48 protein-coding genes (2 of these 48 cut by a window edge) are annotated in these 57671 nt (G+C 46.1%); 17 read left to right on the forward strand and 31 right to left on the reverse strand.

Going from position 1 to position 57671, the window contains the following annotated elements:
- The 7 genes in view from NA59_RS00505 to NA59_RS00535 are tightly spaced (at most 53 nt apart) and all read right to left on the reverse strand, a layout consistent with a single transcriptional unit that may run on beyond the window.
- Positions 1-2799: the 5' portion of an ATP-binding protein gene (locus tag NA59_RS00505; RefSeq protein ID WP_044406277.1), read on the reverse strand. Its footprint begins 570 nt before the window's first position; 2799 of the gene's 3369 nt are visible here — the first part of the coding sequence; it begins with the start codon at positions 2797-2799; the stop codon falls past the left edge of the window.
- Positions 2800-2847: 48 nt separating this feature from the next.
- Positions 2848-5925: a restriction endonuclease gene (locus NA59_RS00510; RefSeq protein WP_044406280.1), complete on the reverse strand. Its 3078-nt coding sequence runs from the start codon at positions 5923-5925 to the stop codon at positions 2848-2850.
- Between the two features lie 10 nt (positions 5926-5935).
- The gene (locus tag NA59_RS00515) at positions 5936-8008 is read right to left on the reverse strand and encodes a site-specific DNA-methyltransferase (RefSeq protein ID WP_044406284.1); all 2073 of its coding nucleotides are present in this window, start codon (positions 8006-8008) and stop codon (positions 5936-5938) included.
- A 1-nt stretch (position 8009) separates the two neighbouring features.
- Entirely contained in the window at positions 8010-8630 is a 621-nt protein-coding gene (locus NA59_RS00520; RefSeq protein WP_044406287.1) for a DUF4194 domain-containing protein, read from the reverse strand.
- 53 nt (positions 8631-8683) lie between these two features.
- Entirely contained in the window at positions 8684-10162 is a 1479-nt protein-coding gene (locus tag NA59_RS00525) for a DUF3375 domain-containing protein (protein WP_044406291.1), read from the reverse strand.
- Positions 10163-10199: 37 nt separating this feature from the next.
- On the reverse strand, positions 10200-10637 hold the full coding sequence (locus NA59_RS00530; RefSeq protein ID WP_044406294.1) for a YcgN family cysteine cluster protein: 438 nt from the start codon (positions 10635-10637) through the stop codon (positions 10200-10202).
- Positions 10624-11301, reverse strand: coding sequence for a TIGR01621 family pseudouridine synthase (locus tag NA59_RS00535; RefSeq protein ID WP_232503999.1), 678 nt, complete (start codon positions 11299-11301; stop codon positions 10624-10626). Before NA59_RS00535 ends, NA59_RS00530 begins: the two co-directional genes overlap by 14 nt.
- Before the next feature lie 301 nt (positions 11302-11602).
- Here NA59_RS00535 and NA59_RS00540 point away from each other — a divergent pair, with 301 nt between their 5' ends.
- Positions 11603-12169 carry a hypothetical protein gene (locus tag NA59_RS00540; protein ID WP_198401023.1) on the forward strand — a complete coding sequence of 189 codons (567 nt, stop codon included), beginning with the start codon at positions 11603-11605 and terminating at the stop codon, positions 12167-12169.
- Positions 12170-12529: 360 nt separating this feature from the next.
- Here NA59_RS00540 and NA59_RS00545 read toward each other — a convergent pair whose 3' ends face one another.
- The 4 genes from NA59_RS00545 to dapA form a co-directional block, all read right to left on the reverse strand.
- On the reverse strand, positions 12530-14449 hold the full coding sequence (locus NA59_RS00545) for a 5'-nucleotidase C-terminal domain-containing protein (protein WP_044406300.1): 1920 nt from the start codon (positions 14447-14449) through the stop codon (positions 12530-12532).
- 190 nt (positions 14450-14639) lie between these two features.
- Positions 14640-18509, reverse strand: a complete 3870-nt coding sequence (gene purL / locus NA59_RS00550; protein WP_044406303.1) for a phosphoribosylformylglycinamidine synthase — start codon at positions 18507-18509, stop codon at positions 14640-14642.
- Positions 18510-18566: 57 nt separating this feature from the next.
- Positions 18567-19640 carry an outer membrane protein assembly factor BamC gene (locus tag NA59_RS00555; protein WP_052501356.1) on the reverse strand — a complete coding sequence of 358 codons (1074 nt, stop codon included), beginning with the start codon at positions 19638-19640 and terminating at the stop codon, positions 18567-18569.
- A 1-nt stretch (position 19641) separates the two neighbouring features.
- Positions 19642-20517: a 4-hydroxy-tetrahydrodipicolinate synthase gene (gene dapA, locus NA59_RS00560; RefSeq protein WP_044406306.1), complete on the reverse strand. Its 876-nt coding sequence runs from the start codon at positions 20515-20517 to the stop codon at positions 19642-19644.
- A 213-nt stretch (positions 20518-20730) separates the two neighbouring features.
- On the opposite strand from dapA, the gene NA59_RS00565 reads away from it, so the two are divergent.
- Genes NA59_RS00565 through NA59_RS00580 form a run of 4 tightly spaced genes read left to right on the forward strand, consistent with a single transcriptional unit; the run spans position 20731 to position 24400 of the window.
- Positions 20731-21183 carry a peroxiredoxin gene (locus NA59_RS00565; protein ID WP_232504000.1) on the forward strand — a complete coding sequence of 151 codons (453 nt, stop codon included), beginning with the start codon at positions 20731-20733 and terminating at the stop codon, positions 21181-21183.
- A gap of 31 nt (positions 21184-21214) precedes the next feature.
- Positions 21215-22624 carry a PhoH family protein gene (locus tag NA59_RS00570; RefSeq protein WP_044406312.1) on the forward strand — a complete coding sequence of 470 codons (1410 nt, stop codon included), beginning with the start codon at positions 21215-21217 and terminating at the stop codon, positions 22622-22624.
- A 2-nt stretch (positions 22625-22626) separates the two neighbouring features.
- Positions 22627-23247 (forward strand): response regulator, encoded by a 621-nt coding sequence (locus tag NA59_RS00575; protein WP_044406314.1) that lies wholly within the window; start codon positions 22627-22629, stop codon positions 23245-23247.
- Complete coding sequence (locus tag NA59_RS00580) at positions 23234-24400, forward strand: sensor histidine kinase (RefSeq protein WP_044406317.1); 1167 nt, start codon at positions 23234-23236, stop codon at positions 24398-24400. Before NA59_RS00575 ends, NA59_RS00580 begins: the two co-directional genes overlap by 14 nt.
- On the opposite strand, the gene NA59_RS00585 is transcribed toward NA59_RS00580, so the two are convergent.
- On the reverse strand, positions 24319-24852 hold the full coding sequence (locus tag NA59_RS00585) for an FxsA family protein (protein ID WP_044406320.1): 534 nt from the start codon (positions 24850-24852) through the stop codon (positions 24319-24321). The genes NA59_RS00580 and NA59_RS00585 overlap by 82 nt on opposite strands.
- Positions 24853-25062: 210 nt before the next feature.
- Between NA59_RS00585 and dsbD the strand changes: the two genes are divergently transcribed.
- The 10 genes from dsbD to NA59_RS00635 all read left to right on the forward strand — a co-directional run bounded on the left by dsbD (position 25063) and on the right by NA59_RS00635 (position 35762).
- Positions 25063-27321: a protein-disulfide reductase DsbD gene (gene dsbD, locus NA59_RS00590; RefSeq protein WP_044406322.1), complete on the forward strand. Its 2259-nt coding sequence runs from the start codon at positions 25063-25065 to the stop codon at positions 27319-27321.
- 546 nt (positions 27322-27867) lie between these two features.
- Complete coding sequence (gene aroQ / locus NA59_RS00595) at positions 27868-28305, forward strand: type II 3-dehydroquinate dehydratase (protein ID WP_044406325.1); 438 nt, start codon at positions 27868-27870, stop codon at positions 28303-28305.
- A 62-nt stretch (positions 28306-28367) separates the two neighbouring features.
- A complete protein-coding gene (accB, locus tag NA59_RS00600; RefSeq protein WP_044406327.1) occupies positions 28368-28829 on the forward strand; it encodes an acetyl-CoA carboxylase biotin carboxyl carrier protein in 462 nt (153 codons plus the stop codon).
- 15 nt (positions 28830-28844) lie between these two features.
- Positions 28845-30191, forward strand: a complete 1347-nt coding sequence (gene accC / locus NA59_RS00605) for an acetyl-CoA carboxylase biotin carboxylase subunit (RefSeq protein WP_044406329.1) — start codon at positions 28845-28847, stop codon at positions 30189-30191.
- Positions 30191-31066, forward strand: coding sequence for a 50S ribosomal protein L11 methyltransferase (gene prmA, locus NA59_RS00610; protein WP_044406332.1), 876 nt, complete (start codon positions 30191-30193; stop codon positions 31064-31066). Before accC ends, prmA begins: the two co-directional genes overlap by 1 nt.
- Before the next feature lie 12 nt (positions 31067-31078).
- Positions 31079-32053, forward strand: coding sequence for a tRNA dihydrouridine synthase DusB (gene dusB, locus NA59_RS00615; protein WP_096777563.1), 975 nt, complete (start codon positions 31079-31081; stop codon positions 32051-32053).
- Between the two features lie 6 nt (positions 32054-32059).
- Positions 32060-32317 (forward strand): helix-turn-helix domain-containing protein, encoded by a 258-nt coding sequence (locus NA59_RS00620; protein ID WP_044406335.1) that lies wholly within the window; start codon positions 32060-32062, stop codon positions 32315-32317.
- Between the two features lie 43 nt (positions 32318-32360).
- Positions 32361-33923: a bifunctional phosphoribosylaminoimidazolecarboxamide formyltransferase/IMP cyclohydrolase gene (gene purH / locus NA59_RS00625; RefSeq protein WP_044406338.1), complete on the forward strand. Its 1563-nt coding sequence runs from the start codon at positions 32361-32363 to the stop codon at positions 33921-33923.
- A gap of 191 nt (positions 33924-34114) precedes the next feature.
- On the forward strand, positions 34115-35407 hold the full coding sequence (gene purD, locus NA59_RS00630) for a phosphoribosylamine--glycine ligase (RefSeq protein WP_044406341.1): 1293 nt from the start codon (positions 34115-34117) through the stop codon (positions 35405-35407).
- 79 nt (positions 35408-35486) lie between these two features.
- Positions 35487-35762: a late competence development ComFB family protein gene (locus tag NA59_RS00635; RefSeq protein WP_044406344.1), complete on the forward strand. Its 276-nt coding sequence runs from the start codon at positions 35487-35489 to the stop codon at positions 35760-35762.
- 71 nt (positions 35763-35833) lie between these two features.
- On the opposite strand, the gene pgl is transcribed toward NA59_RS00635, so the two are convergent.
- The 14 genes from pgl to NA59_RS00700 form a co-directional block, all read right to left on the reverse strand.
- Entirely contained in the window at positions 35834-36550 is a 717-nt protein-coding gene (pgl, locus tag NA59_RS00640) for a 6-phosphogluconolactonase (protein WP_232504001.1), read from the reverse strand.
- A complete protein-coding gene (gene zwf / locus NA59_RS00645; RefSeq protein WP_044406347.1) occupies positions 36547-38040 on the reverse strand; it encodes a glucose-6-phosphate dehydrogenase in 1494 nt (497 codons plus the stop codon). The genes pgl and zwf overlap by 4 nt, the downstream gene beginning before the upstream one ends.
- A gap of 2 nt (positions 38041-38042) precedes the next feature.
- Complete coding sequence (gnd, locus tag NA59_RS00650; RefSeq protein ID WP_044406350.1) at positions 38043-39491, reverse strand: decarboxylating NADP(+)-dependent phosphogluconate dehydrogenase; 1449 nt, start codon at positions 39489-39491, stop codon at positions 38043-38045.
- A 472-nt stretch (positions 39492-39963) separates the two neighbouring features.
- A complete protein-coding gene (locus tag NA59_RS00655) occupies positions 39964-40470 on the reverse strand; it encodes a hypothetical protein (protein WP_044406353.1) in 507 nt (168 codons plus the stop codon).
- Positions 40470-40685, reverse strand: a complete 216-nt coding sequence (locus tag NA59_RS00660; RefSeq protein ID WP_044406356.1) for a hypothetical protein — start codon at positions 40683-40685, stop codon at positions 40470-40472. Before NA59_RS00660 ends, NA59_RS00655 begins: the two co-directional genes overlap by 1 nt.
- Entirely contained in the window at positions 40678-41454 is a 777-nt protein-coding gene (gene kdsB, locus NA59_RS00665; RefSeq protein ID WP_044406359.1) for a 3-deoxy-manno-octulosonate cytidylyltransferase, read from the reverse strand. The genes NA59_RS00660 and kdsB overlap by 8 nt, the downstream gene beginning before the upstream one ends.
- Before the next feature lie 5 nt (positions 41455-41459).
- Positions 41460-41666: a Trm112 family protein gene (locus NA59_RS00670; RefSeq protein ID WP_044406360.1), complete on the reverse strand. Its 207-nt coding sequence runs from the start codon at positions 41664-41666 to the stop codon at positions 41460-41462.
- An 11-nt stretch (positions 41667-41677) separates the two neighbouring features.
- Positions 41678-42721 (reverse strand): tetraacyldisaccharide 4'-kinase, encoded by a 1044-nt coding sequence (gene lpxK, locus NA59_RS00675; RefSeq protein ID WP_044406361.1) that lies wholly within the window; start codon positions 42719-42721, stop codon positions 41678-41680.
- Between the two features lie 40 nt (positions 42722-42761).
- Positions 42762-42902, reverse strand: a complete 141-nt coding sequence (locus NA59_RS14985) for a hypothetical protein (protein WP_157792522.1) — start codon at positions 42900-42902, stop codon at positions 42762-42764.
- Between the two features lies 1 nt (position 42903).
- Positions 42904-43449 (reverse strand): ribosome biogenesis factor YjgA, encoded by a 546-nt coding sequence (gene yjgA, locus NA59_RS00680; protein WP_044406362.1) that lies wholly within the window; start codon positions 43447-43449, stop codon positions 42904-42906.
- The gene (ligA, locus tag NA59_RS00685) at positions 43442-45478 is read right to left on the reverse strand and encodes an NAD-dependent DNA ligase LigA (RefSeq protein WP_044406365.1); all 2037 of its coding nucleotides are present in this window, start codon (positions 45476-45478) and stop codon (positions 43442-43444) included. The genes yjgA and ligA overlap by 8 nt, the downstream gene beginning before the upstream one ends.
- A 17-nt stretch (positions 45479-45495) precedes the next feature.
- Positions 45496-46485 (reverse strand): cell division protein ZipA C-terminal FtsZ-binding domain-containing protein, encoded by a 990-nt coding sequence (locus NA59_RS00690; RefSeq protein WP_044406368.1) that lies wholly within the window; start codon positions 46483-46485, stop codon positions 45496-45498.
- A gap of 5 nt (positions 46486-46490) precedes the next feature.
- Entirely contained in the window at positions 46491-49991 is a 3501-nt protein-coding gene (locus tag NA59_RS00695) for a coiled-coil domain-containing protein (RefSeq protein ID WP_044406371.1), read from the reverse strand.
- A 3-nt stretch (positions 49992-49994) separates the two neighbouring features.
- Positions 49995-50885, reverse strand: coding sequence for a nucleotidyl cyclase domain-containing protein (locus NA59_RS00700; protein ID WP_157792523.1), 891 nt, complete (start codon positions 50883-50885; stop codon positions 49995-49997).
- 66 nt (positions 50886-50951) lie between these two features.
- Here NA59_RS00700 and NA59_RS00705 point away from each other — a divergent pair, with 66 nt between their 5' ends.
- Positions 50952-52241 (forward strand): FGGY-family carbohydrate kinase, encoded by a 1290-nt coding sequence (locus NA59_RS00705; RefSeq protein ID WP_044406584.1) that lies wholly within the window; start codon positions 50952-50954, stop codon positions 52239-52241.
- Entirely contained in the window at positions 52238-52606 is a 369-nt protein-coding gene (locus NA59_RS00710) for a HopJ type III effector protein (RefSeq protein WP_044406377.1), read from the forward strand. Before NA59_RS00705 ends, NA59_RS00710 begins: the two co-directional genes overlap by 4 nt.
- Positions 52607-52778: 172 nt before the next feature.
- Here the strand turns inward: NA59_RS00710 and NA59_RS00715 are convergent, their stop codons facing one another.
- The 5 genes from NA59_RS00715 to acs all read right to left on the reverse strand — a co-directional run.
- The gene (locus NA59_RS00715) at positions 52779-53411 is read right to left on the reverse strand and encodes a 3'-5' exonuclease (RefSeq protein ID WP_044406380.1); all 633 of its coding nucleotides are present in this window, start codon (positions 53409-53411) and stop codon (positions 52779-52781) included.
- Entirely contained in the window at positions 53411-55243 is a 1833-nt protein-coding gene (locus tag NA59_RS00720; protein WP_044406383.1) for a putative nucleotidyltransferase substrate binding domain-containing protein, read from the reverse strand. The genes NA59_RS00715 and NA59_RS00720 overlap by 1 nt, the downstream gene beginning before the upstream one ends.
- Positions 55244-55349: 106 nt before the next feature.
- Positions 55350-56966: a sodium/solute symporter gene (locus NA59_RS00725; RefSeq protein ID WP_044406386.1), complete on the reverse strand. Its 1617-nt coding sequence runs from the start codon at positions 56964-56966 to the stop codon at positions 55350-55352.
- On the reverse strand, positions 56967-57197 hold the full coding sequence (locus NA59_RS00730) for a DUF485 domain-containing protein (RefSeq protein ID WP_044406389.1): 231 nt from the start codon (positions 57195-57197) through the stop codon (positions 56967-56969).
- A gap of 230 nt (positions 57198-57427) precedes the next feature.
- Positions 57428-57671: the final stretch of an acetate--CoA ligase gene (acs, locus tag NA59_RS00735; RefSeq protein ID WP_044406391.1), read on the reverse strand. 1712 nt of this gene lie beyond the right edge of the window; 244 of the gene's 1956 nt are visible here — the last part of the coding sequence; the start codon falls outside the window, past its right edge; its stop codon occupies positions 57428-57430.

A 57671-nucleotide genomic window follows, 5' to 3' on the forward strand; every position in this document is an offset into this window, starting at 1 on the left:
TAGTTCTTGATAAAAGGCTTTAATTTCCGCATCGAGATTAGGGGCTACTTCGAGTCGAATAAAACGCCCAGGATTGTAATCAATATCGGCGAGTGACTGGTTGATTTTGTCAATCCGCTCTTTAATTTCCAGCTGCGCCTGTTTAAGCTGCACCTTGAAATGCGAAATTTGGTTAATCGTGTTTTGGTTCAACTGCTCCTTAAATCGCGCCTCAAAACGCGGCAAATCATCCGACATCAGCTGGTTGAGCAAGCTTTCAAATTCACTCAAGCCGGCTATATCGGCTGAAAAATCCTTGGTTTCAGCTGGATAGTCATGGCAGAAATCATTAATGCGTCCAACCAGCTTGGTTTGCAACCGCTCCAGACTCGCGCGCAATTTATTGATTTCGTATTGAATTTTAGCCCGCATATCGCTTTGACGCGGCTCAATACTCTCAACACGCTGCGCGTGCAATTGCCAATCCGTTTGCACTTGGTTTAAGGCATCGCGTAAACCAGCCGCGAACCGCCCTGCTTGTGTTTGCTGTGCCAATAGTGCCTGTGTCTGGCTTAAATCAGCCGCCAGCGCGTCTAGTTTGGATTGAATATCACCCAGCTCACGATGACGCTGGCTCAAACCGTCTTCGGTTTGGTGAATGTCTTTCTCTAAAGCTTCAAGCTGCTGTTGTAACAGCTTAAGCTGGTCATGACTGGCTTCTAACTCGGCTTTTTCAGCGAGCAGTTTATCGAGTAGGCTCACCCATTTTTGCCAATTCAACTCCTCAAAATCTTGATACTGCCCCAGCTTCGTTAAGGCGGTAAACTGCTGCTTTAACGCTTGCGCTTGCTGCTTAAGCTTTTCGAGTTCAGATACCCGTTTGAGCATCGCTTGTTGCAAGCCTTTCGCTTCTTGCTCTAAGGCGGCTATTTTGTCTTGGTTTGACCAGCCCAATACATAAAAACGTCGATCATTCAAAGCACGACGGTCGTCTTTCTCGTGACGTTGATCACCGGATTTAACCTGACCTTGCAAGGTCACCGCTTGCTTTTCACGCCGAAAATCCACTAAGGACTCACAACATGCATAATCAAACCGCTTAGCCAGCTGCAGGGTCAAATAATCATAAAATTCGCTATCCGGCTTAATCGACAGCTTGCGTACTAAGGATTGGGGGTGCAAGCTAACCAGGCCTGGTTGCTGGGCATCGGTTTTCACCCGATAATAAACCAAGCGCCCTTTTAATTGCGTGCGCTCCACCCAATCAGACACAGCGGCATAATGTCGCTCTGGCACCAACAGCGATAGCGCAAAATTATGCAAAATACGCTCAATCGCGCCTTCCCAGGCCTGGTCTTCTTCGCGAACTTGCAATAACTCTCCGACAAACGGCATGTCTGCCTCATCCAAATCCAGCGCCTGACACAAGGCTTGGCGAATGAGAATTTGGCTCTCATCAATATTGTTTTTGCGTTTTTTCAACGATTGGATTTGATTGTCCAACTCGCTGTAGGCTTTACGCTGATGACGAAACTCAAATTCCAACTCTTGCTGTTGATGCTGACATTCGATTTGCTGTTGCTCAACCTGCGTGGCCGCTTGGTTAATCTCAACACGGGTTTGCGCAAATGCCACGCCATCCTGCGGCAACCCCAAGCTCACCTGTTCAATTAAATGCTGATAATCTTTCGACTTACGCTCGCATTTTTGTTTGGTCACCTGGGCTTCAGCAATCGATTTTTGCAATGCTGCTAGACGATCACCGCCCTGATCACTGATAGCTTGTTTTAGCGCATCGCGCTGGGCTTGTTGGTCTTGCTTAGTCTGTTGAAACTGTTCAATTTGGGCTTGAGCGCGGATTAAATCGGTTTGTAGGCTTTGCTCACGCTTTTCTAATAACGCTGATTTTTGTTCAGCAAAAAAGCCTTCAAGCGCCTCACGCATCGCTTCCCAGTGCGCCTGTTCGGTTTGTAATCCAGTATAACGCTGGCCATCTGCCACCATCGGCGCTAACAATTCCACCTGATGCTTGGCCTTCAGCACGAGCTGATGGGCTTGATTCAGATCATCAAAATGACGAATTAATGCCTCCACTTTCTGCGCCGACTGGGTTTGCTCAAGCATATGTTCACGCACAAAGTCAGTCAGATTGCCCACCTGCTTCATCGACACGGTTTGATGAAATAGTTCTAGGGCCTGTTCATTCTTTAAGCCAAAGCGTTTACGAAAACCGCCGGCATAGTCTTTGTAACTGTCAAACAATTCGATTAATTGGCTGTCACGCAAACGCTTGCGCAACGCATTCATGTCTTTGCCGAAATTGGAAAAATCTTCGACTATGCTTAACGCTTTGTCGGCCACCACAAAAAATTTCGCCGGTTGGTTTTGACCTTCTTTCAACCAAAAAACCTGCGCAATCGTTACCCATTGATCATAGCCTTGGTTGTAAAACACCCCCAGAATCACAGAATACTGACTGGCATCACGCAAGGCTTCCTGCTTGGCACCCAATTCACCGCGAGTAGAACGAAAATAACCCATCACATAGGAGCGCAAAGAGCGTTCCTTGGCATCCGCACCTGCCGCTTTGTTATACGAAATTCGATGCGCCGGCACTAACAAGGTGGTCACCGCATCCACCAAGGTAGATTTACCTGACCCTATATCACCGGTCAATAACGAATTGTGACCGTTTAGAGTGAGCGTATAGACCTTGTTATGAAATGTCCCCCAATTAAACACCTCCAATCGGTGCAACCGAAAACCAGCCTGGGTATTATCATCACTAAAATCTAACAGGGTATCTTGCATGGGATTCATTTTGTTTTTCCTTAATGTTACAACCGTCACACAGACAATATTTGGTGACTAGCTAATTGGCTCACTGTGTATTTCGGCCAGTAAACTCGCCAATTCTTGATGATTAATTTTGGACTTATAGTGAATGTCTAATCCGTGTTCCAGCGCCTTCAAATCCCTAAAGAACGCTTTGGCGGCGTTGATTTTTATTTGCTCACTCGGTGGAATCTCACCATGCGTATCGTAACCTTTGGTTTCCACCACTAAGTAGAGCGTTTTTTGACCCTTCTGATTCACAACATAACCAAAATCCGGGTTGTAGGTGCCATTTGGAACAGGAATTTTTATCTTTGGCAGTTTTGCAAATACGGTAATACTGTTATCAATCGACTCTTCAATCGTGTCTTCCTCTATTTCGCTGTCCACCTCAATGAACTCTTCGTCATACAGTGATTTGGCACGCACCGTTGTCAGTTTAGAAATATCAAAATCATCGCGTCCACACGCCCCCTTATTGATAAAGGCTAAAACATGACCGTTTGAACCCGTCAAGCTGGTCGCTTTAGTGCGGATTTCTTTGATGTCATAACTGATTTTATTCACAATCAACGCATATAACTCGCGCAGAATAATCGCCTTTAACTGAACCAATGCCTGATTTTCATTCCGCGCAATCATCGAAAACTGCGCTTGCGGCATATTTTTTAGAAGGGTCGCTACCGATTTAAAACTCAGCTGTGTCGCATTCGCCAAGGCTTTGACAAACTCATATAAATTAAACACAGCCTGATAATCCAAGGCTTTATAGTCAGAGGTCGCCTCAGAAACACCCGTTTCAACCTGTTTATACCGAGTGGTTTGAATCTGAATTTGTTCGACTTTAAACTCGGCAGCAATAGCCTGACCGACTAGCGTAATAAATACTTCCGAATCTATATCAAACTTCAACTCCGCATCACGGTTCAGGTTATCCCAAAGGGTTTTAAAGTGTTGATTGAACTTGTCAGCATGCACTTTAATCTGCTTAGGTTGTTGGCGTGATTTATCTTTTGCCCGCACTTTTGATTCGGTTATAAACACATCGTTAAAGAAACTCGCCAAGGAATTGGCATCAAAGTCGGTTACTTTCTTATGCGCTTCAATCGCCGTTAAAACGTCATTCCAAGCAGCTTTAAATTGAGCTCTAGTAGCGATAATGTGGGCTTTATCTTCATCATCCAATTCCACCAAACTCAATTCTTCCAAAATATCAATCACCACACAAGCTTGTCGAATTGAGGGCACGACTTTTTGTTCAACTAATAAGTTCGCGTCAAACACCCTCTCGCGGATCGCCAAACTTTTCGCCGCGATTTCATCTTGAATCGACTTCACAAAATCGCCTTCGGTTGAAGGCACAATCACATTCAACTCATTCACAAAATCAAAACTATCGTGTGTGCGGGTAATACGTTGACCGGATTGCTCCACCGCTAAACGCAGACCTCGGCCTATTTGTTGCAACTTGGTTATTTTTGAGTTACTGGGCGCGAGTTTACACAGTGTAAAAATATTTGGATTATCCCAGCCTTCTTGTAACGCCCACATCGAGAAAATAAAGCGAAGATCCGAATCGAACGACAGTAATTCTTCCTTACGATTCAAAATAAGATCAATTTCATCCTGTAGATCCTTGTCTTTATTCGACTTAGCAAAATAACCTTGATGCACCTTGCTAATATCATTTTGAGTACGCTCTAAATAGGTGCGATAAGCCGGCGATAAATCCTCTTTTGCTAACACTTCCGCTATTTGCTCGGCATAGAGTTTTTCAAACTTTTTCACCAATACACCAGTCTCACCTGAATCCAATAGATACTTACCGACCGAATCAATAAAAAACAACGTCAGTGCTTTAATACCCATGTCAAACAACCGCCCTTCGCGCTCAAAATGCGCCACAAGGGTTTGGCGGATAATCTCAGTTTGAATCTCGTCCAATAACATACCGTAAGAAGTGGCGTTTTCTTCACCTAAGGGCAAGCTAAAACCGTTGGTAAACAACACTTCCGACTTACTGATGAGCTCCACCACATAGCCGTTAAGATAAGAAATATCGGTTTTTTCGCCAAGATTATCGCCCTTCATTAACCAGGCCTGGTTGTTTTTAGAGGCAATATCTTTAAACAAAATCTGCGCTTGATAATCGGCCTGCTTCGCACCTTTTACTTGTTTTAACACTAAAGAATGGGCATCGACCTGCTCATTGCCAATCGTGTCTACGGTAATGCTTTTCACCAGCCCTTTTTTAAACGCCGTCACGCTATCTAATGTATATATCAGATTTTTATAAGTCTGTTTATTCGCATCTTCTTTAAAGGTCGCGCCAAAGCGCAAGGTAAACAAGGGATTGAACTTTTCAATATTTTTGGCAGTATTTTTGCCTTCAAAACGGTGCGGTTCATCAATAATAATCACCGGACGCAAAGCGGCAATCGCCTCCATATAACTGGTAGCACGACCATTTATACCAGGTAAGCCTTGTTCTACCGCTTTTTTATGAATCACATTGCTGGCTTTATTAAACGCCTGATAGGTCGAAATCATCACCGAGATGTTTTCAGCACTGGCATGTGCAAAACGAAACACATTTTCCGGCGTATATTCAAACACCGAAAGCGGACGATAACCCTCGATTTTGGAAAAGAACTCTTGGGTGATTTTCAGGTTTTTAAGTGTGCCTTGACGAATCGCGGTACTCGGCACCAAAATCAAAAACTTGCTTAAACCATACAGCTGATTCAAACGGTACATGCTTTCAATAAAGGTAAATGTTTTACCCGTGCCGGTCTCCATCAAAACATCCAACGTTAAGCGTGTATTAAGGGTCAACGCCCCCTCATCCACACTATTGGTTTCACGCACCGCATTCAGGTTACGCTCAAGTTGTTTGAACAGCAAACCGTTAAAATAATCGGGGTCACGCGACCGTTTAATCGCCTTACCTTCGTCCGGGTCATCCCAAAACAGCAAAGGATTGGCTTGTTCAAAGCCATTTTGCGGCCTAAAGGTGATATTTTTAAACACATCACACACCGACTGCACGGCCTGTTCTTGATAGTCTAAACGCTCAAACTGTAATTTTAATTTGCTGGTGCTTTTGTTCATATCCAGCCCCTTAACCACGGAATCTTAAACGTGACTCATCCAAGCCCATTTGTAATAACGCAGGCTTGAGTTCTTGGCTGAATTGATCACGCTTGGGGCCGGAAATATTCGGCGAGTAGATGCTCACATACTCCACCCGGTTTTGTGTTTGACTCAACTGGGTCTTGATGTCACTTATCGGCAAATCATTCAAAATCAACAACACATTCGCCGCTTGATAGAGCGCATTTTCAACCAACGGAATAATCGGCGTAGAAAGCGGTAATTTTTCCGCCAATAACAAGTTGATCAAAATAGTGGGGAGCGAAGCTTCTAGTGTTTCAGAGGACAGCGCTATTTCTAACTGGGCTAAATCCTCAGGCGTGACTTGGTGCAAAGGTTTATAAAATTGCTGCATCGGGTCATCGGCAATGGCAAATGCTTTAAAACCTATATCCAATGTTTGAATAGCTTGCTTATCGGCATGGTCTTTTTTGACTTTTTCACCCGCACGGCGCAAACGCTCGGCTGTGATTTCAAAAATCGTTGCTTCCTTTTTGCCTAGCGTTTTCGTGACAAATTCATACGCATCTTTTTGTTTTTTCGGATCAATCGCTTCGGGAAGTTGCACTAGAATAAACTTACGGTTTCCACCATCTTCTGCATTCAACTCCATCACCGCTTGACCCGTAGTGCCGGAACCGGCAAAGAAGTCTAAAATTACTTCCGTTCCACTGCTTTGTAGGCTGCCAAGCAATGCTTTTAATAACGATGATGATTTTGGTCTGGAAAATAGGCTTTTTTGTTCAAACAATTTTTCTAGTTCAACTCCACCATCACTTTTAGTCGATAAGATTGAGCGTAATAACATATCATTTACATCGTCTAAATATTTTATTGAGCTTGGTTGAGTATTTTCATCTTTGGCAAACCAAATATTTCCACATCGAGAAGAGCCATCGTGGAGTGTTTCAATATTTTCATAAACTCCATTTTTTAATCCTGCAGCTTTGTTAAATGTGGTCTCAGTCCACCGCCAACCACGATCAGGAATACTTACAGGTTTTCTGGTAACTGGATGAAGAATTTCATAACGTGGACCAAAAGTATCTTGATTTGGCCAGCTCATGTTAATCTTTCCCCAAATACGGTAGTCTATATCTAAAGAGTTGTATAACGTTATTCCACGGTCATAACCATTCTTCTTATAAAGTTTTTTTAGCTCTTTTTCTGCTTGAGCAATAGGCAGCTCATCTTTTTTAAGCTTTTCAACAAGCTCATAAACATCATCTAAACCTTCTTTACGCATTAAAAATTTATGTTTGAAAGCTGTATCTTTAGCATAAAGAAAAATGTATTCATGAATATTACCAATTCCTTTATCATTTTTAGGCACTCTTTTATTCCAAGTAATACACTCAACAAAATTCTGCTCACCGAACACTTCATCACAGAGCAGTTTTAGATTGGCTTGTTCATTTTCATCAATCGAGATAAAAATCACACCGTCTTCTTTCAATAAATCACGCGCCAATAATAAGCGCGGAAACATAAAACTCAACCAGCCGCTGTGGGTGCGTGCGCCTTGAATATTCTGAATATAGTCTTTGTATTCCGGGCTATAACCGAGCTCGTCCAAAATCGCATCTTCAGTTGCAGTGAAGTTGTCGCGATAGATAAAGTTTTCACTTTTGGTGTTGTAAGGTGGGTCAATGTAGATCATTTTGACCTGTTCAAAATAACTGGCTTTGAGCAGTTTCAGCGCTTCAAGGTTATCGCCTTTAATTAGAATATTGCCTGTGCTGTCGGCCAGAAAATCGCCACGGTCATTCAGCTTACTGTCCTCGGCTAGGGGTTGCAAAATTTTGGCCTGTTTCACATAGGCTTGGTGATAAGCTTCTTTTTTGCCCACCCAATTGAGTTCATAGCCGTTTTCTTCAAACCTCGCCTTTGGGTCTAAAGCCAGTTTAAGTTTATCGGTATTAATAACCAATTCGCCATCTTCGCCGGTAGAGACGATACCTGGGAAATTTTGTAAAAATAGAGCAAGATTACGTTCTTGAATCGATTCTTGCTCAATGACGTTTTTTTCAACTGTGTTCATGTTAATACATCCCTTTTATTTTGTTTCCTTCGGCATAGGCTTGATATTCAGCTAGGCGTTGCTGCAGCTGGTCTAGCCATTGGCTATCTACAAAGCCGGCAAGAATGCGGCGCACTTCATAGGTTTGGGGTGCGCCCTCATAGGCAAGCTTGCGTTTTTTCAGAAAGCCTAACTCCACCACCTTATTGACATGGGTTTGAAGCTGGTCGATTAATTTGGCTTCGTTACTGCCCGCCGGTAAAAACGACAGTAAATCCTGTTGTAAGTCTTCAAACTCTAACACCAACCGCGTATCATTCCCCATCGCATCGAACGCCAACAGGCGTTTACGCAATATCGCCAACAACATACTGACCGCAAACGACAAGGGGCGCCGGGTGACCAGTTTAGGCAAATCCGCTTGATCGTCATCCTGCCCGGCATGCATCAACCAAGCATAGCCCTCTTCCTCAAACAACCTGAGCGCCAAGCCCAGAACGCTCAAATAATCACGCGCAGGGGTTTGCAGCTTGATTAAATCCTGCCAAAGCGTTTCTTGTTCATCACGATAAACCACCCCTTTTAACAGCGCAATCAATACCACCGACAATCGATTATCCTGCTCCGTTTTCGCTAGTTCCATATGGTTTCCTTATCTCAGTTTCTTTATCTCAATCTGTATGTTTTACCCTATCCTCAGCGCCGAGTATAGATAACTCTGGGTAACCAGGCCTGGCGTTGTTGGTCTTCACTATTTTGCCATTGAATCAGGTCTTGCTGTGATTCATCAATAACACCCGCAAAACGCGCGTCTGGCTCTTGTTGGCTGGCGAGCGATAAATAACCAATTAATTCGGCCACACCCAAGCTTAATGGATGATTTTGCAAGACTTCGGGGAGATTAACTTGTGATTGGGTTTGCAGAAGGCGCTCAATTTGGTCTTTTAATCGAATCTCATCAACAAACACCTGATCGAATAGGCTATCAACATTGACCTCTTCGCCAGCATCGCTTTCAACACTAGCGTTAAAATCTTGCACTAAAGGCACGTTAAACAAGCTGCGCTCCATCGGCAAATCAATCGCCATTTTGGGCAGATCAATAGTCATAAAACTGGCAAATTCACCTGTAATTTGTGCATTCGCGGGTAAGTGCGGTTTCAGTTCAACCGCTTGGCGCAATAAATTATCAATTTTCTGCACCAAGCGTTTATTTTCAAGGTAGGCCTGATTGTCCAAGAACCGACGCAATTGTTGCGATAGTTTGGACACCACGCGCTGGGTTTGTTCACCCGCTTCCAACCAATCATAGTGTATTTTTTTCAACGCCTTATCGGGTTGCAGCGTTTGTATCGAATCCAGTTGAAATACTTTTTCAAGTGACGCCGTTAACTCATTTTGGCTTTGGGTGGACATTAAAAAATCCCAGAAAGCGCGGAAGCTCTTACCCTGATCCGAGTCACCAATCGCATCCTGCTCACCAAACACTGCTTCGAGCAATTGCCCTTTGCCCTGATCCCAGCCAGCGATTTTTTCGCGCACGGATTGATCCAGTTCACGAAAGTTTTGCTCCACCTGTCTAAAATCGGCCAACAGCTCACGCGCTACCTGCGAAAACTGTAAAAAACGATCACGCAATGCGGTGTCGTCCATCAACTCAAACTGGCCGGCTTCTAAGGCTTGAATTTCAAGATCAATCTTAGCTTTTCGCTGTTTCAGCTCGGCTAAACGTACCTCAGCACTCTCCTCTGAACCTGTCACCATTTGTTTGAGCAGGTCAAACAGCATCAGCAAACGCGATTCGGTACCGACAAAACTCGCTTGATTGAGTCCATTGAGCCAACCTATCGCTTTTTCAGTACCGGGTGTTAGATCAAATGCCGCCTCATCAGAATTGCTTGGATAAAACTTGCGTAGCCAGCCCTTGTCATTGTGCGCCCAATCTTCGAGATACTGATGCGGCGATTTGGGAAAACTTTTCTCACCCTCGCTCAAACGCAAGTGATACAAAAAATCATCTAGCATCAACACTAGCTCCGACTGCTTGACGCTGCGCAAGTTCGGCAAGATAAATGCCTGATGCAAAAAACTAACAATCAGCGGCGCATTATCGGCGCGCATCAAACGCCAGGCCGGATGGCTCTGGCGCAGTTTTTTTAAGTATGAATAATCCAAAACAACCTTCTCCTAACAACGCCAGATAGCTTGTGCGCTAAGGCTTGTCGATTAAATAATCTTCTTCGTCTAACTCAAGCGATTCAACCACCACATTAATAGACTGCAGGCCGTGATACTTAACCTGACTGTCATCACCAATGTTTAGCGGATGCCAATTAGGTAAAGACAAGTTGAAATAACGCAAACGATAGGCGCAAGAGTCAGGCAGCCAATCAAATTCAGCCACTCGCTCCAGCGTTAAGGGCACACAGCTGGGGACATTAATCGAACGATTAGCATAATCGCCACAGCTCCCTGTTTGAATATCAGAATAACGGCAAACAATGCGGGTATAGACAATTTCGTCTGTGTCTTCATCTTGTAACTTATGTAAACAGCACAAACCACAACCATCACACAGGCTTTCCCATTCGGCTTGGCTGAGTTGGTCTAGCGCTAAGGTTTGCCAGTATTTTTCTTTATTCGTTTCCATTAAAACATGTCCAGGGTTCGCTCCAAACGCGACATTGTACCTTAAAGGCGTCAGATAAAAACCGCTCACCGCTTGTGGGTGGGCACACAATACAAAATCGTTCATCAAACAGGCTAAATGCTAGCGCATAAGCATGCAAATAGCCACGCGACTCAAGCTTGGCTTCGACCCGCGCTTGATAACGAACATCACCCGCAATCGGCGCGCCTAAGCTTTTCAGCGCCACGCGAATCTGATGGGTTTTACCCGTATGAGGTTTGATTAAAAACGCACGCTCATTTGGCGCAAGACTCGCGCTAACAAATTGGGTAATAGCAGGATTTTGTTGGCTTTGGATTAAACGCCAACTGCCGCGCCGACTCGGCTGCATATCTCCCTTAATCCAGCCCTGCTTCTTTTTCGGTTTATGGGTCGAAATTGCCAGATAATACTTCTCAATTTCACGCTGTTCAAACAAAGCTTGAAAAGCCTGCGCGCTAGCGAGGTTCTTGGCAAGAATCACTAATCCCGATGTCATCTTATCCAATCGATGGACAGGATAAAGCGACAAACGGGTTTGTTGCTCGGCTAACACAACCAGGCCTGGTTGATTTTCCGAGTGAAAACTCATGCCATCGGGTTTATCGAATACTAAAAAATCAGCGTTTTCAAATACAATGTTCACAAACACCTTCGATTGCATTACATTAATAAATATTAAATAATTGCCCAGTTGGTCAGCATTTTGCTTAGTAAAATTAAAAAACGATAAATAGCCAATGCTGCCGGTTTTACCACTAGGCGCCTGTCGATCTAAGCGAAGAAGTTTGGCTTGAGTCCTACAGGATCCTAAACAGGTTGAATAAAGGTTTTCATAGCCTGCTATGTTTCGTTTTTATAGCGTTTATGCTAGATTGTACTGCCTAGAGATGATAATAACATGTGACTAGGGAAAATAATAACATGATTAAATGCAAGGATGATGTATGAGCGAGTTAAGTCCACAAGAAAAAGTAAAAACCTGTTTAAACTATATCGATAATCGACTGGAAACCACCTCCCAGCAAACCATCCAAATTGCAGAAATGATGATCGATGACCTAAAAAGACTCAGCTACCAACAAGCTGAAGCGGTAAAATCAGAACAAATGGCCGAATACCTCGGCGAACTAAAAGACATTCAACTTAACTGGATGCACCAACTCCAAGACATTATTCTAGAGCAAACCAACCGCGATTTAAGTGGACAGGTTATCCAGGCACTGCAACACTTTACCGACAAATTGAATACTGTCCAATTGGCCCACCTCGACTTTCCCTTACCGAGTGCGGTAGCCTCTAAGCAGGCAGATGCGTTTGAATATTTGGATCAAGATGATATTGATGCACTGTTTGGCAATCAGCAAGATGAGGAAGATAGCGAAAGCGATGAAAGCACTGAAAGTCATGAAGCGCTGGAAAACGATCCCAATCAGACCGAAGACACCGGCGAGTTAAAAACAGAAAAAAAGAAAAAGTCTGATAAAGCGGACAAAGATAAAAAGAAAAGATAACAACCACTACCGGCTAATCAGGAAAAACGCATCTTAAACAAATCATAAATTACTAACCCGCGTCATTGCAAACCAGGGCAAACGCACCTAAAGTTATTAATAAATCAACAACTTACAATCAGGTCTCGCTCCCACGTTGAACGTGGGAGCGCTTTGGAATTGGGTTTGAGCGCTGTTTCATAGGTTAAATCGGTCTGCATTCCCACGCACAGCGTGGGAATGAGCTTAATCTCTCAAACCAAGCGCAAGGTTGGCTTGAGATTGCCGCGTCGCTGCGCTCCTCGCAATGACTGGAATTTTCAACAAGCAGAAACAAAAAAAACCAGCCTGAGCTGGTTTTTTTTGTTTCTTCAAAACGAATTAAATCGTTTTGCCTGCATAGTCGGCAAGACCTGGATCTTGATCAACGCCAATCAACGTTGGGTGATTCACTTTGCTAAGCTTCACAACACCATTGTTCTTCTTCGCTTCACGACGTAAATAGTCTGCAACGATATCCCAAACTAGGCGACCATCACCGACGGTATCAACCTGCGCCCAACCTGTAACAGAATAGGTTTTATTCATTTCAATCGGCGTACCGTCATCCAATACCATATTAGTAATACGATTACCCAATGCTTCATTCGGATCAATAGTGTAATCCATACCACCCAAACGAACCATGTCACCACCCGATTGCAGATAGGGGTCAATAACAAACAAGTTTTCAGCAATACCTTCAAAAATGTCTTTTAATTGCGCACCGGTTAATTCAGTACGATAGGTTTCACCATAGGTTAATGAGGTTTCATCCATTAGGCGTTCCATCGTGATCATCTCACCGGCCATGACTGAAGTACCCCAACGCACACCAGCTGACATAGCGATTTGTGCATTATGCTCTTCACGTAAAGCGTTAACGATAATCTGATCCCAAGTACCCATGAAGTTACCACGACGATATAATGTGTCACCGGCAATCGCCAATTCTTCACCTAAGATTTCGCCAAAGGTTTTACCCAAACGATCTTTGTTGTTACGGAACTTAGGATTACGCGCCTCAACCACATTTTCATCATACTTACGCATATACAAGTCATCAATATACTTCTGCATAGTCGGATCAGCTGGCAATACGTTTGCGAATACAGGCAGCAAACGATACTCAACACCCGCCAATTTACCGTCTTTGATGTTCAAGTCCATCACGCCAACAAACTTACCGTTAGAACCTGCATTAGTGACATAACAAGTGCCGCCATCTGGACGCTTCACCTTAGTCGGTGCCGGCATACCATCATGCGTGTGACCACCAAAAATTGCATCAATACCCGATACGCGACCGGCCATTTTAATATCCACGTCCATACCGTTATGCGAAATTACAACGATAGCCGCGACATTTTCATTTGCTTTGATGTGGTCAACGGTTTCTTGCATTTCTTCTTCACGTAAACCAAATGACCAGTCAGGGAAGTTAGCAATTGGGTTAGCGTTTGACATACGTGGGAAGGTTTGACCAATCACGGCAACACGATGACTGTTTAGTGTTTTAATCGTGTAAGGTTTGAACGGAAGCAATTTTTCTTCATCGTACATACCATGACCACCATGACGCTCTGTCATTTCAAGGTATTCATCACCAAACAAGGCATCTTCGCGCAGACGGGTATTGTTGGAAACATACTCCCCTTTAAACGCGTTTAGATTACGAACCACTTCTTCTTGCTCGTAAGTGAATTCCCAGTGACCCGTCATAACGTCAACACCTAGGATATTGGTTGCTTCAACCATATCCATGCCGCGCGTCCATAATGCCGTTGCCGAACCGTGCCATGTATCGCCACCGTCCATGTGGATGCTGTTACCAGCACCCGCTTGCTCACGCAAACGGTCAATCAAGGTTTTCATGTGCGCATATCCACCTAGCTTGCCGTATTTCTTTGCCGCTTTATCAAAATCTAAATAGGTAAAGGCATAGGCTTCAGGTGAGCCTTCTTTAATATGCACACCATCCTTAGCTAAACTTTCTAGTAACTTTTTACCCACAATGTGAGGACGCTGACCATGAGCAGGACCCACACCTAGGTTTACGTTTGGTTCACGGAAATGAATGGGTTTAAGCTGCGCGTGCGAATCGGTAGTGTGGATTAAACGCACATTGCCTTTAAGCGGCATATCATATTCTTTTTTCCAATCTACTGGCTTGCCACCCATTGCTTTTGCACCTGCAGGCAACATACCCGCTGCGGCCGCCACAGCCATAACATGTAAAAATTCACGACGATTTAAAGACATAGGGTCTCTCCGTTCAAGTTAAAAATTCAGCGCAAGCGCCCGTTTAAAAAAAGTGCATCTAAGTTAACTAAATTCGCCTGTAAAGTCAAACAAGCGAACTTATAACTACACCAGAATTATCTTATAGTCGATTAAAGCGAGTTTATAACTCTGTCACCAGTCAACCATTTAAGCAAAAACAAAGGATGTATTAGCCCACCCACTTGCGCGCGTTACGGAACAAGCGCATCCAAGGCGCATCTTCTGTCCAATCATCTGGACACCAAGAATGCTGCACCGCGCGGAACACGCGCTCAGGGTGTGGCATCATAATCGTCACCCGTCCATCTTCAGTGGTTAATCCCGTAATACCTTGTTCAGAACCATTCGGGTTAAACGGATAACGCTCGGTTGCCAATCCCTGCGCATTGACATAGCGCAAACCAATCAAACCTTTTGCCTGTTCTGCCGAACCTGAGCCAAAATCAACGCAACCTTCACCGTGAGCAACGGCTACTGGAATGCGACTTCCTGCCATCCCTTTTAACAACACAGAAGGAGAATCTTGCACTTCAACCAGCGACAAGCGCGCTTCAAACTGCTCCGAACGGTTACGAACAAACGCGGGCCAATGTTCAGCGCCTGGAATAATGGATTTTAAGTTCGACATCATTTGACAGCCGTTACACACCCCTAAACTAAAGGTATCTTGACGATTAAAGTAGGCTTCAAACTGGTCACGCGCCATGGAATTGAACAAAATCGAACTCGCCCAACCACGACCCGCGCCCAGTACGTCACCATAAGAGAAACCGCCACAAGCAACCAAGCCTTTAAAATCCTCCAGCGTGATACGCCCTTCAAGAATATCACTCATATGCACATCTATCGCACTAAACCCGGCACGATCAAACGCCGCCGCCATTTCTTGCTGACCGTTCACACCCTGCTCACGCAAAATCGCCACTTTTGGGCGCACACCCGTATGAATAAAGGGCGCGGCAATATTATCGTTAATATCAAAACTGGGTTTCGCCACCAGCTCCGTATTCGCCGCGTCTTTAATCGCATCAAACTCTTGCTGCGCACACACTTCATTATCACGTAAGGCTTGAATACGATAAGAGGTTTCTGACCACCAGGCCTGGTAATGCGCACGTGCGCCTTTTAATAAGGTTTTTTCTTGATGCTTGATAACGATTTCGTCCACGCTATTCGGTTGACCGATCCAATGGGTCATTTCTGATAGACCCTGCTGTGCCAAAATTTGATTAACCTGTTCTAGCGAATCGGCCTTAACCTGAATCACCGCCCCCAGCTCTTCCGCTGCCAAAGCCGCAATCGAGTTATCCCCCAAATCAGCGACATTAATATCAAGTCCACAATGACCCGCAAACGCCATTTCCATTAAAGTCACCAACAAACCACCGTCTGCACGATCATGGTAAGCCAGCAATAAATCGGCAGCATTTAACGCTTGAATCGCGTTGAAGAAGTTGATGAGATCCTCCGCATGATCCAAATCAGCGGGCGTTTCGCCTACTTGACTATAAACCTGCGCCAAACAGCTTGCGCCCGTCCGGTTTTGCTTGCGGCCTAAATCAATAAGCGCCAATTTAGTTTCGCCTAAATCGGTGCGAAGCTGAGGGGTTAGGGTTTTACGCACGTCCTCAACGATAGAAAACGCGGTAATATTCAAAGAAATCGGTGAAATCACCGCTTTAGCCTGATCGCCATCTTGCCATACGGTTTTCATCGACATCGAATCCTTGCCAACGGGCACAGAAATCCCCAATGCCGGGCATAATTCCATGCCGACGGTTTCCACCGCCTCAAATAAGGCGACATCTTCGCCCGGATGCCCGGCGGCGGCCATCCAGTTAGCGGACATTTTGATATTGGATAACTTGCCAATTTTAGCGGCGGCTATATTGGTAATCGCTTCTGCAATGGCCAAACGTGCCGAGGCTTTAGGGTTAATTAACGCCACGGGGGGACGCTCGCCCATCGCCATCGCTTCACCGGTATAGCCTTGATAATCAGACGCGGTCACACCCACATCCGCTACAGGCACCTGCCAAGGACCGACCATCTGATCACGTGTCACCATGCCCGTGATCGTTCGATCACCAATGGTAATTAAGAACGACTTATTAGCAATGGTGGGCAGTTTTAACAAGCGCTCGGTGACTTCTTCAAGTTCAAGATTTGCAGTTTCAAACGCGGGTTGTGGCAATGGACGCGAAGTGACATCACGCTGCATTTTAGGCGGTTTGCCTAATAATACATTCAGCGGCAAATCTACCGGACTGGCTTGCAATACGGTGTCATTAACAACCAATTCTTGTTCAGCGGTGGCTTCGCCGACGATGGCGTAAATGGCACGCTCACGTTTACAAATGGCTTCAAACTGCGCAATCTTGTCAGGATAAATCGCAATTACATAACGCTCTTGCGACTCGTTGCACCAAATCTCCATCGGTGACATACCCGGTTCGTCATTCGGTACTTTGCGCAAATCGAATTTGCCGCCGCGGCCTGCATCATTGACTAACTCAGGAAACGCATTCGACAGACCGCCCGCCCCGACATCGTGAATCGAAGCAATCGGTGTGTCTTTACCTAAATAAGTACAGCGATCAATCACCTCTTGAGCTCGACGCTCCATTTCAGGGTTGTCACGCTGTACCGAAGCAAAATCCAACGCCTCTGAGCCCGCACCCGTATCAACACTAGAGGCGGCACTTCCACCCAAACCGATTAACATCGCCGGCCCACCCAGCACAACCAGTTTGGCCCCTACCGGAATGTTTTGTTTCTGTACGTGCATTTCACGGATATTGCCTAAGCCACCCGCCAACATAATCGGCTTGTGGTATCCACGCACTTCTTCACCCTCAGTGGTTAAGAAAGGGTTTTCATAACTGCGAAAATAACCATTAATTGCCGGACGTCCAAATTCATTGTTATAGCCTGCCGCACCCAATGGCCCTTCAATCATGATATCTAATGGCGATACAATTCGTCCAGGACGACCATAATCACGCTCCCAAGGCTGTTTAAAACCTGGGATATTTAGATTCGACACGCTAAAGCCCGTAAGACCTGATTTGGGCTTAGACCCCTGCCCAGTTGCGCCTTCATCACGAATCTCGCCCCCTGCGCCCGTTGCGGCACCAGGAAAAGGCGAAATCGCCGTTGGGTGATTATGGGTTTCTACCTTAATCTGTACATGCGTCGGCTCATTTGAATAACCATACTCCGCACTCACAGGATCAGGGAAAAATCGCGTGGCTTGTGGCCCTTCCATGACAGCGGCGTTATCGCTATAAGCGGATAGCACACCTTCAGCGTTTTTTTGATAGGTATTGCGAATCATACCGAACAGCGACTTGTCTTTCGCCTCACCATCGACCACCCAGTCAGCATTAAAAATCTTATGGCGGCAATGTTCGGAATTGGCCTGCGCAAACATCATCAGCTCGGCATCGGTTGGATTGCGTTCAAGCTGGACAAAATTCGTCACTAGGTAATCTATTTCATCTTCACTCAAAGCAAGGCCTAGCTCTTTATTGGCATGCATCAACGCATCACGACCTTCAGCCAACACATCTACACGGGCTAAATCACGCGGCGAATGTTGCTCAAACAAAGCACCAATCGCCGATAAATCAGTCCAGACCACAGAAGTCATACGATCATATAAGGCCGGTGTAAACTTAGACAATTTATCATCATCCACACCCTTAAGAAAATACGCCACACCCTTTTCAATTCGCTTGATACCTGCTAAACCACAGGTGTGAGAAATATCAGTTGCTTTTGATGACCAAGGTGAAATGGTGCCTGGGCGAGGGGTAACGAAACAACTGGCTGATTGGCTAGGTGTTAAATCATCCGCGTGACCATTTAACAGATGAGCCAACTGCGAAAAATCATCAGCCGACATTGAGGCGTCAGCTTCTACAAAATAGACGGATTGCGCCTTTAAACTGGATACACTACCCAACAAAGCCAATTTTTGAGACAGTTGATTTAAACGATATTCTGAATGAGCGGGAAGACCCCAAATGATATGCATAACGTGGTTCCTAAATAGAAAAAACCCTCAAAAAGAGGGTTAAGATCAATCAATAAATTATTCTGTAAGCAAACCTAAAGCCTCAAGGATTTGGCGGCGTTGCTCTGCTTTTAAAGATGTTTCGCCAGATTGAACAGTCAGTGTTAGCCGTGTTTGACTCGTTTCAGCTTCAACCGTGCTTAATGATAGTTTAACCAGATCGGGCTGTGACGAACGCCCAAACAACCGCGCAAAAAAGCCTTGATTCTGTGCCGCTATCTTCGGCGTCTTCACCCAGAGTTCATGTTGGCGCACATTAGAGGACTCAACCTGCCAGTCAGCACGATATTGCATCGCCTGCAAATAGTCCCAAGCTTGCGAAATAGGCGCATTCAACATCAAGCCCATGAACGCCTCACCCTCAACAACCTCTTGGTAGTAAGCGGTGGATTCAATCTGACTTAAAGCTGTATTCTGCTGCATACCAAAAAACAACAACGCACGATATAGCATTAAGTTTTCCATCATCGGCTCATAGGGACGCAAAGTCCAACGCGTGGTATCTGAACTCGAATCAGCCAGCATCATGTGATGGTAAAAATAGACAAGAACTTGATCCTGTTCGCTGACCAATTGAACACTTAGGCGATCATAAACACCCTTCGCCAACTCAGGTCGCCAGCTATTTAATAAACGAGAAATTCGACCAAGCTCTTGCTCAGTGGGTGCCACCTCGCTTCGGGCTAGATACTGAGTGGTGATTAAACCTAGTTCAGGTCTTTGTTGATCAATTTTAAACCCTTGAGCCACTAAAAACCGTTCAACAGCATGCCAAGCCTGATCTGCACTCAGTTCCTCAAGCACTAACCATCGCTGATGAAGGTTTGACCCTAGGCTAATTCCATCAACTTCAATCGCAGGTAAACTGTCGATTTTTTTAGCTGAATGCGTCGCGACATCCAAACTAAGCAGTGGATCGGCGGCCCGCCGAAGCACGAAATTGGGGGGCGTTTCTAACTGTTTTGCCAACTCAGACTGAGACAAGCGATAATCATCATCGCCATTAACCCATTTTGACAAACCTGAGCAACCCACTAAGCTGACACTTAATCCTGCTAAAGCAAAAAGTTTAAAACGCTTATTAAAAATCAAGTTACAACACTCCTGCTTGCTTTAATGCGCCACGAACGACATCGTGATAATCCGTCGACAGAGGGGTTAAAGGTAAACGAATCGCTGACTTAATTTTGCCCATTTCAACCAACGCCCATTTCACAGGAATTGGATTCGCCTCAACAAATAATTTTTGATGAGCCTCCATTAATGGCGCATCAAGCTCACGTGCTAAATCTGCATTGCCCGCTAAGGCCGCATTGTAAGCCTGTGACACCTGTGAAGGCGCAATATTGGCCGTCACCGAGATCCCGCCCTGGCCCCCTAATAAAATAAACTCTATCGCGGTGGCATCATCACCGGTATATAAATCAAAGTCATCACGGACTAAAGCACGAATTTTCGCGACTCTAGATAAATCACCTGTTGCCTCCTTAACACCTACAATATTACTGACTTTCGCAAGGCGACCAATGGTTTCAGGCTGCATATCACACGCCGTTCGCCCAGGTACGTTATATAGAATTTGAGGAATATCAACGGCTTCCGCAATTTTCTTGTGATGAAGATACAAGCCTTCTTGGGTCGGTTTGTTGTAATAAGGCGTCACTAATAAACAGGCATCCGCTCCCACCTTTTTAGCACATGCTGTTAGCTCAATGGCTTCAGATGTTGAATTCGCACCGGTTCCTGCAATAACAGGGATGCGCTTAGCGACCTTATTAACCACAAAAGCAATGACCTCGCAGTGCTCTTTCATGTCCAGCGTCGCTGACTCACCCGTAGTGCCTACCGCCACAATGGCATCTGTACCGGACGCAATGTGCCACTCAATCAAATACTCAAGTGATTGATAGTCAACACTTTCGTCCTCATTCATCGGCGTGACTAACGCCACCATACTGCCTTTAAACACGCTCAACCTCACTCAAAAATGTAAACCGCTTGGCGTCAAACGGGCAGTCGTTTACCCTTGAGCCAGCTTAAAGAAGTAATATTACCTTTTAAGCGCGGCTTGTTCAACTTGAATTCACGCCAACAATAAAAACTATTGCGCCGCTAATCAAATATAGCGATACTAATCACTCTAATCTTCAACGGAGACACAACATCAATGGACGTCATCAAAATGGACGCATTTTCACTTAGCGCCACCCCTGAACAAACGCTCACGTTAAGCAATCTCAGCCACCAATACTCAGTGCTTTACTTTTACCCAAAAGACAATACACCTGGTTGCAGCCAAGAAGGCCAAGACTTTAGTGATTTACATAATCAGTTTAAGGCATTAGGCGCACAAGTTTACGGCGTTTCAATGGATAGTTTAACCAAACACCAGCATTTCAAACAAAAGTACAACTTCCCGTTTGAACTGATTAGCGACCCAGATCAAGTCTTATGCAACATGTTCGATGTAATTAAGCTAAAAAAGAATTTTGGTAAAGAATATTATGGCATTGAACGCAGCACATTTATTTTATCCCCTGACAATCAAGTCATTGCCAGCTGGCGAAAAGTCAAAGTCAATGGTCATGCCCAAGCTGTGCTAGAATCGTTAATAGCTTATCAAAACACGCATTAAATTTTTACTCGAGTTAAAAAAGGAACGCCTTATGACCAACACAGCACGCTTATTTATTCTTGATACGAATGTGTTAATGCACGACCCGATGGCGCTGTTCAATTTTGATGAACATGACCTCTATATTCCGATGACAGTGCTTGAAGAATTGGATGCAGGCAAAAAAGGCATGTCTGAAGTCGCACGCAATGTGCGTGAAACCAACCGACTACTTGATCAAATTATTGATGGTGCCGATTTTGAACAAATTAAGCAAGGCCTACCCTTAGAAAACATTCACCCTATCAAACGCAATAGTGATGAACTTCGACTTGGGCGTTTATTCTTTGAAACGGAGCACCTCTCCTCCGAGTTACCTGTCGAAATTCCTACCTATAAAGCAGATAACCAAATTCTCAAAACAGGCTTAGCACTCAAAGCCAAGTTTGCAGACCGCAATGTCACCTTGGTCACCAAAGACATTAACATGCGCATCAAGGCGTCCGCTGTAGGCCTTCACTCTGAAGACTATTATAACGACCGTGTACTAGAGGATGCGGATCTGCTCTATACAGGCTATGAATTTCTTGAAGACAATTTTTTTGAAACCCATGGTAAAGACATGAAGGCCTGGCAAGAGGGCGCACGTAGCTTTTATGAACTTCAAATCAATGATGACAACACATGGTATCCAAACGAGTGCCTCATTAGTCAGAACGCGTCTGGATTTAGTGCCATTGTGCGCTCGATTTCAGACAACAAGGCCATACTTGAAACCCTGCGTGATTTTAGTGAAACCAAGCATGCTGTTTGGGGCATTAGTGCGCGTAACGCTGAACAAAATATGGCCATGAATTTATTAATGGATCCTGACATTGATTTTGTATCACTTCTTGGGCCTGCCGGCACAGGTAAAACCCTACTTGCGCTGGCCTGCGGCCTAGACCAAACACTCGACCAGAACATTTACAATGAAATTATCATGACCCGCGCTACGATTCCGATTGGTGAAGATATTGGTTTCTTACCCGGCACAGAAGAAGAAAAAATGACCCCTTGGATGGGCGCCTTGATGGATAACCTTGAGGTATTAACCCAGGGCGATGGCAATAGCGCCGATTGGGAAAAACAAAGCACGAGTGAGTTGCTCAATAAACGCATCAAAATCAAGTCACTGAACTTTATGCGCGGGCGTACCTTCATGAAAAAATACATCATTATTGATGAAGCGCAAAACATCACCCCCAAACAAATGAAAACCCTCGTCACGCGTGCCGGTGCAGGTACTAAAATAATTTGCATTGGTAATATTGGGCAAATTGACACGCCCTACCTGACGGAAACCACCTCGGGGCTCACGTATGTAGTGGATCGCTTTAAAAACTGGGCACATGGCGCGCACATTACCTTAAAACAAGGTGAACGCTCTCGCTTGGCGGAATTTGCGTCTAACACCCTATAACCATGCAAAAAGCGGCTAATCAAATCCTTGTGGTGGATGATGACCCTGCGATCAATGCGATACTCACCCTGATTTTAGAAGATCAGGGTTATTTTGTTACCTCGGCACTCAGCATTCAAGAAGCAAAGCATCACGTTTTAATGAACAAGTTTGCAATTGCACTACTTGACTTAGGCCTCCCACCAAACGAACATACACCAGAACAAGGATTTAACTTACTTAATTGGATTCGAAACAACCAGAGTCACTGTCACATCATTGTGCTCACAGGTCAAACTGACACGGCCTATGAAGCGATTAAACTCGGCGCATTTGATTACCTCAGCAAGCCGATTGATGAAGCCGACATCATCAAATCAATTCAACGTGCTAACTTGTTTTATCAACAGAACCAAAAAATGAAACAAGCCGGATTACATGCACTACGACTGCAAACTGAATTAGGCGACGGTGTGAAGCATATTCGCAATCAAGCTGAAGAACAAATCATTCGACAACTCCTTCAGGACTACGACTTCAACGTACATGAAGTTGCCCGAAAACTAGGCCTTAAACGCGAAAATATTTATTATTTAATCAAAAAATACAATCTGGAACGCCAGTGCCACCATGATGACACTTGAACCTAATCCCTCCTGGTTTTTTTTATTAACACTCATTGGCTTAGTCATACTGTTGGTTTTTATTTACCTGCGCCAACAGAGCTATCAATTAAGTCGTGCGATTTCGGGACTCTATAAGCTTAACAAGGATGAGCAGCAAGATGTGCTAAGCTTCATCAACCAGGCCTGGTTATATCTAGCGCGATCTGGATTAGTTGGGTTTAGCGCGCATATAGACTGGTTTGGCACAACACAAACCTTTAAATTTGGCAAACAAACCGATTATTTTGATATCAAGCACTTACAGGGGAATGAGATCAGCATCGAATGCTGCTTTTACACGCCAAAAAAGCTAAAAGGTGAGAAGCACTACTTTACAGAACTACTAAAAAACACCTTCCTACAACTGTTAGACCACAATATTCAAACCAAGATTAATCAGATCTTTACTACACAGCTCGGACTACAAAAGGCACAACTTTTTAATCAACATGACCTCAAAAACCTGATTCAATTTATTCAGCTGCTTGAAGGACAAGTAGCAAAAACACACTCCCCCATGCAAACAGAACGATTAATCGCCAGCCTTAAACGCAGCCTACCTTCGATTAAACAGCGTGCGGAACGGCTTTTAATAAAAAGCGCAACCCAAGCACCAGTGACACAGCCTATTCAATTAAACACCCTGTTAGACCAACTCACGAAACCCTTGTTTATTCCTTACCGCCTGACAGGCGACGCCAACATAAACACCGACAGCGCAAAACTGGGCGAAGCCTTGTATAACATCATCGCCAACTTCCGCGATCATAACGCAACGCACTCACCGCTTCAGATGACGATTAGCCAAACAGATCAACTCATTAAAATTCGCTTTGAACAAGCCGCCGACTCGATTAAAACACAACAACTTAAAAGCCATGCTATAAGACTGTTTGAACCCTTTTGGACCGATTCACCCAGTGGCATGGGGCTTGGGCTTTACATGGCTCGGCAAACATTAAAACAACAAGGCGGAGACCTTTTATTCATCCCAGCCAATGACCACATCATTTTTGAAGCGAGACTGTTAGCTTTAGCACCCTCTCAGACTTATTTTAGCGAATCCGGTTTAGATTTATCCTCAACCACTTCACCTTCAATCACCCCAGCATCGGTATCCGCTGATGCATAACGCTTCTTAGTCACCTCTTGATAATAAGCAATACGCCCGGTTTCCGTATCTCGCACAGTCCACTCCGCATGCACATAACCAGCGTTAGCTCCTTGCATAGCACCACGCTTAAGTAACCAACGTTTAGCCAAATAGGCACGAATAGGCGGAACCAAAACTAAAAATCCCATTAAATCGGTGACCAGGCCTGGTAACAACAACGCCACACCACCGATAAACACCAACATACCCTCAACGACTTGTTGCTGTGGCGGCTCCCCCTGACGCATACTTAACTGGGCTTGCTTCACAACCTGTATGCCTTGATGCTTCATAAAAAACGCACCCAGACCCGCCGTAAAGATTGTGAGTAAAATCGTCGGCAAAGCACCTATCACAGACCCTACTTCAATTAATACATACAGCTCGAGAAGCGGCGCAACAATAAAAACTACAAAAAAAACTTTAAACATAAAAATAAAACCTTTAGCAAAGCGAAGCTTGGCTGATGACTGAATAATGAAATGTCTTTATGACATCATTAAGCTTATTTTTCAAGCTTAGCGTAAATTTAAACTAAAATTATCCATCATTCCTTAAACGTTTCATGGTTTAACTAGCCTAACTGAAACACAGTCTGCTAAAATTCACAGCGCATTATAAAAATAATTTAGGATACAGACATGTCGAACATAACACGCGAACACGCTTTTTCAGCTTGGCTTATCAGCCTTTTATTTCTCCTGAGCTTATTTGCCAGCTCCTCGCAGGCCATGATGGGGGATGATCTGCTGGATGCCGATGATGCCTTTGCGCTTCAGCAGGTTGAGGTTTCAGCGAGCGAGTTAAAAGTTAGCTGGAAAATTGCGAAAGACTATTATCTCTATAAAGACCGCATTTCCGTTGAATCCAATGACATTCAGCTTTCACAACCCAGTTTTCCAGCCAGTGTGCGCAAAAACGACCCGCTATTTGGTCAAGTTGATGTTTTTACCAAAGATTTCTCTATTCGCGTGCCCTACTCAGCCAATGTACAGCGTGCGCAATTAACGATAAAGTATCAGGGCTGTTCTGAAAAATATGGGGTTTGCTATCCGCCGCAAACCAAGCAAGTCAGCGTTAATTTACCTGCATCATCAAATACAACCTCCTCAACACCCTCACTCGGTGCAATCGGTTCATTACAAGAACTCAATGCCCTACTTGCCTCCTCTACCGGCTTTGACTCTGGATTGTTAGATGTCGATGCCGCATTTGCGTTTAGCCATGACATTCCAGGTAATGGCGAAATACAAGCCTTTTGGCAGGTTGCGGATGGCTATTATTTGTACCGCGATAAAATCAGCGCCCGTATCCTTGAGGGGCAAGCCACGCTTGGTCAAATCCAAACGGTGGCTGGCAAGCAAAAAGATGACCCACTATTTGGTTCGGTTGAGGTCTATTATGGCCAAGCGACTGCTAGCCTGCCGCTCTATGACGTGCAGGGCAAAGTGGTGGTCGAGTTTGAATATCAAGGCTGCGCCGAAGTGGGTGTTTGCTACCCACCTGAGCGCAAACAAGTCACCATTGACGCCGCCACTTTTGGCTCAGCTGGCGCCGCGCCAACAAGCGCAACAACCGCCGTTGATCGCAGCCAAATGTCGGAATCCGACAGAATTACCGATACATTAAAAAACTCGAATATGTGGGTGGTGATTCTCACCTTCTTTGTATTTGGTCTATTGCTTTCATTAACCCCTTGCGTTTTCCCGATGATTCCGATTCTATCGAGCATTATTGTTGGGCAAAGTGCCAAAACAGGTCAGCCTATTTCAACTAAACGCGCCTTTATTATGTCGCTGGTGTTCGTATTGGCGATGGCGATGGCTTATACCATTGCTGGCGTTCTAGCCGGCTTGTTTGGTGCGAATCTGCAGGCCACTTTACAAAACCCATGGGTACTGGCGAGTTTTGCACTGGTGTTCGTGTTGTTGGCGTTGTCGATGTTTGGCTTTTACGAAATCCAATTACCAAGCAGCCTACAAAGCAAAATCACGAATATTTCTAATAAACAGCAAGGCGGTTCGCTAACAGGTGTGGCGATTATGGGCTTTTTGTCCGCCTTAATCGTTGGCCCCTGTGTGGCGCCTCCTCTCGCCGGTGCGTTGATTTATATCGGCCAAACCGGTGATGCGCTGCTTGGTGGTTTAGCCTTGTTTGCGATGAGTATTGGCATGGGGATTCCGCTGCTATTGCTCGGCACTTCCGCTGGCAAGCTGTTACCGCGTGCGGGTGCTTGGATGAATACCGTCAAGGCTGTGTTTGGTGTCTTGCTATTAGCCGTGGCGCTTTGGTTGGCTGATCGCATCATGCCAGATTGGTTAACCTTGATTGCATGGGCATCACTATTGATTGCTTCGGCGATTTACATGGGCGCTTTAGAACCGATAGGTGATAAGTCTAACTGGCACAAGCTTTGGAAAGCGATGGGGTTAGGCATGTTGGTCTATGGCTTAATTCTGATTATCGGTGTTGCTGGCGGCTCAAGAGATTTACTCCAGCCGTTAAAAGTCTTCCAAGGTGGCGGGAGTGGCGCACAACAAGAAACCAAGCTTCAGTTTGAATACATTAACAGCCTTGATGAACTGAATGCGCGCATTGGTAAGGGGCAACCCGTGATGCTGGATTTCTATGCTGACTGGTGTGTCAGTTGCCATGAAATGGAGCGCTTTACCTTTAGCGATGCCAATGTGCAGACCGCGCTGGCTGGTGTTACTTTGCTGAAAGCCGATGTCACGGCTAATAATGCCGACCACCGTGCGCTAATGCGTGAGTTAGGCATTGTTGGCCCGCCCGCTATCCTGTTCTACAACCCACAAGGCCAAGAGCTTCGTGGCCAACGGGTTGTCGGCTTCCAAAATGCGGAAACCTTCAAAGCCACCATTGACGCGGCGCTGAAGTAAATCGGGATAAATAAGCCTAGGGTTTTTACACCATAACCCTACTCCCACGCTGCGACTAAGATTAGAAAATGCCCGTCATTGCGAGGCCGCGCAGCGACGCGGCAATCTCTCAAGGGCGCGCACCGTCTGCCAGAGATTGCCACGGCCTTCGGCCTCGCAATGACGTGTATTAACCTCGTTCCCACGCTGTGCGTGGGAATGCAGACCGATTTAACCTATGAAACAGCGCTTAAACCCAAGTCCAAGGCGCTCCCACGTTCAACGTGGGAGCGATACCTGGTTGTAAGTTGTTGATTTATTATTTACTTTAGATGCGTTTGCCCTGGGCCTGGTTGGTATTGAGCTGTTAGTTTAGCGTTAATCTTTACAACTCAGCCGTTCACTTACTTTCAACTCCGTTGTCTTCAATTCAATCACTTTCAGCTACTTTTAAACACTTTAAACGCGGTTTCCAACCCAAAAAGGGCTATATTTTTGCACAACATCTGTTTTACCCTTTTATTTGAAGTATAATCCGATTATTAGTTTTTTTCTGGATTTGAATCTATGGCAAGTATTCTAGTAATTAATGGCCCTAATCTTAATATGCTTGGGCGACGAGAACCGCATATCTATGGCCGACAAACACTGGCCGACATTGTTGATGAGCTTGAAACAATTGCCGATGACTTTGCGATACGCCTTTGGCACTTTCAGAGCAATGCGGAACACGAAATTATTAAACGCATTCATCAGGCGATGGATGATGGCACAGAGTTCATCATTATCAATCCGGCAGCTTATACCCATACTAGTGTCGCCATTCGCGATGCAATCGCGGCGGTAAATATCCCCTTCATTGAAGTTCATTTATCCAACGTACATAAACGCGAAGCTTTTCGCCACCACTCCTACTTTTCCGATTTGGCGGTAGGTGTCATTACTGGACTTGGCTCTGATGGCTACCGTTTTGCACTCGAAGCGGCAATCAAACATCTGGAATAAAAACACCTATTAAAAAACATTAACAAAATACATAACAACCCAAATAATAAAAGGAAATCAATATGGATATTCGTTCAATACGCAAATTAATAGAAATCGTCGAAGAATCAAACATAGCTGAAATTGAAATCAAAGAAGGTGAACATACTGTTCGCATCACGCGCAATAAAGAACCGATTATGATGCAAGCGCCTGCGATGCAACAGGCTTATCAACAACAGCCCGCGCCAGCACCTGCCGCTGCACCGGCATCCGCACCCGTTGTCGAAAGCACACCGCCGGCTATCAGCGGCGAGCCTATCACCTCCCCAATGGTCGGCACCTTCTACGCCGCGCCCTCTCCTGATGCACCGGTATTTGTACAAATAGGTCAAAAAGTCAATGTGGGCGATACGCTTTGCATCATTGAAGCGATGAAAATTATGAACCCCATTGAAGCTGAAGTATCTGGTACGATTAAGCAGATTTTGGTATCCAATGCCGACCCAGTTGAATACGGCCAAACCCTATTTATCATCGAATAATCAACAGGAACGTTTATGGAAAAACTATTGATTGCCAATCGCGGTGAAATAGGCTTGCGTATTTTACGCGCATGTAAAGCACTAGGTATCAAAACTGTCGCTGTACACTCTACGGCTGATGCTAACTTAAAACACGTTTTAATGGCCGATGAAACCGTTTGCATTGGTCCTGCACCGTCTAATCTAAGCTACTTAAATATTCCAGCGATTATTTCGGCGGCTGAACTGACAGACGCGCAAGCGATACACCCCGGTTATGGCTTTTTGTCTGAAAATGCCGATTTTGCTGACCGCGTTGAAGAAAGCGGCTTTATTTTTATCGGCCCCAAAGGTGACACGATTCGCATGATGGGTGACAAGGTATCGGCTATTCGTGCGATGAAGGCCGCGGGTGTTCCGACTGTCCCGGGTTCTGGTGGCCCCCTAGGCGACAATGCTGAAGAGAACCTCAAAGTGGCCCGCGAAATTGGCTACCCTGTCATTATCAAAGCCTCCGGTGGCGGTGGCGGACGCGGCATGCGCGTTGTTCACACTGAAGGTAGCTTATTAAAATCGATTCAACTCACCAAGCAAGAAGCCGGTGCTGCCTTTAACAATCCTGAAGTCTATATGGAAAAGTTTCTTGAAAACCCACGTCATATTGAAGTACAGATTTTAGCCGATGGCCAAGGAAACGCCATTCACCTTGGCGAGCGCGACTGCTCCATGCAACGCCGTCATCAAAAAGTGGTAGAAGAAGCGCCTGCACCAGGCATCACCCAACAACAGCGCGACCACATTGGTGGCATTTGCGCCAAAGCCTGTATTGATATTAACTATCGCGGCGCAGGTACCTTTGAGTTTTTGTATGAAAATGGGGAGTTTTATTTCATTGAAATGAACACCCGCTTACAAGTTGAACACACCGTCACCGAACAGGTTACAGGTATCGATCTTGTAAAAGCACAAATTGAAATTGCGATGGGTAGACCGCTAAGCATCAAGCAAGAAGATGTTAAAATTAGCGGTCATGCAATTGAATGTCGCATTAATGCTGAAAATCCTGCCAAAAACTTCATGCCTTCACCCGGCAAAATAACGCGCTTGCATTTCCCAGGCGGCCCTGGCGTTCGCTTGGACACGCATATCTACAATGAATACACGGTGCCACCGCACTATGACTCGATGATAGGTAAGTTAATTTGTTATGGTACAGATCGTGAAATAGCGATTTCTCGCATGCATATTGCGCTTCAGGAGTTTGCAATCCGAGGCATTGATACCAATATTGATTTAAATATTGAAATCATGTGTGATCAGGGCTTTTGTGAAGGTGGACAAAACATTCACTACCTTGAACATCGTTTAGAGCACTTAATTTAATGGCCTGGATTCAACTTAGCATCATTGTCGAAGAAGCCCTAGCCGAGCCGCTATCTGATGCCTTAATGGACATTGGCGCGGTTTCAGTAACCTTTACTGAAACCGGGGATCAGGAAATTTTTGAACCTGAAATTGGCACCACCCCCATCTGGGATCAAACGCGGGTATTAGGTTTGTTTGATGCCGAGGTGGATAATGCCACGATTTTGCTGGCATTAACCCAGCTCATGCCTCAAATTCAACCCAGCGCTTATAAGTTTGAGCTGATAGAAGACAAGGATTGGATTCGCGAATGGATGGATCAATTTAAGCCGATGCCATTTGGCGATAATTTATGGATAGTTCCTAGCTGGCTTGAAGCTCCCAACCCGGATGCCGTTAATTTGTTGCTCGACCCTGGTTTGGCTTTTGGTACGGGTACCCACCCTACCACCGCTATGTGTTTGACCTGGCTTGACCAACACCCCCCCCTAAATAAAAGCGTGATAGATTATGGCTGTGGCAGTGGTATTCTGGCCATCGCCGCCGCCAAACTTGGCGCCAAACAGGTAAAAGGAACCGACATTGATCCGCAAGCGATTACCGCCAGCCAAGACAATGCACAGCGCAATAGCGTCCCCATTGCATTTGCATTAGTAAAGGATTTTAACGCTGAACCCGTTGATTTATTAATCGCTAATATTCTAGCTGGCCCGTTAAAAGAATTAGCCGCTGAGTTTCAACGTCTGGTTAAACCAGGCGGTCAGTTAGTGCTTTCTGGTCTTCTAGCGAGTCAGGCCGATGATCTAATTGCGCATTACCATGACGTTGGTTTCAACCTTAATCAATTGGATACCCGCGATGATTGGGGTTGTTTGTCTGGCTTTAAATTTTAACCAGGCCGGGTTGTGAAACAGCTTAAAATTGGGCGCTATACACTTGATAATAATCTTGTGTTGGCGCCGATGGCCGGCATTACTGATTCGGTTTTTCGGCGCCTGTGTGCTAAGCTTGGGGCGGGGTACACTGTTGGCGAAATGCTGAGTGCACAAACCCAGCTTTGGGATAGTCAAAAATCACAAACGCGGTTTGTCAACCAAGCCGACCCTGAGCCTAGATCGGTTCAATTATTGGGCGTTGAGCCTGAACAACTTGTAAAGGCCGCTGTTTTGCAAGTTGAACAGGGCGCACAAATTATTGATTTAAACCTGGGGTGCCCCGCTAAAAAAGTGTGCAATATAGCCGCTGGCTCAGCACTTTTGGCCTATCCAGATCGTGTGACTAAAATTTTTGATGCACTGGTAACATCACTTGACGTGCCTGTTACAGTCAAAATTCGAACTGGCACTGATGCTGAGCATATTAATGCCATTGAGATTGCCAAGATCGCTGAACAATCGGGCATCAGTGCGATTAGCATTCATGGCCGAACCCGTGCTGATAAGTTTAATGGATTGGCCGAATATGACACAATCAAACACGTAAAACAAGCGGTGACGATTCCGGTGATTGCAAATGGTGACATTTCAACGCCCGAACAGGCTCAATTTGTATTAAAATACACTCAAGCAGATGGCATTATGATTGGGCGTGCCGCATTGGGTAATCCTTGGATTTTTCAACAAGTGAGATATTACCTTGAAACAGGTACACATCTTGAAAAACCTTGTTTTAATCATATCAAAGCCATCTTGCTTGAACACCTTGATGGTTTGTACGCACTCTATGGAGAACTTCAAGGATTACGCATTGCTCGCAAGCATACTGGTTGGTATTGCCAGCATTTAAATGAAGGTGAAAAACTTCGCCGTGCATTTAATCAGCTTGACAACCCAGCCGCGCAACAGGCGTTAATTGAACATTTTTTTGCAAACTTGGTTTAAAAACACATGACTTCAAAACCCACACCCCAGTCTTTAAGCGATCATTTAATTCAAACACTGGATCACTACTTCATGACGCTAGAAGAACAAGATGCCTGCAATCTACATGAAATGGTCATACAACAAGTTGAAAAACCGCTAATCGAGTATGTGCTTGGCAAAACCGAAGGTAACCAAACTAAAACCGCCAATATGCTCGGCATCAATCGCAATACACTGCGCAAAAAAATAGTGCAATATGCCATCGGCATTGAACAAAACTAATCTCGCTTTTACCCTTTATTTAAACTAAGACTTGGAGAGTTATATGAAACCCGTGCGTCGTGCCTTAATAAGTGTTTCGGATAAAACCGGCATTATCGAATTTGCACAAGCCTTGAGCCAGATGAACGTTGAAATCCTATCAACGGGTGGCACCTATAAAGCCTTACAACAAGCAGGCCTGGTTGTAACGGAGGTGTCTGAGTACACTGGCTTTCCGGAAATGATGGATGGGCGTGTCAAAACACTCCACCCTAAAGTCCACGGTGGACTATTAGGTCGTCGCGGTATTGATGATGCGATTATGAACGAGCACGGCATTAAACCGATTGATATGGTGGTCGTCAACCTCTACCCTTTTGAAGCCACCGTAGCAAAAGCCGACTGTTCACTCGAAGATGCGATTGAAAACATCGATATCGGTGGGCCAACCATGTTGCGTTCTGCCGCTAAAAACCATAAAGATGTCGCGGTGGTTACCGACCCCCTAGACTACGCGCGTATTTTAGAAGAAATGCAAGCCAACAATGGCCAACTGGCGCACGCTACCCGTTTTGACTTAGCGATTAAAACCTTTGAGCAAACAGCGCGTTATGATGGCGCCATTGCCAACTACTTCGGCACGATGTTTTCTGATGACCAGGCCGATGCCTTCCCACGCACCTTCAACACCCAGTTTGTAAAAAAACAAACCATGCGTTATGGTGAAAACCCGCATCAAAACGCCGCCTTTTATGTTGAACGCAATGCGAATGAAGCCTCGGTATCTACCGCTACGCAGCTTCAGGGCAAAGAGCTCTCGTTTAACAATATCGCCGATACCGATGCGGCCTTAGAGTTGGTTAAAACCTTTGAAGACATCGCCTGTGTCATCGTTAAACATGCCAATCCGTGCGGCGTAGCAATAGGCTCTAGTTTGTTTGAAGCCTATGATCGTGCTTACAAAACCGACCCGACTTCGGCATTTGGTGGCATTATCGCGTTCAACCGTGAGCTTGATGCACCCACCGCACAAGCGATTGTTGATCGCCAGTTTGTTGAAGTCATTATTGCACCTAGCATCAGCAGTGAAGCCGCTGCGATTGTTGAAGCCAAAAAGAATGTTCGCCTACTTGCTTGCGGTGCGCTTAGTGCGCAGCAAGCCGCCTATGATTACAAACGTGTAACAGGCGGATTATTGGTTCAAGACCGTGATTTAGGTATGATTGCTGAAGCCGACCTTAAAGTGGTTACTGAACGCGCGCCGACACCTGAACAAATGCAAGATTTGTTATTTGCTTGGAAAGTCGCCAAGTACGTTAAATCCAATGCGATTGTTTATGTCAAAGATGGCATGACGATTGGTGTGGGTGCGGGTCAAATGAGCCGTGTCTATAGCGCCAAAATTGCGGGCATTAAGGCGGCTGATGAAGGCTTAGAAGTACCCGGTTCCGTCATGGCCTCGGATGCCTTCTTCCCCTTCCGCGATGGGATTGACGCGGCGGCGGCGGCAGGCATTACTGCTGTGATTCACCCGGGTGGCTCAATGCGTGACGAAGAAGTCATCGCCGCCGCCAACGAACACGGCATAGCGATGGTGTTTACCGGTATGCGCCACTTCAAACATTAAAGTCGTAATGGCTTATTTGCCCAAGCTCGTTGTTGGACAAACGCTTCCGATGCTCACCTACATTTAGTAGGCTGCGCTTCGGGTCGTTTCTCCGCCTAGATCTTGGGCAAAACGCGCATTACTCAAAGCAACATTTGATTTACTTTACTGCGCTAGTTATGCAGCAGAGTGAATCATTAAAAGGACGATTTATGAAAGTATTAATTATTGGTAGCGGTGGGCGTGAGCATGCATTGGCTTGGAAAACAGCGCAATCACCTAACATCACCCAAGTTTATGTCGCACCTGGCAATGCGGGCACCGCGATTGAGCCCAATCTTGCCAATGTCAATATTCAAGTTACCGACCTACCAGGCCTGGTTAAGTTTGCACAAGAAAACCAAATTGGTTTAACCATTGTTGGCCCTGAAGTCCCCTTAGTATTAGGCGTGGTGGATGCGTTTCAAGCCGCTGGATTAAAATGCTTTGGCCCAAGCAAAGGCGCGGCGCAACTGGAAGGCTCTAAAGCCTTTAGCAAGGACTTCCTCGCCAAACACAATATCCCTACGGCTGAATATAAAGTCTTTACAGAGATCGATCCAGCAATCGACTATATCGCTGAAAAAGGCACGCCGATTGTGATTAAAGCCGATGGCTTAGCCGCAGGCAAAGGGGTGATTCTTGCGCAGTCCCAACAAGAAGCACAAGACGCTGTGCGAGATATGCTAGCCGGTAATAAGTTTGGTGATGCCGGCTCGCGGGTAGTGATTGAAGAATTTTTATACGGTGAAGAGGCCAGCTTCATTGTGATGGCCGATGGCGAACATGTTCTGCCGATGGCTACTTCACAAGACCACAAAGCGCGGGATAATGGCGATAAAGGCCCGAATACCGGTGGCATGGGCGCTTATACTCCAGCACCGGTTGTTACACGCGATATTCATAACCGCATCATGGATGAAGTGATTTATCCAACGATACAAGGCATGGCGGCGGATGGCCTACCCTATACCGGTTTCTTATACGCCGGTGTGATGATTGCACCAGACGGAACCCCTAAAGTGTTAGAGTTTAATTGCCGTTTTGGCGACCCTGAAACCCAGCCGATTATGATGCGTTTAAAATCAGATTTGGCGGATTTGTGTCTAGCGGCATTAGACAAAAAACTGGATACCCTTCGTGCTGAATGGGATCCACGCCCTGCTTTGGGTGTGGTGCTTGCTGCCGGTGGTTACCCTGACGATTATCGTAAAGGCGATGTGATCAGTGGTTTAGATGATGTCAACGCGGCCGATGTCAAAGTGTTTCATGCGGGTACGGCATTAAACGAAAACAACCAAGTGATTACGGCTGGCGGACGCGTATTATGCGTAACCGCACTCGGTCAAAGCGTGAGTGGCGCGCAACAACGTGCTTACCAAGCGGTTGGAAAAATTGACTGGGAAGGCTGTTTTTCACGTTCTGATATCGGCTACCGTGCCGTTGCGCGTGAACAGCAAAAATAATCCTACCGACCACCCTTATGAATGCGACCAGGTTAGAAAGCTTATAAGCCTTCTAACCTAATCAAAAAGGATTAAAACTATGGAATTCGATAGCGTACACAATTTTTATGAACGCCATGTTGTTAATGAAATCACTGACAACTACATCAACACCGGACTAACACCAGATCAACTTGCCGATATGGCTTGTATTGCCCTCAATCAAATTCCGCCGCGCTATATCCGACATGATATTGACATGAGTTTTTATATGTCACCTATCGAATATGACGAAATAGAATTGAAAGTAAAAGCGTCTGTAAAAAAAGCGTACGACAAAATCAAAAGCAATACACAAAACGCCACAGGCTCTTAACGGCTTTGTCCAAAGGCAACCGGACGCATCACGCGCCAGTTACCGTCACGCGCCCTGTTTTAGCGGCATGCCTAACTTGCGCCAAGCCAGGCGGCTTGGTCAAGGAGGGTGTGGTTTTTTTGCCGCCCTTGTGGCAGGCTGATGGGTAGGGGTTCGGCGTTTAGCCATTGTTGAATCGCGAGGTGTTTGCCTTTGCCAGTGATTAACTTGATGAGTTGGCGGCTGTTGCTGAGGGCGGCATAGGACAGGCTTATGCGCTCAGACGGCGGTTTGGGGGAGTTGTTCACGCTAATCACTGACTCGGTGGCATGTTGATTTTCATGCGCTGGAAACAAGCTAGCGGTATGACCGTCTTCACCCATTCCTAGCATCACACAATCAAACCGTACAACCGCGTCTATCACTTGCTGATAGGCTTGGCGGGATTTTTCTAGCCCTAGTTCGGTTGGCATTAAAAAGACATTTTCGGCTGGAATATTGATTTTCGACAACCAGGCCTGGTTGAGTGCCGTGGCATTTCTTTCAGGATCATTAAGCGGCAAAACACGTTCATCACCCATATAAACATACCAGTTTGACCAATCTTGATCAGTGCGCTCTGCCAGCAGTTGATAACAACGATTCGGTGTCGTGCCGCCTGCGGTGACCAGGTGAAACGCACCGCGTTCGCTGATCGCCTGCTCCGCTTGTTGTACAATCAGCGCAACCGCCTGTTGTGCTAAGATTTCGGCATTATCGAAAACCTGCCAGCCAGCAGGCAGGTTTAAGGCGTTATTTGCGATAATCACGATTTTTGTTCCTCACATTCAGGCTCCAACGAGGTACGCCAGCTTTGGCCAGGTTGATCAAACAACTTCACCGAGTCTTTTGGCCCCCAGCTGCCAGATGGATAGGTATCAATATAACCACGGTCTGAAGACCAGGCCTGCAATACCGGTTCCACCACTTTCCATGCGGCTTTAACTTCATCGTAACGCAAGAATAATGAGCGATCTCCGCGAATCACATCTAACAACAAGTCTTCATAGGCGTCATTGGCCAACTCACCTTTTTGACGCATCGAGGCATCCAAACTAATTTGGCGAGTGTTGATTTCTAACCCAGGTTGTTTGGCGGTCATTTCAATGCGAATCGCTTCATTCGGTTGAATACCAAACACCAACCAGTTGGGTTCCATTTTTTTCACCTGCGATTCACGGAAAAACTGCTTAGGTGGCTGTTTAAAGCAAATGGAAATCAATGTTTGGTTTTTAGGCATGTTTTTACCGGTTTGCACATAAAACGGCACCCCCGCCCAACGCCAGTTTTCGATATAGAGTTTTAACGCGGCATAGGTTTCTGTCACGCTATCGGGTGAAACACCGGGTTCTTCTAAATAAGCCACGGCAGGTTGTTTATTTACCGTGCCAGCGGCATATTGCGCACGGTAGGCTTGGGCGTTGACCGCGTTTTTGTTAATCGGACGAATCGACTTTAGCAGTTTTACTTTTTCATCACGCAGCGCTTCGGCATCCATCGACGCAGGCGGTTCCATCGCAATCAAAGCCAGGAGTTGCAGCAGATGGCTTTGAATCATATCGCGCAATGCGCCACTGGTGTCGTAATAGCCCGCACGGGTACCAATCGGCTTGGCTTCAGCATGGGTGATTTGTACATGATCAATGTAGTTGCGGTTCCACAAGGGTTCCATCAATAGATTCGCAAAACGGAAAACCATCAAATTCTGTACCATGCCCTTTCCAAGATAATGGTCAATACGGTACATCTGCGTTTCATCAAGGAATTTATTGAGCTGCATTTGCAAACTTTTGGCGCTTTCTATGTCATAGCCAAACGGCTTTTCAAGCACCACTCGCTTCCAGCCTTTTTGCTGGTCTAGCAGTTTGACCTTGGCAAGGTTTTCCACCACGGTGCTAAAATCTTTTGGGCTGATCGACAAATAAAATGCCATGTTTTGTGAATAGCCCTGCTGTTGAAAATAATCTGCCATCTGCGCAAAGCTAGCGGCATCATCGTTATCCACTTTGACATAATCAAACCGAGCACAAAACCGCTCAAAAACTTCAGTTTTTAAGCCGCCACGCGCCAAAGGTGTGACCGATTCACGCGCGACTTCAATCCAATCATCACGCGTCCAATCACGACGCCCAACCGCCACAATCCGCAAACAATCGGCTAAACGCCCCATTTCTTCCAGATGGTAAAACGCAGGCATTAACTTGGTCAGCGACAGATTCCCTGTCGCGCCAAAAATCACATAGGTACAGGATTCAGACATGATTAAACCTCATAGGTTGTAGAGCTGATTTTTCCGCCTGAACCAACCCAGTCAGTATGGAACCATTCACCGCGTGGTTTATCAACACGCTCATAGGTATGGGCGCCAAAGTAATCACGCTGCGCCTGAATCAAGTTCGCCGACACGGTTTCGCTTCGATAACCATCAAAAAACGCCAATGCTGAACTTAACGCCGGCGTTGGGATTGCATTATGCACCGCAAAGACCACCGCCTGACGCCAATTGGCTTCGGTTTGCTTTATCGCCTGCTCAAAAAACGGCGCTTGCAATAGATTATCTAAATCTGGTGTTGCATCATAAGCGGCTTTGATTTCGCCTAGGAAACGACTGCGGATAATACAGCCACCGCGCCACATTAACGCAATGCCACCATAATTTAACGGCCAGTTAAACTCTTTAGCGGCTTGCGCCATCAACATATAGCCTTGGGTGTAGGAAATGATTTTTGCGGCATAGAGTGCATCATGAATCGCCTGCAACATCACATCGCGCTCCACTTCGACCGTCGGCAATACACGCGGATAGGTTTTAGCGGCTTGTTGACGCTGGGTTTTTAATGCCGAAATACAACGTGCATACACCGACTCGGTAATCAGGGTTAAGGGTACACCCATATCTAATGAGCTGATACCTGTCCATTTGCCTGTGCCTTTTTGGCCGGCGGCATCTAGGATTTTATCCACAAGGGGTTCACCGTCTTCGTCTTTAAAACGCAGAATATCGGCCGTGATTTCAATCAGATAGGAATCCAATACCCCTTGGTTCCATTCTTTAAATACCTGATGACACTCATCCGCACTCATTCCCAAGCCTTCACGCATTAGCTGATAGGCTTCGGCGATCAATTGCATATCGCCATATTCGATCCCATTGTGCACCATCTTAACGTAGTGCCCCGCCCCTTCTGGCCCAACCCAATCACAACAGGCTTCATCGCCAACCTTGGCCGAAATCGCTTGAAAAATATCTTTAACAAAAGGCCAAGCCTCTGGTTTGCCGCCTGGCATAATAGAAGGCCCAAAACGCGCGCCTTCTTCGCCACCCGACACACCCGTCCCGATAAAATGAATGCCCTTAGCCGCTAGCGCTTGAGTACGACGCGTTGAATCAGTGTATAAGGAATTACCGCCGTCAATGATCACATCGCCCTGGTCTAACAAAGGCACCAATTGATCAATGAAATCGTCCACAACCTGTCCTGCTTTAACCATTAACATTACCTTGCGCGGCGAGGACAAGGAATCAACCAGCTCTTTCAAGCTATAAGCGGCTTGAATCGATTTGCCTTGCGCGGTGCTGGCGAGAAACTCATCGGTTTTTTGTGGAGAACGATTGTAAACAGTGACTTTATAGCCGTGATCAGCCATATTTAAAACCAAGTTTTGCCCCATAACGGCAAGACCAATTAACGCGATATCTGATTGAGACATGATAAATTCCTTTTTGATAAAAAATCTGCGGTTTCATTTTACCGCGCTACTCATACAACTAAAAACTAAAAACCGATTTATTTCAACTCTCGCGCTAAGGTTGCACGTACGCGGGCCTTGGACTGAAGTTAGCGCGCTGTTATAGATTTAAACCAGTCTACATTCCCACGCACAGCGTCACGGCCATTAAGTTAAGGAATGAGTGGCAACGAAACTTGCCTCCCTTATTGCTCTGTCACCCTGCGCGAAGTCGCAGGGTCTATTGCTGCCAGCGGCTGGATCCTGCGACTTCGCGCAGGATGACGACACTGGGTAAAAAATTCGGTCATTGCGAGGAGCATAGCGACGCGGCAATCTCTCAAGGGCGCGCTCAGTCTGCCAGAGATTGCCACGGCCTTCGGCCTCGCAATGACGCGTAATTTGTCAGCCTCGCAATGACACGTAGTTTCTTGGGCTCGCAACGCAAGTTTGACTAGCGCCCATCTGGGTAAAGTTGCAGGATGCCGCTCTCGCCCTGCATATCGCCTAATATCCATACCTGCTCAAATGGATGAGTTGGCGGCATCAGGATAAATTTACACCGAAGCTCAAAATCTTGGCGTTGCCATGCTGGGTTTGTATTGCGAATCACTAACCAAGTACGTTCTGAAACATAATATTTTTCGGCTTTATTGGCTAACAGTCGATTGAGTGCTTCAAGTAAACGGTGATCAGGCGGGGTTAGCATGAGATGTTCGAGTTCAAGATGAGTGCGTTCAGATAGCTCGCGTCCTAGCAGATGTTTGGCTTCTTCGGTGCTGCCGTATAAATGCGCAATTTCTAAATCCAACTTTTCATTTTGCCAATAACAACTCACATCGGGTTTGCGGGGTTCGTTATGCCAAATATGGCGCATTTCAATCCCCATCTCGCGCTCATACGCCCGCATAAACAACCGCGCCGCCTGATGCTCTAAGGCTAACTTCTCTGATTCACTCATTACTCACTACTCATCAGCATCTCGCTAATCACATACCACAACAGAAAACTGCCATACACCCCCACCATCACCCAGCTTAACAAGGTAATCGGGCGCAAACCTTTTTGTTCGGGCGGTTTTTCACCGCGCCATTGCATTTTTTTTAAACGCCACTGACGACGCAACATCCAGATAAAAAAACCGATAACCGCAAATAACGTTAAATACTTAAGCATCCGCCATAAGCCTTTGCGCCATGATTTCGCGTACCTGTTCAAGCTGCGCCAAGGTATCAACCCCTACACCCGCATCCATCAGCGCATCCTCTACCAAAATACGCTCGCCATGCCAAAGCACACGCAATTGCTCAAGCTTTTCAACCTGCTCGAGGGCGCATTCTGGCCAGTTCACATAACGCTTTACAAAGCCAGCGCGATAGGCATACAAGCCAATATGACGGCGATAGGGCCAAGCACTTGGCATGATGGGGGGTTGCTGGGCAAACTCATCGCGCGCCCAAGGTAATGGCGCACGGCTAAAATTAATTGCAAAATGCTCAAGATTACGACTCACCTTGACGATGTTCGGATTAAACAGCAACTCAACCTGCTCAATCGGTTCACAAAGTGTCGCCATGAACACATCATGCCGATGATTAAGGGCTTGTGCGACTTGCTGAATCAAGGCGGTAGGCAAAAGCGGCTCATCACCCTGCAGATTAACCAACACCTGATTATCCGCAAACCGAAGTTGATCAATCACTTCAGCGATACGCTCAGTACCTGATTGATGTTGGTCGCTGGTTAGGCAGACCTCAGCACCAAAATCACGGCACACCTGCGCGACCTGCTCAGATTCGGTAGCAATGACCACACGCTCCGCACCGGCTTTAATCGCTTGCTGCCATGTCCAATACACCATCGGCTGTCCGCAAATATCCAGCAACGGTTTGCCATAAAGCCGACTGGATGCCATTCTGGCGGGTATGACCACATGAAAAGACATGTTAGTTAAGCCTTTAGTTTACGATAATGTTCGGCCTCTTCAGGCGTGATTTGACGTGCTTCATCCTCCAGCATGACTGGAATGTCGTCACGCACCGGGAAGGCTAAATTAGCGGCGGTCGAAATTAACTCTTGTTTTTGCTTGTCATACACTAAACTGGTTTTGCTAATTGGGCATACTAGGATATCAAGTAAATTAGGGTTTAGACTCATGTTTTTGCCTTTTAATCAAATGAGTTAGAAATAGGTTTTTGCGGCCTTTTTAAAGCCAATTGCTGCTCAATCTTCGACATCAGTGCGGCTTCAAAATCGGCATCACATTCAGGCGCTATTGCCAACACCCACCAGTTGGGTTGTGCAAAGGTTTGGCACTTTACGGCATCTTTACTGGTCATAAACAAGGGCATAGCCCTATTAAGCTTCGCAAAATCCGACAGCTGATAAGCATGGTGATCAGCAAAATCCAGCGGAATGGGCACGATACCCAACGAATCTAATGTTTGATAAAATCGCTGCGGATGCCCTATCCCCGCCACCGCATAACCCGTTTGCCCCGCAAAGGCATTAATGGGACGACAGTCTTTGACATCCGTTAAGCGGTAAAAGTGCAGCGGCTTTATCTGCATTTGCGCAAGATACTGGCACTTGAAATCCGGTTTAGCGAGTAAATTCTCGCCATTCAGTACCACAAAGTCGACCTGAGCCAAGCGCTCGACCGGCTCGCGCAAAGGGCCGGCGGGCATACACAAGCCATTACCTAATCCTTGATTAGGTCGTGACGCATCAAACAGCACAATTTCAATATCACGCGCCAACGCATAATGCTGTAAACCATCGTCACTAATCACCAGGTCTAGATCATAACGCGCTTGGATCATTGCCAAGGCCTCTGCCCGCTTGGGTGACACCACCACGGGACAACCCAATGTTTGTGCTAACAAAACCGGCTCATCCCCCACTAGATGCGGGTCTGTGTCAGCGCTCACCGTTTGCGGCCAAGTCTTGGATTGACCCGCATAACCTCGGCTAATCACCCCAAAACGCCATCCCTTTTGTTGTAGCCGCTGCCCAAGCCAAATAATAAACGGCGTTTTACCCGCGCCGCCGACAACAATATTGCCGACCACCACAACCAGGCCGGGTGCTTCAGGCGGATTACGTTTAAACGCAGCGAGGCGTTTAGCCGCCACCGAACAAACTAGCTTTGCTAAGGGGCTAAGCAGTGTTGAGCGCCAATCGGCTTTAAGCCAAAAACTAGGCCAACTCATTGCATTTTCCTAGCATTGCATTTTCCCGGTCTGCGTATTTTTAAAACGGACGACGGCCTTTGCCACCCATGCCGCCTCGCATGCCTCCGCCCATTTTGCCGCCCGTTGCCTTGCGCATTAGCTTGGATACGAACATCGAAATAATGCGACGGATAATCATTTGAATCATTCTGTTTTGCATACTACCACTCCAAGCCTCTTAAATATTGAAAAATAGCCCGCGCCGCTTTTGGCGGTTTTTGTTGCTCGGCTTCTTTTTGTGCATTGCGAATATGTTGACGCAACAGGGTTCTATCCGCTTGTGGAAAATCTTCAAGCAAAGCGGTAAGCGCCTCATCGCCTTCGGTAATTAAACGATCTCGCCAACGCTCAAGTTTTTGAAAATGCAAGTTTTGCTGTTTTGCTCGCGCTTCCATTTCCTCAATTTTAGCGCGTAATTCCGCCAATTCCTCTTCATGCTGACGCAACCATTTGCCGATAAATTGACGCTGACGTCGAATGGCCGGTCCTGGGTCCATTCGCTTATATAATAACAAGGCATCGAGCAATTCAGTGGGTAATCCCATTTTTTTTAACTGACTTTCACTCAGTTCGCCCAAGGCGCTACCAATATCTGTGACCTCTTGCGCCGCTAACTTAATATCGGTGCGGCTGGTAAATTCTTCCTGCTCCCATTCTGGCACCGGTTTTTTTCGGACTACCCGATTGACATTACGCGGTCTAACCATGCGCCTGTTCTCCTAAGATTTCGATAAATTCTGCTTCTGTTAACACAGTGATGCCAAGCGCTTGTGCCTTGGTGAGTTTTGAGCCGGCTTTGTCGCCAGCAATTAAAAAATCTGTTTTAGCTGAAATCGAACCGGATACCTTCGCGCCGAGTTGTTCGAGTTCGGCTTTCGCCTGTTCACGCGTCATTTGTTGCAGGCTGCCTGTCAACACACAGATTTTGCCAGCAAACATCGAATCGATGACCACGGCTTGCGGTTCAATGTCGGGCCAATGCATACCGGCATTTAACAAGCCTTCAATCACCGCTAAGTTATGCGGTTGCGCAAAAAACTGGATGAGATGCTGCGCGACAATGTCACCGACATCCGGCACGGCGATGAGTTGCTCCAAGCTCGCCTGCTGAAGTGCTTCAAGGCTAGTAAAATGCTTCGCCAACTGCTTGGCGGTTACTTCTCCCACTTCAGGAATGCCTAGCGAATAGATAAACCGTGGCAGGGTTGTTTGCTTAGAGGCTTCAATTGCGGCAACCAGCTTTTGCGCCGATTTAATCGCCATGCGCTCTAGGTTTAGCAATTCATCGACATTTAACGCATAAAAATCGTCCGGATGCTTCACCAGGTCTGCACTCACCAACTGGTCAATCAGCTTTTCACCCAGGCCCTGAATATCCATCGCTTTGCGTGATACAAAGTGCGCCAATGCTCGTTTGCGTTGCGCTGGACAGAATAAACCGCCACTACAAGAATACACCGCTTTGTCGGCCTCTTTTACTACATCCGAGCCACACTCTGGGCAATGGGTTGGCATTTCAAACAATTGGGTATCGGCTGGCCGCTGACTCACTACCGCACCCACCACCTCAGGAATGACATCCCCCGCACGACGCACAATCACGGTATCGCCAATGCGCACATCTTTGCGCTGGATTTCATCGAGATTATGCAAGGTAGCATTGGATACCATTACGCCGCCAACAAATACCGGCTCTAAACGCGCAACGGGGGTTAATGCACCGGTTCGCCCAACCTGAATATCTATCGCAACCAGCTTTGTCCAGACTTCCTGTGCTGGAAACTTACGCGCTATCGCCCAGCGTGGAAACTTAGAGGTAAAACCCAGTTGGGCTTGCGCTTCAAGGTTATCCAACTTGTAAACAATACCATCAATTTCATAATCTAATTGGTCGCGCCGCGCAGATAAATCCTGATAATAGTCAACCAGGCCTGGTTGGCCAAATACCACTTTGGCTAAAGGATTGGTCGGCAATCCCCAGCGTTTTAAATACACCAGCATCTCGCTGTAATCAGCAGGAATGGAAAATTCGTCGCTCACCTGCCCCCAACCATAGCAAAAAAAACTCAGCGGGCGCTGTGCGGTGATACTGGGATCAAGTTGGCGCAGAGTGCCGGCGGCCGCGTTGCGTGGATTAACAAAAGGTTTATCGCCTTTTTCAAGATGCGCTTGGTTGATTTTATGAAACACCGGCTTGCTCATAAACACTTCACCGCGCACTTCCAAAATGTCTGGCCAACCATCGCCCTGCAATTTAAGCGGAATGGAACGAATGGTGCGCACATTATGCGTCACATCTTCGCCCACTTCACCATCACCTCGGGTGGCGGCCTGAACCAAAACACCCTGTTCATAACGTAAATTCACCGCCAAGCCATCCATTTTGGGCTCTGCCGCATAGGCAAGTGCTTTTTTTTCAAGCGAGGATTGAATACGCTGTTCAATACGTTGATTGAAATCAGCGAGTTCTTCATCGCTAAACGCATTGTCGAGCGACAACATCGGCACCGCATGACGTACCTCTTGAAAACCCGATGCGACTTTAGCGCCGACACGCTGAGTAGGCGAGCTGGGGATAATTAACGAGGGATACTGCTGTTCAAGCTCCACAAGCTGACGATAAAGCAAATCATACTGTGCATCAGAAATACGCGGATTATCGAGCACATAATAGGCTTGATTATGTGCTTCGATCTGTTGGCGAATCTGAGCAATTTGCTCGGAAATATTGGACATGAGGTTGTAGGTAATCGCTATTGTAATTTTGTAGTTTCAAAGTTTAATGCCGCTTCGCGCATCGCCTGAATATCAGACTCACGCAATAGGTGGCGCTGCATATCGTACATGCGGCCTTCGAGCGCTTGTGAAATACGCCGTGCGGTCATAATCAGCTCCTCCATCGCACCCGGTGCAGGGATAGCACTCGGCAACTCTAAAATCAACGCAATACCCGGCGTTTTCATGGTTTCATCCGGTTCAGCAGGAAATAAGCCAGGCTCCATCACATTTGCCACTTTTACAATGGTTCGATTGCCCGCTTTTTTAACATAAATACCACGCTCATCGTAAACCAAACCAAATATTTTCAAATGGCTCATTAAACGGTTTACCGACATATCGGTTTGTGTAAATAACACTAAAATAGCAAAAACTTGAGGCTCAACAGGCTGTTGAACCGACTGCGCGGCCTGTCCTTGCGGCGAATGCGAATAGGATGATTGAGCCGCTGGCTGATGAGCAGGTGAATGAGCGGGGGCGCCACCCTGTGCCGTTTCTTGTCTAGAGGAACCTGGTTGTGCTTGATAGCGTCCAACAAAACGCTCATCGACTAACTCTAAATCATCAATTTCAATTACTTTATGCACTGGCTGTGAGGCGTGATTCGGCACGCTAGTCTGATAGTTTGAAGACGGATAAGCTTGCTCAGCCATCGCCGACTCATCCAGTTGCAACAACTGCTGACGACTTTCAAAATCAAGCTCTTCTTGTGTCTTTCCTTGCAGATGCGGTGGTAAACCAGACGCCTGCGCTCTATCCATTTGAGCGATTGAGCCTTCAGCCGCATGCGGTTCTTTTGGCATACTAGAGGGCACAAGATGCTCAGCCATTTTTTGTTTTAGCGTTTCTTTGGACGCTGATGTGTTGTTCGCTTTGTTTTTTTGGCTACGCTGACGACTAAAGAAGTACAGCCCCACCACCACAATAACCGCAAAAACCAGCAAAACCTGCTGTAATTCATTCATAAAGGCTAATCTCCTATCATTTCTACAGCCGCATCCAAGTCAACACTGACCAAACGCGACACACCCGGCTCATGCATTGTAACACCCACTAAATGCTTTGCCATCGCCATAGTCGTTTTGTTGTGAGTAATATATATGAATTGTACCTTTTCTGATAGGCTTCTGACTAGCCCACAGAAGCGAATAACGTTAGAATCGTCTAAAGGAGCGTCCACTTCATCCAAAATACAGAAGGGAGCAGGCTTTAATTCAAAGATCGCAAAAATCAATGCCAAGGCGGATAATGTCTTCTCTCCGCCTGATAATAACTGAATACGTGTCGTCCGTTTACCTGGTGGCTGCGCCATCACCATCAGCCCGCCTTCCAGGGGGTCTTGCTGTTCATCAACCCAGGTCAGCTTTGCATGCCCACCCTGAAACAGCTTAGGAAATAGATTTTTAAATGATTGATTGACCTGATCAAATGTTATCAACAAGCGTTGACGACTATCCTGATCAATCTGTGCAATCGCTTGTTCAAGCGTGTCTATCGATTGCGTTAAATCAGCCAATTGACTCACCAAGGTATCCAATTTTATTTTAGCCTGTTCAAATTCCTCAATCGCCGTCATATTCACCGCGCCTAACCGGCTTAAATGCAATTTGACTTGCTTAAGCGCAGCTTCAACCTGCTCGATTGGCTGTTCTTCAAAGCGTAATTGTGCCAACTCATAAAATGAGAACCCTTGCCCCTCAACCGTTTTTTGTAACTGATGTATCTGCTGCTGCTGTGCTTGCAACTGTAATTGCAAGGTTACAAGATACTGCTCGGCCTGATGATGGGTCTGCTGGGCCGAGTCGACCCGCTGCTGCGCATCATCAACGTGTTCAATCAACACCTCGCGTCGTTGACCGAGGCTATCACGCGCCTGTTTGACCTGCTCCAGCTGATCGTTAAGCTGTTCCAATTCGGCATCATCGACTGGCTGGGCTTGGGCTAAGTGACGCAGAATAAGCTCGGCCTGCAGACTATCCTGTTTAAGTTGTTGTGCAACCTGTTGTTGCTGAAACTGCAACTGTTGATAGGCTTGTTTTTGCTGGTGCTGCTGTTGGCTTAAGCGCTGAGTTTGTAGAAGCAGCTTCTCACGCTCGCGCTCAATCGGCTGCAGTTGGGTGATTAATTTTTCAAGCGTCTGACTGGTTTTCTCTTCCTGCTCATCCAGTAATTCAAACTGTGCATTAATCGATTCAATAGTTTGCTCCAGCCGATTTTGCTGTGCAATGAGTGCCTGCTCCCTCACCCCTAAATCCGTTAATTGCTGTTGATTTGACTGGTGTTTTTGCAACCAGGCCTGGTGGGTCTGTTGCGCATGTGCAATCTGATCTTCCAGGCGCAAAACTTGACGTTCAAGCTGTTGTTGTTCCGCTTTTAGCGCCGCTTGCTCTTCATCTTCGTCTGCTTGCTGCTGCTTGAGTTGCGAAACCAGCCGATTGTTTTTTGTTATCGCATCAGACAAATGCGTCTGCTGTTCAGCCAGCGCGACAATCTGTTGTTGACGCTCTAAACTGCCAGACAGCTTGGCATTTGACGGCGCATTTAATGGCTGCAAACAAGCGAACTCTGAATAAAGCACACCTTGTTTATCAATCAACCAAATCGTATTTTGCCCTGCGACTTCACTAAACGGCTTGAGCTGAACAAGCGGCTGAACAAGTGGCTGATCAGACAACACATAAATATCGCGCGCTAGATAACGCACCAACTCGGGCTGTTGAATTTTGGCGGCAAGACTTTGCGGATGGACGTCTAGTGCTGGCGGATTCCAACCAATCAAACTGGCATTAGGCAACGGATTCAATTCAGCCCAATCTACAGGTTTGTCCAGCAACAACCCTTGCAAACGCGCACCCAGCCAGCCTTCTACCGCTGTTTGCCAACCAGCCTCTACTTTTAGAACACTCACTAAATCGCGCGCGCTCAGATCACTCGGCCATTCAACCTGCGCATCCGCTAACAAGCGCTGCTGCACCTTTACTAACGCCTGATGCTCGGCTTCGGCCGCCTTAAAATCACTGACTAATTGAAATTGGGTTTGCTGCGCCTGTGCTAGCTGGTCGCGGGTTTTCTGATGGGTTGCTTGGCTTAAAGCCACCATTTGATTGACGGGCGCAAGCTGTTGTTCAAGCTGTTGCCTTTGTTCTATGAGTGCTTCAAGTTGCGCATTTCCCTGTTCGGCGGTGGATGGCTCGACATTTTGCATTAACCAAGCGCGCTGCGCCTCTAGGTGGGCTAAACTTTGCTCTAGCGTTTTGAGCTGTTGTTGCGCCTCTTTAAACGCCTGCTCAGACTGCTGGGTGCGCCATTGCTGTTTTTGCAAAGTCTGCTCTTGGGTGCGTTTTTGTAAATCCAAGGCTGACCAGCTTGACTCATAGCCCTCTAATTGCTCGGTTTGGCTATCCAGCTCTTCTTCTATCGCTTCAATATCGAGTCGAATATCATCCATCTGCTGGTTAATGTGACTCAACTGCGTTTCGTGCATCTGATGCTGTTGCTGATTAAGTGCCTGTTGATCCAGCCATTGCTGGCTTTGTTGACCACTAAAGGCCTGCTGCTGTTTCAGCTTTTCAAGTTTTTTATCGAGTTGGTGAAATTCGGTGTCGAATGCTTGCCAGTCCGCTTGCAAGGTCGGTAGTTTTTGGCGTGCTAACAGCCAGGCTTTTTGTGCACTGTCCCAATCTGCTTTGGTTTGGGCAAAACTTTTCTCTGCCAAACGTAGGTCAGACTGAACACGGGTTTGTTGTTGATGAAGCTGATGCCACTGCAAATAATAGAGGTTTTTTTCGAGGGCTTGTTGGCGCTCAATCGCCTGACGGTGATCGCGCGCTTTTTCGGCCTGCAACGCCAAATGATTCGACTGTTCGGTAAGTGCATCCTGCATCACACGCAACTGCGTCATGTTTTCTCGCGTGCGATTTAAGCGTAATAGCGTTTCTTTGCGCCTTGAACGATAGGGACCAATGCCCGCTACTTCTTCTAAGTAAACCCGCATATCTTCAGGCTTTGCCTCGATAATGCGACTAATATTGCCCTGCCCAATCAGCGCATAGCTTCGTGGCCCTAGACCCGTGCCATTAAACAAATCAAGAATATCGCGACGCCGGCAGGCTTGCTGATTCAAGAAGTAGCGGGTACCGTCTTCTCGGTGATGCACACGTTTGACCGATATTTCGCTGTAACTGGCATAGGCACCACCCGCCATGCCAGCTTCATTGTCAAATAACAACTCAACCGAACACTGGCTCACCGCTTTGCGCTTATCGCTGCCGTTAAACAACACATCATTCATGTCACCACCGCGCAACTCGCGCGCCGAACTCTCCCCCATCACCCAACGTACCGCATCCAGCGTATTTGATTTACCGCAACCATTCGGACCGACAATACCGACTAAATCACTCGGCAAGACCAAGCGTGTTGGCTCCACGAACGACTTAAAACCGACTATTTTGATCTGTTTTAATCGCATGGCCTAGGCGTTTAATTTCAACGTCTGCTGCAAACGTTTTTTAGCCGTTGCAATTAACTCTTTATAGTTCAAGCCATCCGCTTCACCGTAGGTCGACGAAGCCAATACGAATTGATAATCTACCCCTGTTTCATTAAGATGGTCCAAAAAGCGCTCGTTTAAACTGCGTTGCAAAGCTAACACACCTTGATCATCCGTTTCGGGTGAAACGATAACAAACAATTTATCATTGATATAAAAAACACTATCCGCTTTACGGGTTTCTTCACGCAGTTGCCCAGTAAAATAAGCGAGGGCTTCATCTGGGGCGATATTTTTAGCGGTCATTTTAATAAGGTGCACCAAAGTAATCGAAAAAGATCGTCGGTATCTTTCGGCTAAAAATACTTCTTGGCGAATACATGCATCCATATGATCACGCCGGAGTAAACCGGTTTTGTGGTCCGTGACCATTAATGCATCAAACTTATCGTAAATGGATTGAAACTGGCTAATATGTGACTTTAATGCTGTATAAATCTCATCGACCTCATACACCAAGTCATCTCGACCTCCTCGCACCTCTTCTTGGTCTTGAGGGTGATCAAAACGCAACACACTTATTTCATGAGCAATATACTTAAGTGGCTTTACCAGCTCTTCTTCAACAAATTGTTCTGTATAATATTTTTGCGTAAAATAAAAAAACAGCACAAACATCAATAAAAAAAAGGGAATGGTCAAAATTGATACATCAAAACGCACTAGATTTTCAAAACTGGCTTCTTCACCAAGTATCCACCACACGATTCCGACAGACAACACCACTGTCAGAGACATGGCAAATAGCAATGCCATTGACATAGCCAGCGCTAAGCGTTTATTAAGTAACCTAGCAAAAGAAGGATGTTTCATTTATTTAAAATCCGCTATGATGGTACTAACCCGTTATCCTTAACCCAAATATTAAAAAGGTTTGCCTTGAACACATATTTTACCGCATTAGGCATAGATTTAGGGACCTCTGGTATACGCTTGTCAGTGGTCAGAAAATACCTATGTGACCAAGCAGATGACATCATCGCAAATATTGCCTGCGCTATGCCAATGCCGATTAAACAAGCAAATCAAAGCGAACAAGCCACCGAACACTGGCAACAAGCATTGAACACCTGCTTAACCGAGCTCGAACAAACGGGCCTGATTGGCGACATTGACGGCATTATTGCCGATGCCACCTCCTCCACTCTGCTACTGATGGATGCGGCAGGCCACGCCCTTTGCCCGGCGTTAATGTATGACGACAAACGCGCTACAACGCAATCCGAACAACTAGCCCCGCTGCTTTCTGCGCGTTCAGGCGCACAAGGCGCCACGAGCAGTCTAGCCAAAGCCCTCTGGCTAGCCGAACATTATAACGCAACAGATGCCCATCTTGCGCATCAAATTGACTGGCTTAACTATCAATTCATCGGTACATTTAGCGCAACCGATGAAAACAACCTATTAAAACTGGGTTATGATTCGATTGAACAACGCTGGCCAGAAACGCTAAAACAACGCTTGCCGTTCAAACTGCCCACCGCCGTAGCCGCTGGCAGCCCCATCGGTTATGTCGGCCAACCCATGCAAATTCACTGGGGGTTTCGAGCGGATTGTCAGGTATTTGCCGGCACCACCGACAGCATCGCGGCCTTCCTCGCCGCTGGCGCCGATGACATCGGTGATGCGGTCAGCGCACTGGGTTCAACACTGGCGATTAAGCTCTTGAGCGATCAACCTTTGTTTGATGCAAAACAGGGAATCTACAGTCATAAATTGGGCGATAAATGGCTAGTCGGGGGCGCGTCCAATGTCGGCGGAGCGGTTTTGCTGCATCATTTCAGTCTTGATCGCATCAAACAACTTGTGCCGCTCATCGACATTAACCAACCCACTGGACTAGACTGCTATCCGCTAATTCGCGCAGGCGAGCGCTTTCCGATTGCAGACGCGCAGCTTGCACCGATTATCCCTGATACAGACAACGACCTAATACGCTTACAAGCGCTGATTGAAGGACTGGTCAAGGTGGAGGTCTTAGCTTATCAAAAACTCAATGAATTGGGTGCGCCCAAGGTAAAACGGATTTTTGCTGTCGGTGGCGGACATCACAACCAGGCCTGGTCAGACTTGCGCGCGCAGCATTTACCCGCTAAACTTGCGCCCGCTTTTAGCCAGTCTGCCGCCTACGGCGTTACGCGACTTATCAACCTTGGAGACAAAACATGACCACTCAACAACCGATTGAACAGCCGATTGAACAGCTAATTGAACAACTTAACCAAGCGCCTGTTGCGTTTAACCAAGTCATCGCCTGCATTGAGACTCATTATGCATTTACGCCTTGCGCCTTTAAAAATGGCGATACCTTTAATCAAGCTAACACCAACAACGGCTCATGCAAAATCTTTGGTTTTGCCAAACTTAATAACCTATCTGAACAAGCCACACTGCACGCCTTTGGTGATTTTTACACCCAAGACGTGCTACAAAACCCAGATGCCCAAGACCATCAAAACATTCGTAACTTTATTAAACATGGCTGGGCCGGCATCGAATTCGAAGGCGAACCACTAGCTCGAAAGACACTCTAATCGGCTATCAAATTAAGAGGAAAACCAGTCATTGCGAGGAGCGCAGCGACGCGGCAATCTCTCAAGGGCGTGCACCGTCTGCAAGAGATTGCCACGGCCTTCAGCCTCGCAATGACGCGTGATTTTTTGACCTCGCGATGCACAAGTTGTAACTTGTTGATTTATTATTTATTTAAGATGCGTTTGACCTGTCCATCAAGCGTTTGAGTTTGACATAAATCATCGCGGTCATCAAGGCATCATTAAACGCATCATGCTGCCCTAAACTGGGTAGATTAAGTTTTGATAAAATCGTTTTGAAACTTAAATCAAATACTTCATGCTCAGGCTGCAACCAATCTTTATAAAACTTTTTATGGTACAACTCAGACACTTCAATCCGTTGGTTGGGCAGGTTAATCCCCAGCCAAGGTTTAATCACCGCATTCACCATCGCCATATCAAACTCTAGATAGTAACCAACTAGCGGGCGAGAACCAATGAACTCAACAAACTGGCGAATTGCCACTTGCTCATCCAATCCCTGCTCCACATCCATATTGCGCAAACCATGAATCACAATACTTTCTGGATTTATCCCTTGCTGCTGCTTAAACTTAAGATTCAAACTCTGGCTCGATAAAATTTCAGTACCGCGAATCTTGATTGCACTCAAGGACACAATCTTGTCTTGGCTGGGATTTAAGCCGGTGGTTTCACAGTCAAAACACACCACATCTTGATCGGATGGCGCATCAAATAAATAACAAAACTCAGGGTCTTTTAGCCGGTATTTCAACCAGGCCTGGTTGATGGACTTTAACATTAGCGCATTGCATCCATTTTAAAATGTTGTTCGATAAACTTTTTAAACTTATTCACGACCCCAAACGCATCCTTAAGCAGGTCTTGGTGAAAATGATTTAAATGATCGGTTTCAATCGCATTATCCATCGGCTTACCAAGCGCTTTTTTGTCTAACATCGCTTGAAGACGCAGGGTGTTTAAGAAGTTTAGCGTTTCACCCAATTCCACACCAAACTGCTCATCAAATACATGCTGGTTAATCAACTCGCGGATACGCCAATGGGTATTGGTTTTTTCAATCCCTTTTTCTAGTGCCAAACAGCGCACACCATGAACGATAGGGAAAATACCGCCCTTCTTCAAATCAATCGAATGACCGTCGTCTTTTTGCGTGATTAAACGCCCAAACAAACCAATCGGTGTTTCAAACTGCAACACACTGCGCGCAAACTGCGGCAGAAACATTTGACGCTTATTCACCTGTTGCTGCAATACCTGTTTAATGCGCGCCAACTTGCTCGCATCACCCTGTACCGCCTGGGCATCAAACAAAATCGCCAAGTTCATAAAACTCTCTAACGAGGGTTTTTCAAACCAGCTCACTATCTGGGCTTCAAACTGGCTTTGACTCATGCGCCAAGCCGGGTTTGAAATCATGATATCCCCCGGGCAAGGTGGAAAACCTAACGCGATAAGCTTGGTTGAATAGTTTTCACAAAATCTGGCCAAAGCCACTGCATCAACATCATCGTCATAGACCACCGCATTATCCTGATCCGTGCGCACCACCTGCTCAGATCGCCCTTCGCTGCCCATCACAATAAAGCTAGCCTGCGCAAACTGACCGTCCTGATCCAAAATCTCCCACAACCTGGCTTGCAACTTACGATGCAATTCATTAACGAGCTTAGCGATATAATGGGTTTTAACACCCTTATTTGATAACCCGGCGACCAAGTCATCGATTTGTTGGGTGACTTTTTTCAAATCCTCAAAACTGTCCGCACGCTCCAACGTCAACATCACAAGGCCTGATTGATTGGCAAACAAACTCATTAACTCCTTTTGATGCAACACCCCAATAAAACTCTGTTTATCACGCACCATGAGCCGATCAACACCGTAACGCGTCATTTTTAACAAGGCATTGAACAAATAGTCATTTTGGTGAATCGAAATCACCGGATAACTCACCATATCGGCAATCGGATTCGCCAAATCAAAGCCATGAATCGCTAGACCGCGTAACAAATCCGACGAAGTAATCACCCCCACTTGATCGCCATCCTTGACCAAGCACGCATCGGTTTTATGCGCTTCCATTTGTTCAACACAGGATTTAATCGATGTTTGACAGGATATCTCGACCAAGGCATGCAAAGGCGCGATTTTCACCGCATCCATCATCGCCTCAGAAGAAGATTCAATCTGCAATTGCTGATGAAAGCGACTGAGTTTTTCGGTGATGTCATTAAAATAAAAGGCTTCAAAATCCGGGTTATTCTTCAGTAGCTTGGCAAACACCGTGTTCGGTAAACGATAAGCCAAGGTTTCTTCAATCGCGTGATAGTTAAGTTTGGCTTTTTGATCCAACAGCGTGGACGCCCCAAACTGCGCATTGGTGCCATAAATCGCACACTGACCTGCGCCCTCATCATCCTGACACTCTGAAACCCGCCCCTTCATAACAATATACAAAAAGGCATGTTCAGCCAGATCTAAGGGAATCTTGTCATCCTTGGCAAAATACACCACATCTAACGCGCTAGCCGCCTGCTCCAACCAGGCCTGGTCAAGCCGATCAAACGGATGAAGGGTTTGCAAAAAACGGGTTTGCTCTAATATCGACATAGACCATCCTTAAGATTATAAAAACAAAAATGGGTAACAAAAGTTGATGACAAAAAAGGGAGCCGAAGCTCCCTTTATTATGGTTTAAATTTCTTAAAATTGAAACCTATTTACCATGTGCTTGTGCCATAAACTCTTCTGTATTACCACGGTCAGCCGTTAAATAACTCACAACGACTGTGACAATCACCGCAAACGGTACAGAATATAACGCTGGGTTAACCAATACATCAATGCCCATTATTGATTTGGTGCCAAAGAAGGCCGCAAACGTAAAGATCAATGATGAAATTAAACCAGCCGCCATACCAATAATCACCGCTTGACTGGTCAACTTACGCCACCATACTGCGAAAACCAAAGCTGGCGCAAAGGTACTGGCTGCAATACCAAAACACATCGCAACCAACATCGCCACGTTTTGCTCTTTTAACCAAATCGACATTGCAATTGCGCTAACCGCTAACACACCCGCGCCGATTTTCGCAAAACGAACTTGCTCTTCATCGGTTGAGTTAGGGCGTAATACACCTTTATACAAGTCATGCGACAAGCTGGTTGTGGCTGAGATCAATAGACCCGCCGAGGTACTTAGCATCGCCGCCATTGCACCCGCTGCAATCACACCCATCAACAACTGTCCGCCCATCATTTCGCCTAACATCGGCATCGTCATGTTGGTTGCAACACCACGCTGACCCGAGGCTAATAACTCAACTAATGTTGGGTATAATGCATACATCGCAATCAAACCAACAAAGAAAACACTGCCGTAGAAAATCGCTAAGCCCCAAATAGTGAACTCGGCTGATTTACGCGCATCTTTGGCGTTAGACACTGTGTAGAAACGAATCAAAATGTGAGGTAAACCTAATACACCTAAGAACAAAGCCAATACCAAACTAGCGTTATTCATTAGGTCACGTAAACCTACACCAGGTGAAATCGCATTCGGTGCATCGGTCATTATGCCACGCACGGTTTCAATCGCTACCGCACTTTCCGCATTGGTCATACCCGCAATCGCGGCCACGGCTTCAGCATTACCTGCGGCGACTAATGGTGGAACAATATCTTTACCTTCAACCACCATACCGACTGGGTTACCGCCAAAGAAGGCAATAATACCGAAAATCAACAAGAACATTAACGCACCAAACAGGATAGCACCCTGTACGGCTTGGTTATAGCTTGTTCCTTTCATCCCACCCATGATAACGAAAATCGCCATCAATGAACCGGTTACGATAACGGTTGGCAAATAATCCCAGCCCAATAACAAACCAAATAACAGACCCGCGCCAACGATTTGCGGTACCAAATACATAACACACAATACCAGGGTAGAGATCATCGCAATCATGCGAATGCCTTTTTCCGAGCCCTGATAACGCGCGTTCAATACGTCAGCGACGGTAAATTTACCGACGTTTTTCAAGGGTCCGGCAATAATCAGCAGCACCACAATCCAAGCGGCAAAAAAGCCAAGTGCTAACCACCAGCCATCAACCCCCATCAAGGCCACCGCGCCGGCCACACCCAAGAAACTGGCGGCCGATGCATAATCACCAAACATCGCCATACCGTTTACACGAGGCGAAATACCGCCACCCGCAACATAAAAGTTAGCGGTTGATGAGGTTGAGCGACGATGATAATAACTAATGTAGAGCGACAGGGCGATACCTAAAATCACCACACCCAGAGCAACAATATTTTCCATTTAGTTGGCTCCCTCTTCTTCTAATTGTTCTAATTTTCTAAGGTATAGGCGTGTGATAATCACCCCCGATACGATAATCAACAAGCCACCCCAAACAGCAAGCGGTAAGCCAATGACCTCTAACGCGGCAATATCTTTGAAGCTGGCTGACGTCATTAACGCCACTCCAAAGTAAAGCACGGTATAGATCACCAACAAAATGCCAGCGAACTTAATTCTACCGTCATTCATAGGATTTCCTTTTTTTGTTTATCCTCGTTAAAACCTAGCTCTTCCTAACCCGGATTTAGCTTCGAAGCGAAGCTAAATCCGGGTTAACGAAGAACCCCAACAGCGGGTTATTATGATAAAAAAACCATTCAACCTGCAAGCATCAATTTGCACTTTTTGTGCCACATTATATTTATTCAAGCCCAAAATTTAATTATGATTAAAAAGTGCAAAGTAATTAATTAACCCAACTATTGTTGCTGCAACTGCACCAATATCGATGGGTCTTCCAGTGTGGAGGTATCCTGAGTGATTTCTTCACCCTTCGCGATGGTACGCAACAAACGGCGCATAATCTTACCTGAACGGGTTTTAGGTAAGTTGGAGCCAAAACGTATCTCATCGGGCTTGGCAATTGGGCCAATTTCTTTCGCCACCCAATTACGTAACTCGGTAATCATCGCATTGCGCTCATCCCCTGCAGGTAAATCAGTA

It is taken from the genome of Thiomicrospira microaerophila (assembly GCF_000934765.1).
GTDB classification, from domain to species: domain Bacteria; phylum Pseudomonadota; class Gammaproteobacteria; order Thiomicrospirales; family Thiomicrospiraceae; genus Thiomicrospira; species Thiomicrospira microaerophila.

Excerpts from the sequence above, each read along its gene's own strand:
- NA59_RS00510 (WP_044406280.1), bottom strand. The coding sequence starts at position 5,925 with ATGAACAAAAGCACCAGCAAATTAAAATTACAGTTTGAGCGTTTAGAC.
- NA59_RS00515 (WP_044406284.1), bottom strand. The coding sequence starts at position 8,008 with ATGAACACAGTTGAAAAAAACGTCATTGAGCAAGAATCGATTCAAGAA.
- NA59_RS00520 (WP_044406287.1), bottom strand. The coding sequence starts at position 8,630 with ATGGAACTAGCGAAAACGGAGCAGGATAATCGATTGTCGGTGGTATTG.
- NA59_RS00530 (WP_044406294.1), bottom strand. The coding sequence starts at position 10,637 with ATGGAAACGAATAAAGAAAAATACTGGCAAACCTTAGCGCTAGACCAA.
- NA59_RS00540 (WP_198401023.1), top strand. The coding sequence starts at position 11,603 with ATGAGCGAGTTAAGTCCACAAGAAAAAGTAAAAACCTGTTTAAACTAT.
- NA59_RS00545 (WP_044406300.1), bottom strand. The coding sequence starts at position 14,449 with ATGTCTTTAAATCGTCGTGAATTTTTACATGTTATGGCTGTGGCGGCC.
- purL (WP_044406303.1), bottom strand. The coding sequence starts at position 18,509 with ATGCATATCATTTGGGGTCTTCCCGCTCATTCAGAATATCGTTTAAAT.
- NA59_RS00565 (WP_232504000.1), top strand. The coding sequence starts at position 20,731 with ATGGACGCATTTTCACTTAGCGCCACCCCTGAACAAACGCTCACGTTA.
- NA59_RS00570 (WP_044406312.1), top strand. The coding sequence starts at position 21,215 with ATGACCAACACAGCACGCTTATTTATTCTTGATACGAATGTGTTAATG.
- NA59_RS00575 (WP_044406314.1), top strand. The coding sequence starts at position 22,627 with ATGCAAAAAGCGGCTAATCAAATCCTTGTGGTGGATGATGACCCTGCG.
- NA59_RS00580 (WP_044406317.1), top strand. The coding sequence starts at position 23,234 with ATGATGACACTTGAACCTAATCCCTCCTGGTTTTTTTTATTAACACTC.
- NA59_RS00585 (WP_044406320.1), bottom strand. The coding sequence starts at position 24,852 with ATGTTTAAAGTTTTTTTTGTAGTTTTTATTGTTGCGCCGCTTCTCGAG.
- dsbD (WP_044406322.1), top strand. The coding sequence starts at position 25,063 with ATGTCGAACATAACACGCGAACACGCTTTTTCAGCTTGGCTTATCAGC.
- aroQ (WP_044406325.1), top strand. The coding sequence starts at position 27,868 with ATGGCAAGTATTCTAGTAATTAATGGCCCTAATCTTAATATGCTTGGG.
- accB (WP_044406327.1), top strand. The coding sequence starts at position 28,368 with ATGGATATTCGTTCAATACGCAAATTAATAGAAATCGTCGAAGAATCA.
- accC (WP_044406329.1), top strand. The coding sequence starts at position 28,845 with ATGGAAAAACTATTGATTGCCAATCGCGGTGAAATAGGCTTGCGTATT.
- prmA (WP_044406332.1), top strand. The coding sequence starts at position 30,191 with ATGGCCTGGATTCAACTTAGCATCATTGTCGAAGAAGCCCTAGCCGAG.
- NA59_RS00620 (WP_044406335.1), top strand. The coding sequence starts at position 32,060 with ATGACTTCAAAACCCACACCCCAGTCTTTAAGCGATCATTTAATTCAA.
- purH (WP_044406338.1), top strand. The coding sequence starts at position 32,361 with ATGAAACCCGTGCGTCGTGCCTTAATAAGTGTTTCGGATAAAACCGGC.
- purD (WP_044406341.1), top strand. The coding sequence starts at position 34,115 with ATGAAAGTATTAATTATTGGTAGCGGTGGGCGTGAGCATGCATTGGCT.
- NA59_RS00635 (WP_044406344.1), top strand. The coding sequence starts at position 35,487 with ATGGAATTCGATAGCGTACACAATTTTTATGAACGCCATGTTGTTAAT.
- zwf (WP_044406347.1), bottom strand. The coding sequence starts at position 38,040 with ATGTCTGAATCCTGTACCTATGTGATTTTTGGCGCGACAGGGAATCTG.
- gnd (WP_044406350.1), bottom strand. The coding sequence starts at position 39,491 with ATGTCTCAATCAGATATCGCGTTAATTGGTCTTGCCGTTATGGGGCAA.
- NA59_RS00655 (WP_044406353.1), bottom strand. The coding sequence starts at position 40,470 with ATGAGTGAATCAGAGAAGTTAGCCTTAGAGCATCAGGCGGCGCGGTTG.
- NA59_RS00660 (WP_044406356.1), bottom strand. The coding sequence starts at position 40,685 with ATGCTTAAGTATTTAACGTTATTTGCGGTTATCGGTTTTTTTATCTGG.
- kdsB (WP_044406359.1), bottom strand. The coding sequence starts at position 41,454 with ATGTCTTTTCATGTGGTCATACCCGCCAGAATGGCATCCAGTCGGCTT.
- NA59_RS00670 (WP_044406360.1), bottom strand. The coding sequence starts at position 41,666 with ATGAGTCTAAACCCTAATTTACTTGATATCCTAGTATGCCCAATTAGC.
- lpxK (WP_044406361.1), bottom strand. The coding sequence starts at position 42,721 with ATGAGTTGGCCTAGTTTTTGGCTTAAAGCCGATTGGCGCTCAACACTG.
- NA59_RS14985 (WP_157792522.1), bottom strand. The coding sequence starts at position 42,902 with ATGCAAAACAGAATGATTCAAATGATTATCCGTCGCATTATTTCGATG.
- yjgA (WP_044406362.1), bottom strand. The coding sequence starts at position 43,449 with ATGGTTAGACCGCGTAATGTCAATCGGGTAGTCCGAAAAAAACCGGTG.
- ligA (WP_044406365.1), bottom strand. The coding sequence starts at position 45,478 with ATGTCCAATATTTCCGAGCAAATTGCTCAGATTCGCCAACAGATCGAA.
- NA59_RS00690 (WP_044406368.1), bottom strand. The coding sequence starts at position 46,485 with ATGAATGAATTACAGCAGGTTTTGCTGGTTTTTGCGGTTATTGTGGTG.
- NA59_RS00695 (WP_044406371.1), bottom strand. The coding sequence starts at position 49,991 with ATGCGATTAAAACAGATCAAAATAGTCGGTTTTAAGTCGTTCGTGGAG.
- NA59_RS00700 (WP_157792523.1), bottom strand. The coding sequence starts at position 50,885 with ATGAAACATCCTTCTTTTGCTAGGTTACTTAATAAACGCTTAGCGCTG.
- NA59_RS00710 (WP_044406377.1), top strand. The coding sequence starts at position 52,238 with ATGACCACTCAACAACCGATTGAACAGCCGATTGAACAGCTAATTGAA.
- NA59_RS00715 (WP_044406380.1), bottom strand. The coding sequence starts at position 53,411 with ATGTTAAAGTCCATCAACCAGGCCTGGTTGAAATACCGGCTAAAAGAC.
- NA59_RS00720 (WP_044406383.1), bottom strand. The coding sequence starts at position 55,243 with ATGTCGATATTAGAGCAAACCCGTTTTTTGCAAACCCTTCATCCGTTT.
- NA59_RS00725 (WP_044406386.1), bottom strand. The coding sequence starts at position 56,966 with ATGGAAAATATTGTTGCTCTGGGTGTGGTGATTTTAGGTATCGCCCTG.
- NA59_RS00730 (WP_044406389.1), bottom strand. The coding sequence starts at position 57,197 with ATGAATGACGGTAGAATTAAGTTCGCTGGCATTTTGTTGGTGATCTAT.